The sequence below is a fragment of the Sphingomonas sp. genome, from assembly GCF_036269755.1.
In the GTDB taxonomy this organism is placed as follows: domain Bacteria; phylum Pseudomonadota; class Alphaproteobacteria; order Sphingomonadales; family Sphingomonadaceae; genus Sphingomonas.
In genome coordinates this window covers 1-55,417 of the sequence record NZ_DATBDV010000009.1, presented here as the reverse complement: position 1 = coordinate 55,417, position 55,417 = coordinate 1, and the positions used below count along the sequence as shown (strand labels likewise).

The following is a 55,417-nucleotide window of genomic DNA, read 5'->3' as shown; positions in this document are numbered from 1 at the left end:
TTCCCAGCAGCAAATGCCCGTCGGCCGGCAGATCGAGCTGGCGAAGCATCGCCGCGCGCAGCCGCTCGTCGCGCAGATCGGGGGAGAAGTGGCTGCGCTCGATCCCCAGCGTCATCGCGGCATCGACACGGACGCCGCGCCGTCTCAGCCGCTTCAGCAAAGCCGGCCCGTTGCTGACGACGGTGTCGTACAGGTCGAGGAAGCGGTTGAAGTAGCGATCGTAGATAAAGCACGCATCCTCGATGTCATCCGGGTTCGCGATCCACTCGAACCAGCGCATCGGATAGGCCGCGATATTGTCGTTATGCATGAAGAACGACTTGAGGGCGCTCCCCTGCCACTTGCCGACGATCCAGGCTGGGCGCCACCCCGACGAGGTCTCGACGACATCCGGCTGATATTCGTCGAGCAGCCGCCAGATCGGGTCGCGCCGCGTGAAGAAGCCGTAATTCTTGTCGAACGGCAACCCCGGCGATTTGACGTAGATGACCTTGCCGCCGCCGAGCCGTTCCTCGACCCGGTCTTCCTTGCCACACGCGATGCAGATCAGTTCGTGACCCATCTCCGCCATGATCGCCATCTTGCGGTCGATATAGGTGCGCACGCCGCCGCCGGTCGGCGAGTAGAATTCGTTGACGTCGACGATGCGCACTTGCGCGTCAGACCTGGCGCTTGATCAGGCTCTGCACCGCGAACCCGGCGGCGAGCACGACATGGACGAGCAGGATCAACGCGGCGGTGAACGCCATCAGGCTCTTCAGCGAATCGTTGTGTGCGCCGAGCAAGCCGATCGCGACGGTCGCAAAAACGGTGTCCTTGCTCGGCAGGAACGGCAGGCGCGAGACCATCATCCGCGTCGCCGACAGCGTAAGCCATGTGCCGATCGCCACGCTGGGCATCGCGAAGTGCCAGGCGAACGCGATCGCCACACTGCCCACCGCGAGCCGCACCATATGAACCCCGAACACCCACCACAGACTCGAGCGATCGAGCGAGAATACCCGGCGCGAGAAGAACAGGAAGGGCAGGCACATCGCCACCACCACGCCCATCCCGACCAGCATCGGGCGCTCGTATTCGGGCGGGAGCGAGGACATGGCGAGCGCGGTCATCGCCAGCGTCATCACGTTGCCGGCCATCGCAGACAGGATCATGACGTCCTTGACCGCCCCGAACGGCGCCGCAACCATCTGCGCGCGCTGCCGCGCCCAAGCGTAGAAATAGGCCTCGCCCGAATAACCGAGCACCACCTCGTTCGCGATCCGCTTCTTCATCAGCGCCCCCAGCCCTTCGAGCGGAATTCGCCACAGCTTCCTGAAGATGATGTAGTCGCCGATCGGCGGCGACAGATAAAGCAGCACGAAGAACAGGTAATAGAGCGGGTTGCCGGGCGTCGCATGGCTCAATCCGGCGAGCCCCGACTTGAGCAGCTGGTGGACCAGCCCGACGATCATCGCCGCGGTCAGCACGCCCGCGATCACCATCGGCCAGCGGCTCTGAAGCGTCTTGACCGGCTCGAGCCCGGCAAGATCCTCCGCCGCGCCAGCCAGGTTCGGACCGAGATGCGCCGCCGGGTTGACCGGAGCCTCGACAAAGCCGCTATTCATCGACGCTCCAAAATCCATCATCGGCCCGAACGATTCCGGCGCGCGGAATTGCAGGGAATAATGGCCGCTTAACGGCAAGGTTCCGGACAAGCGATGAGCGAGGCCGGGATTCGGCGCGCATCTGGGACCGTGCGGCGCGTTTGACAAGGGCATGGTGCAGCGCAACATCCCTTACGCGCAGGTTCGCCGCGTTTATGCGCGCGCGAATTTTTGCGCTGCGAAACTTCTGATACATTTGGGCGTTAGGCGGCATCGATGCTCAGTCCTTACGGTCCCGTAAGAATTCTCACCTACGCCAAGTCGCTGCACGAGGGCGGGGTCGAGCGGGCCTTGCTGCGCCTGGTGCGCGGCTGGGTCGAAGCAGGGCAGGGCGTGACGCTGGTGCTCGGCTCGGCGGGGGGGCCGCATGCCGGCGAAATCCCGCCCGGCGTCGACGTGATCGTGCTTGATCGCGCGTATCTGGGGCTGATGCGGGCCTTGCCCGGAATCGTCCGGCACGTGCAGCCGAACGTCATATTCTGCCCCGGCAATGCCTATTCGGGCGCGGCGGCTTGGCTGCACGCATGCCTCGCCCGCGATTGTCCGCCGATCGTCGCCAAGGTCTCGAACCGGTTCGATCGCGACGACCAGCATTTCCCGGTACGCCAGGGTTACCGGCTGTGGCTGCGCGCGCATGGCGCGTTCGTCGACCACATGGTGGCGATGAGCCCCGCGATGGCCGCCGAGGCGGTGACGATGACCGGGATCGGCGCCGATCGCGTCAGCGTGATCGCCAACCCACCGGCTGCGCCCGCTACCGGCGCGCCCACTGCGCCATTATCGGGCAGCGATTATCTGATCGGAATCGGACGCTTGTCGCAGCAGAAGCGCTGGGACCGCGCGATCGCGGCGCTCGCGGACGTATCGCGGCGCGATGCGCAATTGATGATCCTCGGCGAGGGCGAGGCGCGGCCCGAGCTTGAAAACCAAATCGATTCGCTCGGCCTGCGCGATCGAGTCCATTTGCCGGGCTATTCGACCAACCCGCACGTCGCGCTGAGCGAAGCGCGCGCGCTGGTGCTGACCTCCGACTTCGAAGGCGTGCCTGGTGTGCTGGAGGAGGCGCTGGCGGTCGGCACCCCGGTCGTCACCACCGAATCGAGTGTCGCGATCCGCGAGATCGTCGCCAGCCCGGCGCACGGCAGCATCGTCGCCCCCGGCGACGCACGTGGGCTTGTCGCAGCGCTCGATCATTGGCTCGCGCCTGGCCGCGCGCGCCCCGATCCGGTGCCGCCGCGGGGCAGCGATTCGGCCGAACGCTATATCCGGCTGTTCGAGAACCTGGTGTTCGACCGCCGGCTCTAGGCGGGCGCAAAGCGGTCGGGGCGCGCCGCCTGAAACGCGGGCAGCTCGTTCAACGCCGAATCGATCGCGACCAGCCGCGGATAGGCGTCGAGCGGGGTTTCGAGCCGGCGCGCATTGTACATTTGCGGGACCAGGCAGACGTCCGACAGATCAAGCGTCTCGCCGCCGAGATACCGCCCCTCGCCTGCCATCGCCTCGAGCGCGGCAAACCCGTCGGCGACCCAGTGGCGGTACCAATCGTCGCGTCCGGCCTGGTCGATCCCCATCGCGCTCAGCCGCTTGAGGATGCGTAGATTATTGACCGGGTGGATATCGGCAGCGATCGCCAGCGCGCGCTGCAGCGTATGCGCGCGCGCCATCGGGTCGCGCGGCAACAAGGGCGGGTCGGGGTAGGTCGAGTCGAGCCAATCGATGATCGCAAGACTCTGGCCGATCGTCTGCCCGTCGACCTCCAGTGTCGGGACGAACCCCTGCGCGTTGCGCGCACGGTTGGCGTCGGCGCCTTGCTCGCCCGCGAGCAAATTCACGTCGTGGCGCTCGTACGCGACATCCTTCATCGCCAACGCGATGCGCACGCGATAACTCGCCGACGAGCGCCAGTAATCGTACAGCCGGATCATAGCAGCGCCCCTTGCGGTTCTTCCTCCATCGCGCGCTCCGATGTGCGCTCCATCGCGACCTTGATCATCGCGGTCAGCGGATCGGCAAGCGCGAGGCCGAGCACCCCGAACAGCGTCGAGGCGAGGATCTGCATCGACAAGGTCAGCGCGGGCGGCAGATCGACCGTGCGCCGCGCGACATACGGGATGACGACCCAGCCGTCGAAGGCCTGGACGACGAAATAGATGAAGATCGCTGCCAACCCCTTGTCGACTCCGGCGGAGAAGCCGACCGAAATCATCAGCACGCCGCTGACGAACGCGCCGATATTGGGGATGAAGGCGAGCATGCCGGTGATGATGCCGAGCACCAGCGCCATCGGGATGCCCGCGAGGCTGAGCGCGATCCACATCAGCACGCCTTCGACCGCCATCCCCGCCAACCGCCCGGCGAGCAGCCGGCGCAGCTGCGACGCCATCCGGCCGAGCGTCAACGCGAATTCGGCGCGATATTCGGTCGGGACGATCCATTGCAGCCCACGGTCATAGATGCGGGGCTCCATCGCGACGAACACGCCGATCACCATGATAATGAACATCGTGGAGATCGCGCCGATCGCGGTGCCGATCCAGCTGGTCAGCTTGCCGACCGATCCCAGCGCCTGCTGCGTCAGCCCCTTGAGATCGTCGGTGCCGGGTGCGATGCCTTGCGCCGCCGCCCATTGCGACAGCCGGTCGAACTGGACCGTCAGCGTCGACTGGAGTTGGTGGAACTGAACGACGATCCCGCTGCCGGTCTTGTAGACGGTAAGGCCGACGAACAGCACGGTCAGCACGACGACGATCATCAGCCGCCAGCCGCGCCCGATCTTGAGCACGCGACCGAGCAGCCGCACCCCGCCGTCGAGCATCGATGCGAACACCAATCCCGCCATAATGATCAGGATCGGCTGGATCAGGATGACGACCAACGCCATTGCTGCTGCGAGCCCCAGCCACACCGACGCGCGCTTCAGTTCGCGGCGAGTTTCCGGGTCGCGCATCTCGTGCGGGCTGGGCTCGGTGACGAGCTCTCCGGGCCGATCGCCGCTCATGGCGCGCGGCTCGGGTGAAGCGAGGTGCCGGCCCGCCCGCCGCGCAACCCGCCCCACCAGGTCAGCGGGTTCCATGTCGCGCTGCCGTTCTTGGAGAAACTGATGAACTCGGCGCGGCCGCCGATATATTCCCATGGCACCGCACCGCCGAGCCCGCCGCCGTCGAGCGACACGCGGCTGTCGGCGGATTCGTCGCGATTGTCGCCCATCAGGAAGACATGGTCGGGGGGGATCGTCAGCGGCGCGTAATTGTCGGTGAAGCTCGGCCCCAATTCGACCGTCTCGTAGCTGCGCCCGTTGGGCAACGTCTCGCGCACCAGCGGCAGACGGCATATCATCCTGCCGCCGGCCTTGCGTGTCGTCCCGCCGTCGCAGGTCGGCCGCCCGTCCGACGCGGGCAGCCCGCCATAATCGGGAATATCGACGTAATGGATCGGCCCTCGCTTCACCGGCACGCCGTTGAGGATGACGACCCCGTCGCGCACTTCGAGCCGGTCGCCGGGGAGCCCGATCACCCGCTTGATATAGTCCTGGTTGTGCCCCGGCGGAGTCACGATCACGACGTCGCCGCGCTCGGGTAGCCGCCCGAATAGCCGTCCCTTCACGAACGGCAGCTGCACGCCCCAGCTTTCCTGTGGCTTGTGCTGGACAAGATCCTTCCACATCGCGACCGGGTTGGGGATGGTCGGCGAGATGAACGACCAGCCATAGGGATATTTGGTCACGATCAGCTGGTCGCCGACTAGGAGGCCGGGGAGCATCGATTCGGACGGAATGTAGAACGGCTTGGCGATGAAGCTGTGAAAGCCGAGCACCGCGAGCACCAGCCAGAAGATGCCGATCGCTTCGCGCCGCAACGTTGCCGCCCGCGAGCGCGCCTTGCCCGGCGGATCCTCGGCGGCGTGCGCATCGACAGGCAGGTCCGCGGCGACAGGGTTGTCGCTGGTCGGGGTCGCCGCAATCTCGTGTTCGTCCAACGCCAACTCTTCGCTCATTCGCTGTCCAGGGGGGATTCGTCGGGCGCCGGCCGCGCCTCGATCACGACGAACGCCTGCGCCCAGGGATGATCGTCGGTCAATGTCAGATGGATGTGCGCCACGTGGCCCGGCGGCATCATCGCGTCAAGCTTGGCGCGCGCGCCGCCGGTCAGCGCCAAAGTCGGCGCGCCGCTCGGCAAGTTGACGACGCCGATGTCCTTCATGAACACGCCAAGCTTGAACCCGGTGCCGACGGCCTTGGAGAACGCTTCCTTCGCCGCAAATCGCTTGGCCAGCGTGCCGGCCTTGGTGAAGGGGCGGCGGTTCGCCTTGGCGCGCTCGGTTTCGGTGAACACGCGTTGCTCGAATCGTTCGCCGAAACGGTCGAGCGAGTTTTCGATCCGATCGATGCTGCAGAGGTCGGAGCCAAGGCCGATGATCATAGCACGTCGCTCCGGCGGAGGCCGGGGCCGCTCCGTTTGAGATACCTGTCGCCCGACGCATCGCAGCGGCCCCGGCCTTCGCCGGGGCGACGAATATGGCTGGTCACCGCGCTTCATCCATCAGCGCGCGCATTCGCTGCACCACCGGCGCCAACCCGTCGAAGATCGCCTCGCCGATCAGGAAGTGACCGATATTGAGCTCGGCGATCTGTGGGATTGCGGCCACGGGCATGACATTGTCGAACGTCAGCCCGTGCCCGGCATGCGGCTCGATCCCGTTCTTGACGGCGAGCGCCGCGGCATCGGCGATTCGGCGAAGCTCGGCCGATTGCTCCTCGCCCGCCAGCTCGCAATAGCGTCCGGTGTGAAGCTCCACGACCGGCGCGCCGAGGCTCAGCGCCGCTTCGATCTGGCGCGGGTCGGGCTCGATGAACAGCGACACTCGGACGTTGGCGTTTGCCAGTTCGCGGACCATCGGCGCGAGGTGATTGTGCTGCCCGGCGGCGTCGAGTCCGCCCTCGGTGGTGCGCTCCTCGCGCTTTTCGGGGACGATGCACGCGGCGTGCGGGCGGTGGCGCAGCGCAATCTCGAGCATCTCGTCGGTCGCCGCCATTTCGAGGTTGAGCGGAATCGGCAGCTCGGCGGACAACCGCGCAATGTCGTCGTCGGTGATGTGCCGCCGATCCTCGCGCAGGTGCGCGGTGATGCCGTCGGCACCGGCCTGCGCGGCGAGCAACGCCGCGCGCACCGGGTCGGGATAGCCCGATCCGCGCGCGTTCCTGACCGTCGCGACATGGTCGATATTGACACCCAGCCTGATCCGGCTTCCGGCGGGGGCGCGCAGACGCGAAGGGGGCGAACCGCTCATCGATCCGGACAGATACGGACCCATCCGAAGCGGCGCAACGCCGGTGCCCAATCAATTTGTGCCGCGAGCCTTGAAGATCGCGTAGCCCGCGGCGTATAGGCCCGGCCAGACAGGCCAATTCAGCCTGCAACCGGGATTTTCGGCGAAGCGTCGCGCGCGGCGATTCGCAACCAACAGGGTGACGCGACACGATGCGCTTTATCGGGTTCAAATCTGCGATGCTGGCGGCGGGGCTGATGCTCGCCGGCGTCGGCCATGCCGCACCGCAAACGGTGCCCGTCGGCGCTCCAGCATCGACGACGCCCGCGGCGACCGTTCCCGCGTCGCAACCGGCGCCGGCTGTGGCCCCTACCCCTGTCGCGACTCCGACGCCCGCCGCCGATTCGGCGATGCTGGCAACCGACGGCGCCCCGACGATCGCGATCGACCCCAAGATCGGCCAGCCGGTCGACGGGGAAATCGGCCTCCAGCCGCAAGTCACCAAGAACGGCGTGCAGGCCGCGTGGATGCACAACGTCATCCTGGTGCCGGTGATCACCGCGATCTCGCTGCTGGTGCTGTTCCTGCTGCTGTGGGTGGTCGCGCGCTATAACCGCCGCGCCAATCCGGTCGCGTCGAAGACCGCGCACAATACCACGATAGAGGTGATCTGGACGCTCGTCCCGGTGCTGATCCTGGTGCTGATCGCAATTCCGTCGATCGGGCTGCTGCAAGCGCAGTTCAAGCCGGCGCCCAAGAACGCGATCACGCTCAAGGCGACGGGCAACCAATGGTATTGGACCTACGCCTATCCCGACAATGGCGGGTTCGAGGTCACGTCGAACATCCTGAAGGAAAAGGACGAGGTTTCGGGGAACGAGCGCGCGCGTACCGATGCCGACGGCCCGCGCCTGCTCGCGGTCGATAATCGAGTCGTGCTCCCGGTCGGGGTGCCGATCCGGCTCATCACGACCGCCGCCGACGTCATCCATAGCTGGGCGGTTCCCGCGTTCTGGATCAAGCTCGACGCGGTGCCCGGGCGATTGAACGAAACCAGCTTCACGATCGAGAAGCCCGGCCTCTATTTCGGCCAGTGCTCCGAATTGTGCGGGCCGCGCCACGGCTACATGCCGATCGCGGTCGAAGCGGTCCCGCTCGACGTCTTCAACCGCTGGGTTGTCGCCAAGGGCGGCACGGTGGCAGGTGGCAAGCCCGCCGTGGCGGTGCCCGATACCGATGCGGTGAGCAACACGACCGGCCCGGTGGTCAACGCGACCGTCGCACCGCCGACCATCAATCAGCCAGCCGCGGGAAGTTCCGCGAGCGCCAGCACTTCCGGACATTGAGATCATGAGCGACATCGCCCTCAACCCAGCGCATTTCGACGCCCAGTCGGGCGACCACGCGCATCATCACGACGCCGATCACAAGCCGGGCTTCTTCGCGCGTTGGTTCATGTCGACCAACCACAAGGATATCGGGACGCTGTACCTGATCTTCGCGATCACCGCGGGGATCATCGGCGGAACGATTTCGGGGCTGATGCGGATCGAGCTGGCCTCGCCGCACATCCAGTATCTCGGTACCTGGGCGAACACGCTCAACCACATCCGTGGCGGCGGCGACGTCAACATCGACCAGGCGCGCCATCTGTGGAACGTGCTGGTCACCGCGCACGGGCTGATCATGGTGTTCTTCATGGTCATGCCGGCGATGATCGGCGGTTTCGGCAACTGGTTCGTCCCGCTGATGATCGGCGCGCCCGACATGGCGTTCCCGCGGATGAACAACATCTCGTTCTGGCTGCTGGTGCCGAGCTTCACCTTGCTGCTGGCGAGCCCGTTCTTCGGCGGCGCAGACGGCGGCGCCGGGATCGGCTGGACCGCTTATGCCCCGCTATCGACTCAGGAAGCGGGGCCGTCGGTCGACATGGCGATCCTGTCGCTCCACCTGGCGGGCGCGAGCTCGATCCTGGGCGCGATCAACTTCATCACCACGATCTTCAACATGCGCGCGCCGGGCATGACGCTGCACAAGATGCCGCTGTTCGTATGGTCGGTGCTGGTCACCGCCTTCCTGTTGCTACTGGCGCTGCCGGTGCTCGCCGCGGCAATCACCATGCTGCTGACCGACCGCAATTTCGGCACGACCTTCTTCCAGGCCGAAGGCGGGGGCGACCCGATCCTCTACCAGCATCTGTTCTGGTTCTTCGGGCACCCCGAAGTCTACATCATGATCCTGCCGGGCTTCGGCATGATCAGCCAGGTGATCGCGACCTTCTCCAAGAAGCCGGTGTTCGGCTATCTCGGCATGGCCTATGCGATGGTCGCGATCGGCGTGGTCGGCTTCATCGTCTGGGCGCACCACATGTTCACCACCGGCCTGTCGGTGAACACCAAGATGTACTTCACCGCCGCAACGATGGTGATCGCGGTGCCCACCGGCATCAAGATCTTCAGCTGGATCGCGACGATGTGGGGCGGCAGCCTGACGTTCAAGACCCCGATGGTCTGGGCGCTCGGCTTCATCTTCATGTTCACCGTCGGCGGCGTGACCGGCGTGGTGCTCGCCAATGGCGGCATCGACGATTATATGCAGGATTCGTACTACGTCGTGGCGCACTTCCACTACGTGCTCAGCCTCGGCGCGGTGTTCTCGCTGTTTGCCGGTTTCTATTACTGGTTCCCGAAAATGTCCGGGCGGATGTACAACGAGTTCCTCGGTCAGGCGCACTTCTGGGTGTTCTTCGTCGGCGTCAACGTGCTGTTCTTCCCGATGCACTTCCTCGGCCTCCAGAACATGCCGCGGCGGTATCCCGACTATGTCGACAACCTCGCCTACTGGAACCATATCGCGTCCGATTATGGCTACACGATCATGGCGATCGGGATGGGGATCTTCTTCGTCAACCTGTTCTGGTCGCTGTTCGCGGGCAAGAAGGCGCCCGACAATCCGTGGGGCGAGGGCGCGACGACGCTCGAATGGACGCTGTCGAGCCCGCCGCCATATCACCAGTTCGAGACGCTGCCGGTGATAGACGACGGCGATTCGCACCATCATTGATCGCTCTTGAGCAACACGAAGGCGCCCCGGAGAAATCCGGGGCGTTTTTCGTTGGGGAAGGATGCTTTGCAGCACCGCCCCAGGGGCCTATAGGCGGCGCATTCCATGACGACCGAGACGATCGCCCTTCCCGCCGACTGGCGCGATTTCCTGGCGCTGACCAAGCCCCGGGTGATGACGCTCGTCGTCTTCACCGGGCTGTGCGGACTGCTGGTGGCGCCGGTCCAGGTCAATCCGGTGATCGGTTTTATCGCGATCCTGTGCATCGCGCTCGGCGCGGGTGCGGCGGGCGCGCTCAACCAATGGTACGAAGCCGATCTCGACGCCAAGATGCGGCGCACCGCCAAGCGGCCGCTCCCCGCCGGACGGATGGACCGCCAGTCGGCGCTTCATTTCGGGGTCGGGCTCGGCGCCTTTTCGGTGTTGCTGATGGGGCTCGCGACCAATTTGCTCGCGGCCGGCATTCTGGCGGCGTCGATCCTGTTCTACGTCCTCGTCTACACCGTCTGGCTCAAGCCGCGCACCCCGCAGAACATCGTCATCGGCGGCGCCGCGGGCGCGTTCCCGCCCCTGATCGGTTGGGCGGCAGCGACCGGCAGCCTGGCGCCGCTCCCGCTGCTGCTGTTCGCGCTCGTCTTTCTGTGGACGCCGCCGCATTTCTGGGCGCTCGCGCTGTTCGTCAAGACGGATTACGCCACCGCCGGAATCCCGATGCTGCCGGTGGTCGCCGGTGAGCGAGCGACGCGGATCCAGATCGGGCTCTACACGATTCCGATGGCGGTCGCGGCGATCGCGCCTTGGCCGCTCGGCCTCACCGGCGCGGTATATGGCGGGGTAGCGATCGCCGCGACCGCGTGGTTCGCGTTGCTTGCCTTGCGCGTTGCGACGCGGACGACGCGCGAGAGCGACACGATGCGTCCCGAAAAGCGGCTGTTCGCCTATTCGATCGCGTACCTCTTCATCCTGTTCGGCGCGGTCGTCGTGGACCGGTGGCTGGCATGACCCCTGAAGAACAAGAGCTCCGGCTGGCGGCGCAGCGCCGCAATGCGCGCGTGCTGGCACTGATCCTCGGCGTGCTCGTTGTGCTCATCTTCGCGCTCGCCGCGGCCAAGATCGGGCTGAGGTGGGACCGGTGAACCGGACGACGCGCACCGCCCTGTTCGCCGCGATCGGCGTGTGCTGTTCGACCGGCCTCGCCTGGGCGAGCGTCCCACTCTACCGCATCTTCTGCCAGGCGACCGGGTTGAACGGCACGACCGGGCGCGGCATTCGGGCGCCGGGCGCGGTAGACGGCAAGGTCACGATCGCGTTCGACACCAACGTCGCGCCGTCGCTCAAGTGGAAATTCGCCCCCGAGCTCGAGCAGGAAACGATCGATATCGGCGCACGCGACATGGCGTTCTTCACCGCGACCAACCTGTCGGACCACACCATCACCGGCACCGCGACGTTCAACGTCACCCCGGCGCAGGTCGGCATCTATTTCAAGAAGATCCAGTGCTTCTGCTTTACCCAGCAGACGCTCAAGCCCGGCGAGACTCAGCGCATGCCGGTGATCTTCTACGTCGATCCGGCGATCCTCAAGGACCCCGACGCGCGCGACGTCCAGACGATCACGCTCAGTTACACGTTTTACCCGGTGGATTCCGGCAAAACTCCTAGCTAGAGCGGCACGATAGCCAACAGGGAAACCCGTCACATGGCCGGCGCCAAGAACCACGATTACCATATCCTCCAGCCCGATCCGTGGCCGATCATCGGCGCGTTCTCCGCGCTGATCCTGGCGTCGGGCGGGATCATGTGGATGAAGGGCGTGGCGCACGCGCCGGTGGTGTTCGGGATCGGCGTTCTGTGCGTGCTGACGGTGATGTATTCGTGGTGGTCGAACGTCATCCGCGAAGCGCATCGCGGCGATCATACGCCGGTCGTCCAGCTCCATCTGCGTTACGGCATGGTGCTGTTCATCGCGTCCGAAGTGATGTTCTTCCTCGGCTGGTTCTGGGCGTTCTTCGACTTTTCTTTATTCCCCGCGCCCGTCGTGTTCGTCGATGGCGCAGCGCAGCGCGTCGCCGAGACCACTACGGCGGTGATCGGGCAATGGCCGCCCAAGGGGCTGGAAGTCATCAACGCCTTCCATTTCCCGCTGCTCAACACGATCATCCTGCTGCTGTCGGGCACGACCGTGACCTGGGCGCACCACGCGCTGATCCACAATCAGCGCGGCGGCGAAATGAAGGGGCTGTGGGGGCTGATCGGCGTCGGTGAGAATGACGGCGTCAAGAAGGGCCTCTGGCTGACGATCGTGCTCGGCATCCTGTTCAGCTCGATCCAGGCGTACGAATATTCGGATGCGCCGTTCCCGTTCAAGGGCATCAACTACGGCGCGTCGTTCTTCATGGCGACCGGCTTCCACGGCTTCCACGTGCTGATCGGGACGATCTTCCTGACGGTCAATCTGGTCCGCGCGTACAAGGGCGACTTCACGCCCAAGCAGCATTTCGGGTTCGAGGCGGCCGCCTGGTATTGGCACTTCGTCGACGTGGTGTGGCTGTTCCTGTTCGTGACGATCTACGTCTGGGGCGGCTGGGGCGCACCGGTCCACGCCGGATGACGGACACGCGGCCGGATACGGCGGGCCAGCCCGCCCCCGGTCGCGGCGACAAGGGGCCGGCCAAGCGGTTCCCGGTCCTTGCCACCTTGCTGGTCGCGCTTGCGGTGGCGGCGATGATCGCGCTCGGTTTCTGGCAACTCCAGCGCCGCACCGAAAAGCTGGCGCTGCTCCGCGAGCTTTCCGCCAATCCGGCCAAACCGCCGATCGCTTTCCCCAATCCGCCGATCGGCGAAGATCTGTTGTTTCGCCGCGCGAGCGCGATGTGCCTTGAGCCGGTGAAGTTTTCGATCGAAGGGGCCGGGAGCGCCGGGTTCCGCGTCGTCGCGCAGTGCAAGACCGGCGCCGAAGGGCCGGGCTTCGCGGTCCAGATCGGCACCACGCGCGACCCCGCCTTCAGGCCGCAATGGTCCGGAGGGATGGTCAGCGGCACGATCAGCCACGCGCCGAGCCACGTCTCGCTGATCGCCGGGCTGTTCGGCAAGGCAGCGCCGCGAACGCTGCTGCTGGTCGCCGCCACGCCGGCGCCCGGGCTCGCCGCCAACGCGATGCCAAGCGTCGATTCGATCCCCAACAACCACCTCGCTTACGCGGTGCAATGGTTCCTGTTCGCGGGTGTGGCGCTGGTGATCTACCTGCTCGCGCTGCGCCGCCGGCGACGGAAACACTAGGCGATGCGCTACGTCAGCACGCGCGGGCGCGCGCCTGCGTGGGGGTTTCGCGCGGTCACGCTGGCCGGGTTGGCGAGCGATGGCGGGCTGTATGTGCCCGACGCCTGGCCGACCCTCAGCAAGGCCGAGATCGCCGCGCTTGCCGGCCTGTCGTACGTCGAGACCGCGGTTCGGGTGATGATGCCGTTCGTCGGCGACGCGCTGACCGAAGACGAGCTGCGGTCGCTGTGCGCCCAGGCGTATGGCCGCTTCGCGCACGATGCGGTGACGCCGCTGGTCCAGCTCGACCACCGGCATTGGCTGCTCGAACTGTTCCACGGGCCGACGCTCGCGTTCAAGGACGTCGCGCTGCAACTGCTGGGCCTGCTGTTCGAGCGTTTCCTCGCCGGGACTGACCAGAAACTCACGGTGATCGGCGCGACCAGCGGCGATACCGGCTCCGCCGCGATCGACGCGCTGGCGGGGCGCGATGGCGTCGAGGTCTTCATGCTCCACCCCAAGGGTCGCGTGTCGGAGGTCCAGCGTCGGCAGATGACGACGGTGCTGGCCCCCAACGTCCATAACATCGCGGTCGGCGGCGCGAGCTTCGACGACACTCAGGCGCTGGTGAAGGCGATGTTCAATGCACAGGCGCGCGGTGGAGGCCCGCTGGCGCACCTGACGCTGTCCGCGGTCAATTCGATCAATTGGGCGCGGCTGATGGCGCAGATCGTCTATTATTTCTACGCCGCGGTGCGGCTCGGCGGGCCGGATCGGGAAATCGCGTTCAGCGTGCCGACCGGCAATTTCGGCGACGTGTTCGCGGGCTACGCCGCGGCCAGGATGGGGCTGCCGGTTGCCAAGCTGATCGTCGCGACCAACGTCAACGATATCCTTCACCGGGCCTTGTCCGCGGGCGACTATTCGGCACACGGCGTGGTCGCGACGCCGACCCCTTCGATGGACATCCAGGTCAGCTCCAACTTCGAGCGGCTGCTGTTCGACCTGAACGGCGGCGATGGCGGCGCCTTGGCCGGTCAAATGGCGGGGTTCGAAGCGAGCAAGGCGATGCAATTGACCAACGCCCAGCGCGAAGGCGCGAGTGCGTTGTTGGTCAGCGCGCGAGTCGATGTGGACGACATGGCGATGGCGATGCGCTGGGCGTACGATCGCGCGGGCCAGGTGATCGACCCGCACACGGCGATCGGGCTGTCCGCGGCGCGGTCGAGCGATCTCGACGTGCCTGTGGTGACGCTCGCCACCGCGCATCCTGCCAAGTTCCCCGATGCAGTCGAGCGTGCCACAGGCGTGCGTCCACCGCTGCCGTCGCGGCTGGGCGACCTGTTCGAGCGGCACGAACGCTACGAAACGCTGCCCGCGAGCTTCGATGCCGTGGCCGGGTATATCGCGGAAACGGCGGCGCGATGAATCCCAACCTCCGTTCGCTTCGAGCGCGGTCGAGAAGCCTTTTCGCAACCAATGGTGTCTCGACTTCGCTCGACACGAACGGGGTGGAGGAATGATCCTCTCCACTCTCATCGGCGAGCCTTGGGACGATTACGGGCTGATCGATTCGGGCCATGGCCGCAAGCTCGAACGCTACGGCCGCTTCCGCTTCATCCGCCCCGAGCCTCAAGCGATGTGGGCGCCCGCCAGCGCCGACTGGCAGGCCGATGGCGAATTCATCCCAGGCAGCGATGAGGAAGGCGGCGGGCGCTGGCAATATAGCGGCCAAGTGCCGCGCGACGGTTGGCCGATGAAATGGGACGACGTCGCCTTCACCGCGCAGACCACGCCATTCCGGCATCTGGGCTTCTTCCCCGACATGGCGCCGGTGTGGAATTGGATGCGCGAGCGGCTCGACGGCGTCGCCGATGCGGAGGTGCTCAACCTGTTCGGCTATACCGGCGTCGGCACGCTGGCTTTGGCGTCGAAGGGCGTGAAGATGGTCCATGTCGACGCGTCGAAGAAATCGGTCGAGGGCGCGCGAGCGAATGCGCGGCTCGCCGGGCTCGACGCCAAACCGGTGCGCTGGATGGTCGACGACGCCACCAAGTTCGCCGCGCGCGAGGTGCGCCGCGGGCGGCGCTACGACGGTATCCTGCTCGATCCTCCCAAGTTCGGGCGGGGTCCTGAGGGCGAGGTGTGGCGGCTCGAAGAAGGGTTGCCCGGCCTGATCCAGGATTGCCGTCAATTGCTCGACGACAAGTCGCGCTTCCTGTTCCTCACGGTCTATGCCGTGCGGATGTCGGCGCTCGCGATCGGCGAACTGGTCAGCCAGGCCTTCGCCGATCTGCCCGGCACGGTCGAGGCAGGCGAACTCGCCGTGCGCGAGGAAGCGCGCGGGCTTCTGCTCCCAACCGCGATCTGGGCGCGCTGGAGTCGCAGCACTTGACCATCGGCTCGTGTAGTTGGCCGCTACCAGTTTTCGATTTGTTGAGAATGAGATTCGCTCTACAGTAGAGCGAATTCTCGGGTTGACAGATATGAATATAGCCACGTCGCTAAGTCGTAATTCGCGTCCCTCAAAGGCTCACGAGCGCTTTGAGGTCAGTGAAGATCGACCAATTCCGTCGAGTGTGCTTAGTCTACTCAACAGAACTAGATTTCTTTATCGCTTCTGGTGGGTGACGCATTATCTGATCGGTCTATCCGGAGTCGTAGCGGGAGCGTTGCTAACTGCCATTACCTCAATCCCGGCAAGCAAGGAGGGATTAAGCGACATCAAATTCCTTTCGGTCGATCTCAATCATTATTCTTGGCTAATCGGGATTGTAGCAGCGGTCGCGACCAGCCTAGTTACTTTCCTAGGCCCTCTGCACAAAGCAGAGCGATATTGGTCCGCCTATCACGTTCTTGAGCAGGCTTGCCTGGAATATCGCTCCAAACAAGGAGATCCTCGATGGGAAAAGTTGATGAAACGGATGATGCAGGTGCGAAAGATCTTGCAGGTGGCTGATTTAGATAATCTTTTTGCAGGCGAGGATGTAGCACGTACAGCCGTTAATCAGCCAAGCTCGAAAATGAGCGCGAAATTACCTGTTACTTAATCAAGCGAGGCCCGAATCGCCGCCCCAGCGACAAATGGCGCACCCGCGACGAGCAACAGGCTGACCGCGCCGAGCAGCTTGAGCGTGCCCATGCCGCCGTCGAGGCTCCCCGCGCCGAAGATCAGCAGCGGGATTGCGAGCGGAAGCAGCATCAGACCGGCGATCGCGCCGGCGCCGCGCAGGCTCGCGGTGAGCGCGGCGGTCGCGATGGCGAGTGCCGCTAGACCGGGCGTGCCGATCAGCAGGCCGAGCTCGACCCGGATCAGCGCCTCGCCCGGCAGGCCAAGCAATGCCGCGGCCGGGAGCGCTGCGATCAATACCGGCGGCGCGAAGGCGAGCCAGTGCGCGACAAGCTTGGCGAATGCGATCGTCGGGGCGTATTCGCCGCGGACGAGCCATTGGTCGATCACCCCGGCATCGCGGTCGGGTGCGACGAGCCGCTCGATCGGGATCAGCGCCGCGAGCAACGCGGCCGCCCACAATACGCCACCGCCCACACGCGCGAGCAGCGCCGAATCGGGGCCGACCGCGAATGGGAACAGGATCGCGACGAGCAGGAAGAAAGCGACCGGCAACAGCGCCCCGCCGCCGATCCAGGCGCGGCGCAGGTCGCGCGCGACGAGCAGGCCGACCACCCCCACTACACGCCTCCCCGGCGAAGGCCGGGGTCCAGCATCGCGCCGCTCGCAACGGGCCCCGGGCTTTCGGCGGGGAGGCGTAGGTGGATGAGGAGCGCGTCCGGCAGCGCGACCGGGGTGTGGCTGGCGACGAGTACCGCGCCGCCTCCGGCACGATGCCCGGCGATGACGGCTTCGAGCCGTTCGACCGCCGCTGAGTCGAGTCCGTTGGCGGGCTCATCGAGCAGCCATATTGGCGCGCCGCTCGCGACCACGCGCGCGATCGCGGCGCGGCGGCGCTGGCCGGTCGAGAGCAGCCGCACCGGCACGCCCGACAAAGGATCGAGCCGGAGCGCGGCGAGAGCGTCCGGCACCGCCTGCGCGCCGGCGCAATCGAGCCGCGCCCAGAACGCCAGCGCCTTGGCCAGCGGGAGTTCGGGATCGAGCGCCGCTTGCTCGGTCAGCAGCGCGCGCGGCATGGCGCAGGCCACCTCGCCCGCCGCCACCCGCAACAGCCCCGCCGCGACCCGGATCAGGCTCGACTTGCCCGCTCCGTTGGGACCGCTGACGAGCACCGCGCCGCCCGCTGCGAGCGCGAACGACAGGTCCGCGAACAGCGCGCGCCCACCGCGTACGCACGTCACCGAAGTGAAGCTCAGCATCGGCCGAAATCCAGACTGCCACCCTCGTGAACGCGCGCCCTTGCCCGCTTATCCACGTCGGCATAGGCCGGGACACGGACGCGCGGCAAGCAAGGGAGGATGCGATGGTCGATCAGCTGAGCGAGGATGAGCGCGCCGGCGCGCTCGATGAGCTCGACGAATGGGATTATGACGAAGGGCGCGACGCGATCTCACGCTCCCTTACCTTCGCCGATTTCAGCGAGGCGTTCGCGTTCATGACTCGAGTCGCGTTGCTCGCCGAGAAGAGCGATCACCATCCCGAATGGTCGAACGTGTGGAACCGCGTCGACATCACGCTGACCACGCACGATGCCGGCGGGCTGTCGCACCGCGATGTCGCGATGGCCGAGGCGATCGACGCGCTGGTCGATTAGAAGAGCGGCACCAGCCCGCTCCCCCTCGCGACCACCCAATCAGGATATTCTATGGGCGGTCGGGAGGGGGAGCGGGCTGGCCCCGTCCTTGCCGACGCAAACTACTCGCTCACTATCCCGCGCCGCATCTGCTTCCTGAGCTGCCCCGGCAGCCAGCGCGCGGCGAATTTGAGGCGGAACGCGGTCTTGCCGACATAGGTGTGGACGGCGTCGCCATGGACGGCGCGCCACGCCGCCTCGGCGACATCCTCGGCCCTGGTGAGCTCGAGCCCCGCCGCTTGCACCGCGTCGCGGATGTTGCGGTTGCTGCCCTCGATCGGGCCTTGCAGCAACGGCGTGTCGATGAAGCCGGGGACGAGGTCGCGGACCTTAATCCCCGCGCCGAACCATTCGCCGTCGAGCCCCTCGGTCAGCGCGCGCACCCCGAACTTGGTCGCCGAATAGACCACCAGCCCCGACGACCCGTAGATTGCCGATGCCGATGCGGTGTTGAGCAGGCACGACCCCGGCGTCTTGGCCAGATACGGATAGCCGATCTTGGCGCCGTTGAGCACACCGCCCAAATTGATCGCAACCACGCGGTCCATGTCCTCGAAGCTCATCTCCGCGATCGGGCCGCCGGTGCCGATCCCGGCATTGTTGAACAGCACGTCGAGCCGCCCGCCCGACTTGGCGGTGAAATCGTCGAGATTGGCGGTCCAGGCGGCGCGATCACGGACGTCCATGACGTAGGTGTCGCTGATCCCGGCGGGGAGCAGAGCGGCGGTTTCGCGCAAGCCCGATGCGTTGACGTCGGCCAACCCGACTCGCCAGCCCTCGCGCGCGAACCGCTCAGCGACCGCCCGTCCGATGCCCGACCCGCCGCCGGTGATGAAGATCGCCTTGATCACTGAAGCCCCTCCCGGTTCTTGTGTGTTGCGCCCTTCTCCCGCATCGTGCGCGCGGATGCCAGAGCCTTTGCAGCACGCCGGTCCTTCGGTAGCCCTGTCCGGGGTGACCAAGACCTATCCCGGCGGGACGGTCGCGGTGGACGATGTATCGGTCGCGATCGCCGGAGGCAGCTTCGTCGCGCTCGTCGGCAGCTCGGGGTCGGGCAAGTCGACCCTGCTCAAGACGATCAACCGCCTGATCGATACGACCGGCGGGTCGATCGCGATCGACGGCGCCGAGGTGACCGCAGGCGATCCGTTCCGGCTGCGGCGGCGAATCGGCTATGTGTTCCAGAACGTCGGGCTGTTCCCGCACATGACGGTTGCGGAGAATGTCGCGATCGGGCTGCGGCTCGAAGGCGCGAGGGACACGCGCGATCGAGTCGCCGACTTGCTGGCTTTGGTCGATCTGCCCGCCGCGTTCGCCGGCCGAATGCCCGATGCGCTGTCGGGCGGGCAGCGCCAGCGAGTCGGCGTCGCGCGCGCGCTGGCGACCGAGCCGGGGCTACTCTTGATGGACGAGCCTTTCGGCGCGCTCGATCCGGTGACGCGCGACCAATTGGGCGGCGCGATCCGCCAGCTTCACGACCGGCTCGGGCTGACGACGATCATGGTCACGCACGACATGGCCGAGGCGCTGATCCTCGCGGACCGCGTGCTGGTGATGGAGGAAGGGCGGATCGTCGCCGACGCCGCGCCCAAGGCGCTGCTCGCGGGCGCGGGCGGACCGGCGGCGCAGGCGCTGGTCGCGGTGCCGCGCGAACAGGCGCGGCGGCTGGCAGGATTGGCGGCATCGTGAGAGTGAGCGCCCAAATCCTCCCCATTCATGGGGAGGGGGACCGCCAGCCGGAGGTCGGCGGTGGAGGGGGCTCACCGCGAGCGCATCGCTTGCGGCCTGCCCCCTCCACCAGCCTTCGGCTGGTTCCCCTCCCCGCACGCGGGGAGGATTTATGAGCGACTTCCTCGAGGCCCTCTCTCGAGTCCCCGATCTGCTCGCGCAGCATCTGCTGCTCGCGTTCGCCGCGCTCGCGCTCGGCATCGTGCTCAGCCTGCCGCTCGCGGTGTGGTCGGCGCGGCGGCCGGCGGTCGGCCGAGTCGTGTTGGGGTTCGCGAGTCTAGTCCAGACGATCCCGAGCCTCGCATTGCTGGCCTTGTTCTACCCGATCCTGCTCTCGCTCTCCTCGCTGGTCGGCGGCGGGATTCCGGCGTTGGGCTTCCTCCCCTCGCTCCTCGCGCTGACGCTCTATGCGCTGCTGCCGATTCTGCGGAACGGGGTGACCGGGCTCCTCGGCATCGACCCTGCGGTGATCGAAGCGGCCGATGGGGTCGGAATGACGCCAGCCCAAAAATTGCGGCTGGTCGAGGCGCCGCTCGTCGCGCCGGTATTGATGGCCGGGATCCGCACCGCGGCGGTGTGGACGATCGGGGCTGCGACGCTGTCGACGACGGTCGGCCAGCCGAGCCTTGGCGACATGATCTTCGCCGGGTTGCAGACGCAGAACTGGGCGCTGGTGCTCGCCGGATGCTTTGCGGCGGCCGGCCTCGCGCTCGCGGTCGATGCGCTGCTCGGCGTGGTCGAGCACGGCATCGCGCGCAGGAAGCGCGGACGCGTGTGGATCGCGCTCGGGCTGCTCGCCGCCTGTATCCTGATCGCGCTGACGCCGATGCTCCCCGCGTCGAAGCCCACCGTTACGATCGGCGCCAAGGGGTTTTCGGAGCAATATATCCTCGCGCGCCTGATCGGCCACCGGCTGGAAAGCGCGGGGTATCGCGTGCGCTACAAGGAGGGGCTCGGCTCCGGGGTGATGTTCGCCGCGCTGACCGCGAGTGATATCGATATCGCGATCGACTATACCGGCACGATCTGGACCAACCAGATGAAGCGCACCGACACGCCGCCGCGCGACGCGATGCTCGCGGCGATCACCGCGTGGGAGGGCAAGCAGGGGCTCAACCTGGTGGGGCGGCTGGGGTTCGAGAATGCCTATTGCTTCGCGATGCGCAGCGACCGGGCGGCGGCGTTGGGCGTCGCCAGCCTCGACGACCTTGCGGCGAAGGCGGCCGATCTCACGTTCGCGAGCGACCCCGAATTTCTCGAACGCCCCGAATGGAAGGCGGTGCAGGCAGCCTATCCGATCCGTTTCGGCGCGGCCAACGCCTACAGCCCGACCTTCATGTACCGCGCGCTGGCGAGCGGCCGCGCCGACGTCATTTCCGCCTACACGTCCGATGGCCGGATCGCGGCGGACAGGCTGACCGTACTGGCCGATCCCAAGGGTGCGATCCCCAATTACGACGCGATCCTGACGCTGTCGCCGCGGCTGGCGCACGACCCCCGCGTGACCGCCGCGCTCCACCCGTTGATCGGGCGGATCGACGTCGCGGCGATGCGCGAGGCCAATTACATGGTCGACCGCGACGCCGGGAAGGTCAGTCCCGATGCCGCGGCGCGGTGGCTCGAGAAGCGGATCGGCCTTTAGAAAAAGAGCTTTCTTATTCCCACGCGGACGGTCCGCCCGAGGGGATCGAGGTAGTCCGGCTGGTAACTGATCGGGGTATTTCCCATCGCGTCGCGCACGCGCTGGCGCGAATCGAAGATGTTGTCGACGCTCACGACCAGCCGCATCCCTGCCGCCCATTTGTGCTTGGCGATGAAATCGATCCGGCTCGACGGATCGAAGAACAGCCGCAGATTGGCGGTCGTGAGGCTCGAGAAATTGAGCGTGGTCGGCGCCGCCGGGGTGCCGCCAATGACTCGCGTGCCGCTCTGGAAATTGACCGACAGCCGCGCGCCGAGACCGTTATTGGTATAGCCGAATTGCCCCTCGACCTCGTGCCGCGACTGGCCGCCCGATCCGATCGCGCCGCCGTTGAGCAAGTCGATCACCGGAACGCCGGGGGCGATTTCGACTCGATCGGTAAAGTGCCAGGTGTGGTACAGCGCGAATTGCAGCCGTCCGCTGCCGCCGCCGAACCGGCCGCCGCCACCGCCGCGTCCCCCGCCACCGCCACGGAAACCGCCGCCACCGGGGCCGCCGGGACCGGCCTGCCCGCCAGCGGGCCCGCCCGCCGCGCCGCCCGGCGGCGGGGGCGCCGCGCCGTCGGCCGGCGGCGGCCCGCCGGGTGTGGCCTGGGGCGGTTGTCCATTCTGGCCGTCCTGCCCGCCACGGCCCTGTCCGCCGCGCCCGCCAAAGCCTTGCGATACGGTGCCGCCGAACACGCTCGGCTGGTTCGCCAGTCCGCGCAGCCCGGCCAGGTTGGGGAACGGATTGGGTCCCTTGCCGGCGCGGAACGCCTCGATCTGCTTCTGGAGCTTGGACTTGATCGGCTTGGAGAAATTGATCCCCCAGCGCAGCTGCGATTGCTCGGTGCGCGCGAAGTTGATCGGCCGCGCATCGATGGCGGTCAGATCGCCCGCGGGGTCGCGCGTAAAGCGGCCGGGAAAGGCCGCTTCGATCGCCGCGGTCGCCGACGGGAAATCGGCGATCGCGTTGCGCGTGTTCGACGCGACGTAGCTCGCGGTGAAGCTCAGATCGGTATTGTCGAACGGCTTGAGCGTCAGCCCGAGCTTGAACGTGTGCTTGCGATCGGCGAGCAGGAACGGATTGCCGCCGCTGGTCCGCGCCACGCTGACGGTTTCACCGGTGACGTAATCGAACACGCGTACGTTGGGGGTGACGATCACCGGGTCGCCGAGCTGGTTGGCGCTGGGGGCGTCGCCCTGTTGAGTGACCGACGCGAGCAACCGCACGCCCTTGATCGGCTGCCAATTGGCGCCATAGCCGATCGTCGTCAGCGTGCCGAAGTTCGACACCTGGTCGACCGCAAAATTGCCGTTGAGCGACAAGTCGCCAAGAAAGGCGAGCACGTCCTTCGACTTGCTCGCGATCGGAACGTCGATATTGATCTGGCCGTTGGCGACGTTGCGCGAAATGCTACTGTTCTGCGCGGACCCAAAACGGAACGAACTGGCGTCGAGCCGCGACAGCGACCCGCCGACGCGGATGCTGGTCGAGACGTTGCCCGCGGGGAGCTTGAACACGGTGCCGTTGAGCAGCGCATCGACGCCGCCGACGTTCGATGTCGAGTTGCCGCGATTGGCCGACAGGATCGCGCCGTTCGAATCGACGCCGCGATCGGTGAAGGTCTCGCTGTCGATGCGGTCGTAGTTCGCGGTCAGCGACCAGCGCCACGAACTGCTGATGTCGCCATTGGCGGTGCCGCCCAAATGATAGGTCAGCGCCGAATTGCGCTGGCCGAGCGGCGACGAGGTCAGCGCGACGCCGTTTATGTCGGTCTGCAGTCCCTGCAGCCCGTCCGATTCGGTGTAGGCGAGCGAGCCGCTCAGCGTGGTCGACACCTTGCCGATCGGCTTGGCGAGCACCGCGCCGAGGTTGAGCGTGCGCGAGAAGGGCTGGAGCGTGCGGTACGGCCGCTGGTCGATCGCGCCGCTGGCCGGCGGATCGATGTTGCGCTCGCTTTCGAGCAAAGCCGATGAGTCGGTGTATCCGGTGTGGACGCTGAACCGGTTGTCGCGGTTGATGTTGAGGATGTCGATCGTGGCATTGGGCGTGTTGCGCCCGCCCTCGGTCGCCACGCGGTCGCCGGCCTCCACCGTCACTGCGCGGAATCGGCGGCGGAGCACGAAGTTCACCACCTTCTGGTCAGCGCGATAGCCGTATTTGAGTGCGACTTCCTCGGGCAGGATGTCGACTCGAGCGATCGCTTCGGTGGGCAAGTCGCGGATTTCGGCGAAGCTCGAGATGCGGCGGCCGTTGAGCAACACCACCGGCGGGCCGTTGCCGCGCCCGCTCTGCGTCTGCGGCGCAAGCTCGGCAAGCAGGTCGGACACGCTGCTGACCCCGTAGGAGCGGATGTCGGCGGGGCCGAGCTGTTCCTCCGGCGGAATATCGCCGATTACCGACCCCGGCAGGTTGCGCGTGCCGGTGACGATGATGTCGGGCTCGTCGCTCATCGCCGAATCGTCGGGCGCGGGCGCGGGCGCGGGTGTCGGGGTGGGCGCAGGCGCGGGCGCGGGCGGCGCCGTCTGCGCGTGCAGCGCCGCGGGGGCGATCCCGCTGAGCAACAAGGCAAGGCTGAACGAACGGCGCATCTTCGAGTTTTTCCGCTATTGGAGACGGGGGATTGGTCCCCTAAACGCCATATGTCGCAGAAATGTGCCCGATCTGGCCGATCCGGAAGGAGAATTGATGCAGATCAGTTTCAACGGCACGGCCCACGAGGTCGCGGTCGACGTCCGCACCACCTTGCTCGACCTCGCCCGCGAGCATCTCGGGCTGACCGGCGCGAAGAAAGGCTGCGACCACGGCCAGTGCGGCGCGTGCACGATGCTGGTCAACGGACGACGGATCAATGCGTGCCTCAGCCTCGCGGTGATGCACGAGGGTGACGCGGTGACGACGATCGAGGGGCTGGGCACGCCCGGCCAGCTCGATCCGCTGCAGGCGGCGTTCGTCCGGCACGACGGGTTTCAGTGCGGATATTGCACGCCGGGGCAGATCTGCTCGGCCACGGGCATGCTCGACGAGGCCGCGATGGGCTGGGCGAGCCATGTCAGCGGCGACCTCGACCATGTGTCGCTCAGCGACGACGAGATTCGCGAGCGGATGAGTGGTAATATCTGCCGCTGCTCGGCCTATCCGACGATCGTCGACGCGATCCGCGAAGTCGCGGAGAGCGCGGCATGAAGCCGTTCGATTTCGCGCGCGCCGACAGCATGGACTCGGCGCTGGCGGCGGGCGCCGCAGGTGGCCGCTACATCGCCGGCGGCACCAATCTGATCGACCTGATGAAGCTCCAGGTCGAAACGCCCGAGCGGCTGGTTGATATCGGGCGGATCGGGCTCGACCAGGTCGAGGATCTGGAGGGCGGCGTGCGGATCGGGGCGCTGGTGCCGAATTCGGACCTCGCGGCGCACCCGCTGATCCGGTCGCGCTATCCGATGCTGTCGCGCGCCTTGCTCGCCGGCGCGTCGGCGCAGCTTCGCAACAAGGCGTCGACCGGCGGCAACCTGCTGCAACGCACGCGCTGCTATTATTTCTACGAGACCGCCGCGCGCTGCAACAAGCGCGAGCCGGGGAGCGGGTGCGACGCGATCGGCGGGTTCAACCGCATCCACGCGATCCTCGGCGGCTCGCCCAGTTGCATCGCGACTCATCCGTCGGACATGGCGGTGGCAATGCTCGCATTGGACGCGGTGGTGGTGACCGCCCGCGCCGGGGGTGAGGAGCGGCGCATTCGACTCGGCGACCTGTATTGCTTGCCCGGCGACACGCCGTGGATCGAGACACTGCTCGAGCCCGGCGAGCTGATCACCGCGATCGAGCTGCCCCCGCCGCCGCCCGGCCGCCAGCTCTACCGCAAGGTGCGCGATCGCGCCTCGTACGCCTTCGCGTTGGTATCAGTCGCCGCCGCGGTGTCGGTCGAGAACGGCACGATCGCATCGGCGAAGCTCGCGTTCGGCGGCCTCGCGCCGAAACCGTGGCGCGATCCAGCGGTCGAAGCGGCGCTGGTCGGGCAGCCGGCGGGGACAGCGGCATTCGAAGCGGCGGCCGATGCGTTGCTCGCCGACGCGCGCGGTTACGGCCATAACGACTTCAAGGTCGTCCTCGCCCGCCGCACGCTGATCGCGTGCCTGCGCGACCTCGCTAGCTGACTCGCTCGAACCGCAGCGCGCGCGCGACCGGATCGACCGTCGTCAGCCGCACGCGCAGCGGATCGCCCGGCGCAACGTTGTGCGTGTCGACTCGCGCCACAACGGGAAGATCACGCAGCTGAATCCGCGCGCCGCGCTCATCCAAGTCGGTGACGATCGCGTCGAACACCGTTCCCTCCTTGCCCTCGAGCAGCACCGTCTCCGCCAGGTCGATCACCGAGCGGTCGATCCGGCCGCCGAGCGAATCGGCGCGCGCCATCACCGGCGGCAGCTTGGCGAAGGCGTCGGTCACGGCCGTCGGCACCGCCTCGCCGTTGGCGATCGCCAGCGCGGCGCGAACGACGTAGCGGTCGGCCAGCCGGCGCAGCGGCGCGGTGGCGTGGGCATAGGTCGCCGCCATCGCCGAATGCCACGGCACCACGCCCTCTTTGTACGGCACATACGACGCGCCCTGCCCGGCACGGCGGATCGCCAGCATGATCGCGGCTTGCTTGCGATCGTTGGCGTCGAGCGTCTTTTCGAACTGGTCGAGCGTCGCGTCAGCAGGCCAATCGAGGCCGAATGCGGTCGCAGTATGCCTTAACCGGGCGACCGCGCGTTCGTCGGGCGCGGCCATTACCCGGAACAGTCCGGTATGATGCGCCTCCATCGCGTCGGCGACCGCGAGGTTGGTAGCGAGGCTCAATGCGGCATTGCGCTGCTCGGCGAGCGAATAGGGACGGAACGCAAGTTCGTACCCGCCGCCATCGACGGCATCGACCTCCTGCTGCGGCGGATCGACTCGCGCCGCGCCGCGCCGGTCTTCGGCGGCCTGGATTCGGTTGGCCAGCTCCGCGAATCCCGGCGGCAGTTCGGCGTCGGTCGCGGTTTCGTACGCAAGCTTGGCGGCACTGCGGATCACCGCGCGCTCGACGCCGTCGAGCTTGACGCTGCCATCGGGCGCCACCCGGACTGCGAATACCACCGCGGGGCGTGGACCATCGGGAAGCAAGCTCGCGGCGCCCTGGCTCAACACCGGCGGATAGAGCGGTGCCTTGCCGTCGGGCAGATATAAAGTCTCGCCGCGAGTCCACGCCTCGGCGTCGATCGCGCCGCCATCGTCGACGAACCAGGCCACGTCGGCGATCGCGTAATGGAGCAGCAGATCGGCGCCCGCGGTCTCGATCGCAAAGGCCTGGTCGAGGTCGGTCGAACTCGCCGGATCGAGCGTGACGAAGCGCATCGCGGTGCGATCGGCGTGCGCGGTCGGCGCGCGCCTGGCAGCTTCGTCGGCAGCCGCCAGCACCGCGGGCGGGAAGGCGTCGGGCACCTGGAACTGCGTGCGGATCGCCGCGAGGCCGCGGCCGAGCGCATTGCCGGGATCGACCATCGCCTTCATCGCTTCTGCCTATAGACGGCATGGCCTTGCTGTCGAGCGATGCTAGAGGAGCGGCGATGCGCACCTACCCGTTCCTGCTGTTCGCCACCGCCGCCTGGCCGGGGGCCGCCTGCGCGCAGACCGCGCCGCCGCCCGCTCCCGCGCCGAACCCGAGCGAGGATATCATCATCATCGGGCGCGGGCTCGACTTGCCGCCGGGCACGCCGGCTTATGGCGCGACGGTGATCGACCGCGAACGGCTGACCAACGACGCGTCGGGGCGGATCGAGGACGTGCTGCTCGATGTCGCGGGGTTCGAGCAATTCCGCCGCTCGGACAGCCGTTCGGCCAATCCGTCGGCGCAAGGCGCGACGTTGCGCGCGCTCGGCGGCAATGCCGCGAGCCGGACGCTGGTGCTGCTCGACGGCGTGCCGGTGGCCGATCCGTTCTTCGGCTATATCCCGTTCACCGCGCTCGTGCCCGATCGGCTGCAAGCGGTGCGAGTCACGCGCGGCGGCGGCGCGGGGCCGTTCGGGTCGGGCGCGGTCGCCGGCACGATCGAATTGGTGAGCGCGGGGCGGGGCGACTTGCCGCCGGTGGCGGGTGAGGCCTTCTACGGCAGCCGCGATTCGATGAGCGTCGCGGGGAGTGTGTCGCCGACGCTGGGGCGCGGCTTCGCCAGCGTTTCGGGCCGGTTCGAGCGCGGCGACGGGTTCATGACGACACCCGAGGACCAGCGAGTCGCCGCGAGCGCCCCCGCGCGTTACCGCGACTGGTCGGGCAGCGCACGCGCGGTGGTGCCGGTCGGCAAGCAGGTCGAGCTGCAAGTGCGCGGGCTGGCGTTCGGCGACAACCGCACGCTGCGCTTTCGCGGCGCCGATTCGAGCTCGCAGGGCGAGGACGCCAGCGTGCGGCTGGTCGCGCGCGGGCGCTGGCAGGTCGACGCGCTCGCCTATCTCCAGGCGCGCAACTTCACCAACAAGGTGATCTCCTCGACCAGCTTCCGCCTGACGCTCGACCAGCGCGCGACTCCCTCGACCGGGATCGGCGGGAAGATCGAATTGCGTCCCCCGGTGGCGAGCAACGACGTGCTGCGGATCGGCGGCGACGTGCGCGCGGCCGACGGCCAGTTGTTCGAGGATGCCTACGCCGCGAACGGCACCGTCACCGCGCGGCGCAACGCGGGCGGGCGGACGAATGTCGCCGGGCTGTTCGTCGAGGACGATTGGACGATCGGGCGGCTGGTGCTGACCGGCGGCGCGCGAGTCGATCGCTGGAGCATCGCCAACGGTTTCTTTCGCGAGCGCGACTCGGCGGGGAACCCGACCACCACCGACGCCTTTGCCGATCGCCACGGCACCGAATGGACCGGGCGCGGCGGCGCATTGCTCCACGCAGGCGCCTGGGCCGATCTGCGTGTGGCGGCCTATGCCGGGTTCCGGTTGCCGACGCTCAACGAGCTGTACCGGCCGTTCACGGTGTTCCCGATCGTCACGCAAGCCAACGCCGATCTGCGGCCGGAGCGGCTGCGTGGGGTCGAGGGCGGGGTCGATCTGCGTCCCGCGCCAGGGCTGACGATCGACCTGACCGCGTTCTACAACCGCCTCGGCGATGCCATCGCCAACGTCACGATCGGCCCCAATTTGCGGCGGCGCGAGAATGTCGATGCGATCGCCGCCAAGGGCATCGAGGCCAGCGTGGAATGGCGGCGCGGCGATGTCTCGCTGTCCGCCTCGTACGCGCTCAGCGACAGCCGAGTCGTTGCGCCCGGCACCGCGCTCGACGGCTTGCGTCCGGCGCAGACTCCGCGCCACGCGGCGAGCGGCACGGTCGCCTGGACGCCGCGCCGCGACGCGCTGCTCTCGCTCACCGCGCGCTATGTCGGCGCGCAGTTCGAGGATGACCTTCAGACCAACGTGCTGCCGCCCGCGACCACGGTGGATGCGGTCGCGCGCTGGCCGATCGCAAAGCGAGTCGCGCTGATCGTGCGCGGGGAAAACCTGTTCGACGCCAGGGTCGAGACTCGCAACCAGGCCGGATCGATCGACCTCGGCACGCCGCGGACGGTGTCGGTCGGGATCAGGTTCGGGCGCTGAATGACGCTGCCCGTCGAAGCGGTCCTGCCGCAATTGCTCGACAGCCTGGCGGCGCGATCGAACGCAGTGCTGGTGGCACCACCCGGCGCGGGCAAGACGACCGCGGTGGCGCCGGCCTTGCTCAAGGCGGAATGGTGCGGCGGCGAGATCCTGCTGTTGTCGCCGCGCCGGATCGCCGCGCGCGCTGCCGCTGAGCGGATGGCGGCACTGGCGGGAGAGCCGGTCGGCCGAACCTTCGGCTACGCCACGCGGATGGATTCGAGACGCTCAGGCGCCACGCGCGTGATGGTGGTGACCGAGGGCATCTTCGTCGCGCAGATCCAGGCCGATCCCGACCTGGCGGGCGTGTCGGCGGTTTTGTTCGACGAGGTGCATGAGCGCAGCCTCGACAGTGATTTCGGGCTGGCGCTCGCGCTCGATGCGCAGGCGGCTTTGCGCCCCGACCTCAGGCTCGTCGCGATGTCGGCGACGCTCGACGGCGCTCGGTTCGCGAAACTGCTCGGCGACGCGCCGGTAATCGAGAGCGAGGGGCGGAGCTATCCGCTCGACCTTCGCTACCTCGGGCGGCGCAGCGAGGCGCGGATCGAGGACGAGATGGCAGCCGCGGTCCGGCTGGCGTTGCGCGAAGAGCAAGGCGGCGTCCTCGCCTTCCTGCCCGGCGTCGCCGAGATCGAGCGAGTCGCCGAGCGGCTCGGCGACCTGCCCGGTATCGCGCTGCACAAGCTCCACGGCCAGATCCCGCCGCCCGCGCAACGCGCCGCGATCGCCCCCGAGCCCGGCGCGCTGCGCAAGCTCGTCCTCGCGACCAGCATCGCCGAGACCAGCCTGACGCTCGACGGCATTTCGGTGGTGGTCGATTCGGGGCTCGCGCGGCGCCCGCGCTACGACCGCGCGGCGGGGATGACTCGATTGGTCACCGAACGCGCGAGCCAGGCGGCAGCGACGCAACGCGCCGGCCGCGCCGCGCGCCAGCGGCCAGGCGTCGCGTATCGGCTGTGGGAGGAAGCCGCCACCGCCGGGCTGCCGCGCTTCGACCCCCCCGAGATATTGGAGGCGGACCTGTCGGCTTTGGTGCTCGATTGCGCGATTTGGGGTGTCGCCGACCCGCGCGAGCTCGCTTGGCTCGACCCGCCGCCCGATGCCGCGGTTGCCGAGGCGCGGGCTCGGCTGGCGACGCTCGAGGCGCTGGACTCCGACGGCCGTCCGACGCCGCATGGCAAGGCGATCGCAAAGCTGCCGATGCCGCCAAGGCTCGCGCATATGCTGGTGCGCAGCGGCGAGATCGGGCTGGCGCGCGAGGCGGCGGAGGTCGCGGTGCTGCTCGGCGAACGCGGGTTGGGCGGGCCGGGGGTGGACCTCGAAACGCGCGTGCGCCGGTTTCGGGGAGAGCGCGGGCCAAGGGCTGAGAGCGGGCGAAGGTTGGCCGAGCGGTGGGTCGCCTCAGTTCCCCTCCCGCTTGCGGGAGGGGCTAGGGGTGGGCCAGTCGCACGCGACGGCAGAGAAACAGGCCCACCCCCAACCCCTCCCGCGAGCGGGAGGGGAGTAGAAATAGCCATCGCGCTCGCCTTTCCCGACCGGGTCTCGCGCCGGCGCGACGCCGCCGGCGAGCGCTGGGCCTCCGTCGGCGGGCGCGGCTTTCGCCTCGATCCCGCCGATCCGCTCGCCACCGCCGAATGGCTCGCGGTCGCGGAGACTCAAGGCGTCGCCGCCGGCGCGCAGATCCTGTCGGCCGCCGCGATCGATCAGACCGCGGTCGAAGCGCTGTTCGCCGACCGGATCGAGACTCGCCGCACCTTTGCGTTCGATCCGGCGAGCGGCGCGGTCGAGGCGGTGCGCGAGCGGCGGCTCGGCGCGATCGTGCTCGCGAGCGGGCCCGATCCCGCCGCCGATCCAACCGCGATCGCCGAGGCGCTGGTCGAGGGCGTGCGCGAGCATGGCCTCGCGCTGTTGCCATGGGGCGAGGCGTCCGGCGCGTTGCGCGCGCGTGCGGCGTTCGCGGCAGCGCACGGCTGGGGCGGCGCGCTCGACGATGTCGCGCTGCTCGATCGCCTCGACGATTGGCTCCCCGGCTTGGTCGCCGGCAAGCGTCGCCTCAATCAGATCACCGACGCCGACCTCGCCGAAGCGCTGCGCAACCTCGTCGGCTGGGACTCGATGCGCGCGCTCGACCGAATCGCGCCGGCGCGGCTCGATACGCCGGCAGGGTCGAGCGCCGCGATCGATTATGCCGCCGAGGCCGGGCCGACCGCCGAGCTCCGCCCCCAGGCGCTGTTCGGCCTCGCCGCGCACCCCATGGTCGCCAACGGCGGGGTGCCGCTGGTGCTCAGCCTGACGTCGCCCGCGGGCCGCCCGATCCAGACCACGCGCGATCTGCCCGGCTTCTGGGCGGGCAGCTGGGCCGCGGTCGCCAAGGAAATGCGCGGCCGCTATCCGCGCCACCCCTGGCCCGACGATCCCGCCGCCGCCGACCCCACGCTGCGGACCAAAAAAGCCGATGCGCGGCTCGCAAAGCCGCGGTAATGCGTTGAAGCGCACGGGGCCGGCCCGCTCCCCCACCCGACCTCCCAACGGCAGTATATTATGGGAGGTCGGGTGGGGGAGCGGGCTGGTACCGCGAATAAATAGGAATCCTCATGACCACTGCCCGTATTTACCAGCGCCCCAAGAACGCGATGCAGTCGGGGCGCGCGTACACCGACCGCTGGGTGCTCGAATTCGAGTCGAGCGAAGCCAAGCGCCCCGACCCGCTGACCGGCTGGGCAGGCTCGGGCGACACGCGCGAGCAAGTGCATCTGTTCTTCCCGAGCGCTGAAGCGGCAATCGCCTATGCGGAGAAGGCGGGGATCGCGTTCACCGTCGTCCCCGCCCCCGAGCGCAAGCTCAAGCTCCAGGCCTACGCGGACAATTTTCGTTAGATGAGCGACGGCCCCAACAGCGCGAGCAGCTTGACGTCGATCGCCGTACCCGCCGCGCGGCGCTGGGCGACGAAATCGGCGACGCGGTCGAGCGGCACGCGGTGGACAACGATGTTCTCGTCCCTGGTCCCGCCGCCGTCACCAACTTTCGTCAGCCCCTCGGCGCGGACCAGAGTGAAGCATTCGGTGACCATCCCCGGCGACGCATAGAAGGTGCCGATCGCACTGAGCGTGTCCGCGCGATAGCCGGTCTCCTCCTCGAGCTCGCGCGCTGCCGAGGCTTCGGCGCTCTCCGCCTCGCCCTCGTCGCCGATCAACCCTGCGGGGAGTTCGAGGCAGGCGCGGCCGAGCGGCACGCGATACTGCTCGACCAGCAGAACATGGCCCTCGTCGATCGCGAGCACGACGGCCGCTTCGGTCCCGCCGACGCGGCCGACATATTCCCAGCGCCCGCGCGTCTTGACGTCGATGAAGCGGCCCTTCCAGACCGTTTCCTCGGCCGCGTCCGCGTCGGGAACGCTCACAGCTCGATCAGCCGGTCGGGGAGCTCGTTGACGTCGGCGGCGGTCTTGGGGAAATGCTCGGCGATGATCGCGCCGATCGCGCCGACTGCCGCCGCCATCCCGTCCGCCGGGCGGCCGGCGCGGACCTGGTCGATCAATGCGACCATCGCGTCGCCCCAGCGCTCGTCGGGGACCCTCGTGTGGATTGCCTCATCCGCGACGATTTCGGCGAGACGCTCGTCGATCGACAGATAGAGCAACACGCCGACTCGCGCGACGGTGCGGCGTTCGGCGCCGACCTTGAAATAGCGGATCGCGCGCCCGCGCACCCGCGCGTGCCGCACCCCGCGCGGGGTCAGCGCGATTCGCAGCCGCGCCAGCCGGAACAACAGGATCATCAGCCCCAGCACCACGCCTTGCGCGATCAGCAATACGATCAACCGCGCCGCCATGCCCGGCGCTTCGCCCCATCCGCCGGTCACCCACGCGATCGGCGCATCGAGCATCGCCGGATCGACCGCCACCAACGCGACCACCAGCAGCACCGCAAGCGCCGCCCAGATCATCGCCACGTCGTGATATTCGTCGGAGCGTTGCGCGATGATCGTCAGGATCTCGCCGTCGGTGCCGGCCTCGGCCGCGGTCACCGCCGCGCCGACCGAATCGCGATCGGCCGCGCTCAAGGGAAACCCCATCACCATCCCCCCGACGCCCCGCCGCCGCCGAACGAGCCGCCGCCGCCGCCCGAAAAGCCGCCGCCGCCCCAGCCGCCGCCACCACCACTGTCCGAGCCGCCGCCCGAGCTCCACGACGATCCGCCGCCCGAGCCCCAGCCGCCGCCGAACCCGGGGCCCCACAGCATTACCGGCCAGCCGCTGCCGCGATAGCGCCGCCCGCGCTTGCCGCCGCGCAAGTGCGACAGGAAGATGAAGCCGAAGATCATCAGCCAGACGATCAGCCCCACGGGAACATGACCGCTGCTCACCTCGCGCTTGTTCGCCTTGTCGAAGTCGGCGATCGCGGCGTCGGTGCGCGCCTTGGCTTCGTCGGGGCTCGCGCGAAGCTGCGCGATGATCGCGTCGGTCCCCGCTTCCATCGCGCCCGGCACGTCGCCGGCGCGCAATTTGGGCATCATGTCCTGATTGATGATGACGCTCGACAATGCGTCGGTCAGCACCGGCTCGAGCCCGGTGCCGACCTCGATCCGCGGGCCGCGATGCCCGGCCGGCTCGTTGGGCGCGATGAACAGGATCGCGCCGTTATTGACGTCGTTCAGCCCCACGCCCCACGCCCGGCCGAGGCGATAGCCGTAATCCTCGAGCGGATAGCCCTGCATGTCGGCGATCGTCGCGACGATCAGCTGGCGGTGCGTGTCCTTCTGCAACGCATCGAGCTTCTTCGTCAGGTCGGCCTCGACATCGGGCGGCAGCACGTTGGCGGCATCGACCACGAACCCGGTGAATTTGGGGAAGGTCTGCGCGCCCGCCGGTGCCGCCGCCGCGAACGTCAGCAGCGCCAGCAAGGCCCAGAAACGGCGGAGCGCCATCGCCCCCGGTCTCCTATTCGGCCCGATCAGCTCGCATTACCGAAATTGACCGATGGCGCGGTGTCGGCGCCGGGCGTGGTGGCCTGGAACGGCACCATCGGCTTGGCGCCATAGAATATCTTGGCGCCGATCGCGTCGGGGAAGGTGCGGATCCGCGTGTTATACGCCTGCACCGCGCCGTTGTAATCGTTGAGCGCGATCGAAATGCGGTTCTCGGTCCCTTCGAGCTGGCTCATCAACGTGGTGTAATTGCCCTGACTCTTGAGCTCGGGATAGGCCTCCTGCAGCCGCTGCAGCGACAGCGTGACGCCGGCCTGGGCGCGCTGGAACGCGGCCATCTTGGCGGGATCGGTCAAGTCATCACGCGATACTTGCACTTGATTGGCCGACGCGCGCGCTTGAGTCACCTGAACCAGGATGTCCTTTTCCTGCGCGCCGGCGGCCTTCACCGTCGCGACGAGATTGGGGATCAAATTGGCACGGCGCTGATACTGGATCTGGACGTCGCCCCAGCGCGCCTTGGCGGCTTCTTCCGCGGTCGGCACCGAGTTGATCCCGCACGCGGACAGCATCGCGGCAGCGGCAATGACGATCATGGCACGAAACTTCATGGGGACTACCCTCCAAATCCCTTGGTTCCGCGCAATGTAGTGCCGCCGACCGGTGTTGCAATCGAATATGGCACCGGCCTTCGCTTGCCCGCCGCGACGGGCTCGGCGTATCCTCACCATCGCTGCAAGAGCGGGAGGCAGGGATGTTCAAGGAATTCAAGGCGTTCATCATGCGCGGCAACGTGATGGACCTGGCGATCGCGGTGATCATCGGCGCGGCGTTCGGCAGGATCGTCACGAGTCTCACCGACGACATCATCATGCCGCTGATCGGCAAGGTGTTCGGCGGCCTCGATTTCTCGAGCTACTTCCTCGTCCTCAACCGCGACAAGGTGCCGGCCGCGCTCGCCAATTCGACCGATTACGCGGCGCTCAAAAAGGCCGGCGTCCCGCTGCTCGGATACGGCGAGTTCGTGACGCAAGCAGTCAATTTCGTGATCATCGCTTTCATCATCTTCCTGATGATCCGCGCGGTAAACCGGCTGGCGCCGAAGCCGGAGGAAAAGGCGCCGGGCGATCCCGCAGATGTCGTGTTGCTGCGCGAGATCCGCGACGAGTTGAAGAAGAAATAGATACCTCGTCACCCCGGCCTTGTGCCGGGGTCCGCTGCGCAACGCGCGCCGAGGCTAGAGGCTCTTGCGTATCGCTAGCGGATCGGCGGACCCCGGCACAAGGCCGGGGTGACGGCTATTGCTAAGCCGCCACCAGATCCTCGGCGATCGCGTCGGCGAGGCTCGTCCCGTCCAGAATCCGCGCGGTCTCGTCGCGGACGCGCGCCATCGCCTGGCGGATCGCGCACGCGGCCTCGTCCTTGCAATCGGCGCAGCGGCGGTACGCGGTGCGGCTGACGCACGGCACCAGCGCCAGCGGCCCCTCGATCACGCGGATGATCTCGCCGAGCGAAATCAGATGGACCGGGCGCGACAGGCAATATCCGCCCATCTTGCCGCGATGGCTGTGGAGCAGCCCGGCCTCGCGCAGATCGGCGAGGATCAGCTCGAGGAACTTGCGCGGCACCGTGGCATGGTCCGCGATTCGGTTCATCGGGATCGGCGGTCCGCCGGCGGGCGCTTGCGCCAGATAAAGCATCGCGCGGAGCGCATAACGGGAACGCTGCGTCAACATGGTCGGATACACTATCTCCGCACAATGTGGCGCAGGCGTGGCGGGGCGTTGGTTTTTGGCGATGCGGCGTGGCGATCGAGCAGCAGGGCAGGAGCCGTTCAATCCTCCCCGTTTTAAGGGGAGGAGACCAGCGAAGCTGGTGGAGGGGGCTCTCCTCACCCGATTCACGTGCGGCCCGCCCCCTCCGTCAGCGCTGCGCGCTGCCACCTCCCCGTAAACGGGGAGGACTGAGCAGCCTTTCTTTTAACGCCGAAGCGCCTATATTGGGCGGGCAAGGGTTTCGGCCCGGCTATGGCGATAAACGATGGCGTATAATAGACGCAGCGGACCCGGGGGCAGTACCCGGCGGCTCCACCACCGTCCTCCTTCCAGGGCGACGATGACGGGGCCGAACCAGGATCGACGTGTGTTGAACGGCGCTGTCTTTTGCTCGGAATGGGACCACCGTGACGGCCCATACACAAGTGCCAACGATAACGAAGCACTCGCTATTGCGGCCTAACCCCACGGCTTAACGGCCCAAGGTTAGACTAAAATGCGCGGTTGGACCGCACCGGGCAACAGAAGCGGATTCCAGCGGCCCCCGGGGGGGCCGGGCAACAGAACCCCCCGGACTTTCAGTCCAAGACTCGGAGGCACCGGGCAACAGAAGTCCCCCACTGCGCTTCGCGCAGGGGATTAGCGGAGCTAATCCGCGCCCGGCGCGAAGCCCGGCCGGCCTCGCGCCAGCGAGGACCGACGGCGCGGCTTTGCCGCGACGCCACGCAACCTTTTTCCCTTCGCGCACGCGGAGGAACGGCTTGGTTCGCCACCGCTCCCTTTCCTCTACATCGCCGATTCTTCCGCACGCCTCCCCGGCGAAGGCCGGGGCCCAGTTGCGATCGGCCCGATGCTGGGCCCCGGCCTGCGCCGGGGAAGCGTGAGTTTATCGAGTCCTCGCCACTTTCCTTCCTCTTCGAAAATGCGGTATCCTGGCCGAAATCAGACCCGGGAGAGAGTGACATGGCGACGCTGGCACAGGTCGAGGAAACGATGGCACCCGGCGAGTGGGAAGCGCGAGTCGATCTCGCCGCGGCGTACCGGCTGGTCGCGCTCTACGGGTGGGACGACCTCATCTTCACGCACCTGTCGGCGCGCGTGCCCGGTCCCGAGCACCATTTCCTGATCAACCCCTACGACATGATGTTCGAGGAGATCACCGCCTCCAACCTCGTCAAGATCGATACCGAAGGCAATCCGGTCGGCAAGTCGGAGCACCCGGTCAACCCTGCGGGCTTCACGATCCATTCGGCGATCCACATGGCGCGCGACGATGCCGCCGCGGTGATGCACCTCCACACCCCGCACGGCCAGGCGGTGTCGGCGATGGAGTTCGGGCTGTTGCCGCACACCCAGACCGCGATGATCGCCAAGCACAATGTCGCGTATCACGACTATGAAGGCGTCGCGACCGACCTCGACGAGCGCGAGCGGCTGGTCGCGGATCTCGGCGACAAGCACGCGATGATCCTGCGCAATCACGGCACGCTCGCCGTCGGCAAGACCGTCGGCGATTGTTTCCTGCGGCTCTATTTCCTCGAGCGCGCGTGCCAGGCGCAAGTGATGATGCTGTCGGCGGGGCTGGAGAACCTCAACAACCCGCCGCAGGGCACCGAGGAGAAGGTCGCCGGGCAGACGCCCCCGGGCGGGATGGCGATGGCGGCGGAACGGCTGGCCTGGCCGGCGCTGCTCCGCAAGCTCGACCGGATCGACCCGAGCTTCCGCAACTAGTCCGACGCCGGCCTCGCCTTCCGCGCTATTCGAGCGCCCGCGCCACCGCCAGGCCGAGCGTCGCCGCGCTGAACGGCTTGTCGACGACCGCCGCCTCGGGCAGCCGGAGGCGGACCTCGTCGCCGCTTCCCGTCACGAACAGCACCGCGGGTGCGATCAGCGAAGTGATCGCTTGGACCGCGTCGATCCCGCACCCTTCCGCCAGTTGGACGTCGGCGGTGATCAGCCGCGGCGGCCGCATCGCCGCCGCGGCGATCGCGGCGGTATAGGTGTCGGCAATATCGACGGTCAGCACGCCGCGGTCCCGCAGCACGTGCTCGATCATCTCTGCGAGCAGCGATTCGTCCTCAATGATCAATGCGTGCATCGCACGACTCCCGTATGGGCGGGAGCGCGGTGTCTCTCAGCAGCCGGAACCCAAGGGCAGTCTGCCGGCGGTCTATATCAACGAACCTAACCTCGTTTAGTTGCCCCCGCCAAAATAGATTAGGATGACGCAGTAAAGGAGAGTAAGCCGGGAAAATCCCCGGCGGTTATAACGGCTAATCGGGGACTGAGAGACACAGGCAGCGCTCCCGCCCGAAGGAGTGCCGGCACTTGCCCGAGAATCAATCCGCTACGTTAGCGCCTCTCTTGAACAAATTGCGACTATGGGTCGCGCTCGACGAGGCACAATCCGAGGCGGTGCTCCGCTTGCCGTATTCGATTCGCCGCCTCGAGGCCGGCCAGATGATGGTGTGGGAAGGCGAGAAGCCGACCCACAGCATCGTGTTGCTGTCGGGCTATGCCTATCGCCAGAAGGTTGCGGGCAATGGCGGGCGCCAGATCCTGTCGATCCACATGGCGGGCGACGCGGTCGACCTGCACAACACGTTGCTCGGGGTCGCCGACCACAACGTCCAGGCGCTGACGCAGGTCGAGGCGGCGTTCATTCCGGTCGAAGCAATCCGCACCCTGGCCTTCGCGATGCCGGCGGTCGGAATGGCGATGTGGTACGACACGCTGGTCGACGGGTCGATCTTTCGCGAATGGACGCTCAACATCGGGCGCCGCGACGCGCGCACGCGAGTCGCGCACTTGTTGTGCGAATTCGGGGTGCGGCTGATGTCGGTCGGGATCGGCAAGCAATCCGACTACGAGCTGCCGATGACTCAGGAGCAACTCGCCGATGCGACCGGATTGACATCGGTCCATGTCAACCGGACGTTGAAGGGCCTCGAGCGCGACGGGCTGATCCGGCGCTCGCAACGCGCGATCACCATCGACAATTGGCCCAATTTGGCGCGCGCGGGCGATTTCGAGCCGAGCTATCTGCATCTCGAGCACCGGCATCGGACGCCGCAATAATTGCGCCTACGGAGCGCGAGATTCTGGTAAGTCTTTCATTAATCTTGTTTAGTGCGCGCTTTGCCGATCCTGTCAAAATGCCTTGCGACTCGACGGGGATGCGACATGAACTGCGATAACGACATCGAATATTACCGGCGGCGCGAAGCCGCCGCGCGGGGCTTGGCGGCGCAGGCGGGCAACCCCGCGATTTCGCGCGTTCATCTTGAGATGGCCGAGGAATATGCGCGTCGGGTCGGCCAGGCCGAGTGCTCGACGCCGCGGGCCGCCGCGGCGCGCTAACCAGGTTCGCTGGCCTTACGCGAATTTGGCGTGGCGGATGAACAACATCTCGGCCCGACCGTTGATGAAGCTGAATCCATCGGGATGTATCCGTGGCCGCTTCAGATCCCCCGCAAGACCAGCTCGGCATCGGCGAACTGCTCCAGCAGACGTTCGAGGCGCAGCGCCCGGGGGCGCTCGACCCGTCGATGATCCTGCTCATGCTCGAACTGTCGCGCGCGCGGGAGGAAGCGCTTTCCGCGCCCAAGCCGGCGCCCGCGCCGGTACCGCGCCGCCGACCTTCGTTCGTCTCGCTGATCCCGCGGGCCTTGGTCGCGGGCTACGGAGTCGTCCTGCTCCGCGGCATCCGCCGCCGCTAAGTCGCGGCGCGACGAGGCAAAAATTGACAGTTAACGCGTTGGCAGGAATGATTTTTCGGGAACCATGCCCCGCCTTCCGGCTTTGTCGTGCGAGCAAGCGGGAGCCAGTAGTTTGAACGCCACCGACATCGCCAGACGCGCCGCGCGCGCCCCACGCCTCAAGGTCTTCCAGCCGGTCGAGGTCGATAGCGGGTCCGGACCGACCAGGGCGCATCTGCTCAACGTCTCGCACACCGGCGCGCTCGTCCATTGCGCCAGCGCGCCGGACGAGGGCGCGTCGATCTATATCGGCCTGCCCGGCACGAGCCGCCATGCGCGCGTGGTGTGGCGCGACGGCAAGAGGTTCGGTGCCGAGTTCGTCGGCCAGCTCACCGCCGCGCAGATCGAGGAAGTGCTGGCCGCGCAGACCAGCCTCGCCGCGCGAGCACCGCGCCACGCCGGACCGGTCGCGCGCGCCGCCTGACGGCGCGACCGGTCCGCGCGACTCCTTACGGGTGCCGCTTACGGGTGCTTGTCGCGAAGCCTGCCGCCGATCGCGCCCGCGACGCTGCCGACGAATGCCCCGATCACCAGCGAAACGCCGGTGAACGCCGCGAACGACGCCGCGACCTTGCGCGCTTCGTCGACCGCATCGCGGGTCGCGGCGACATCGACCGGCCCGGCCGCGAGGCTCGACAGCGCCGAGGCGGCCACCGCGATGATCGCGACGATCACCGTCGCCGTCGCCCACACCAGGAATCCGTGCGCGGTGTCGCGAAAGAACACCTCGTCGGTGTGCAGCCCGTGCCAGCGCACGCGCAGCCGCCCGGCGATATACCCGCCCAGCGCCGCCGACAGCCATTGCGTGATGACCAGCCAGATGCCCGCGCCGATCGTGAAGGTCGACGGCTTCGCGCCCACCCCCGGCCAAGGCGACGCCTCCGCCAGACCGAACGCCGAGCCCAGCATCAACAGCGTCAGCGTCACCGCGATCGCCGCCACGGTGCCCGCGCTCACCGCCGACCAGGCGATCGCCGACGGGCTCGCGCCCGGCTCGGCGGCGGCGGGATAGAGGTCGCGATCGACCTCGCTATAGGGTCCCGTCGCCACGATCAGTGCCAGAACAACAGGAGCAGAATGATGATGGGCAACGGAATGCCCAGCAGCCACAGCAAGATGCCTTTTCCCACAGCCTCTTCCTTTCGTTTCGGCGCCGGATCGACGCACGTTCTCAACGTGCGATGAGCCGCGCAGGTTCCGCCCCCGAAACGACGCCGCAGCGGGCCGGCTCAGCCGCCCCCGCCGCTCCCGCGCTGCCCGCCGCGCCGCTTCGCCCATTCGCGCCGGTCGCGCGCCAGCGTCGCGGGGCCGATCCGTTCGTGCGCGATCCGCTCCGCCTCGATCAGCTCGAGCTTGCGCAGGATGCCGGGCCGCATCTCGTCGAGCGACTTTGGCCAGCCGCGCTTCCCCGGCCGCCCGCCGATCGCATGGACCTGGTGCTTGTGCATGTGGAGCAGGTGGATCGCCTGCGCGACGCTCATCGGCGGCATCGCCAGCTCGGGCTCGAACGGATCGGTGTCGCCCATCGCGTTGGCGGCGTTCGCGATCAGCGCGGCTTCGATGCGCAAATATCCGGTCTCGATCGCTGCGCGCCAGCGCTCGGCGAACCCCGGCCAGCGCTTCGCGTGGCCATAAGCCGAAGCCGCGGTCAGCCCGACCTCCGCGCACGCCGCCTTGACGTTGCACGTCGCCGCCAGCGTCGCGAGGAAGCGCGCCTCGACCCGCGGCGTCCATTGCCGCAACCGCGCCCGCGCAATCTGGGTGCGCCGCCCGTTGGTGCCGCGCACGACCAGCTCCTCGCCGTCGAGCGAGCCCCAGCCGGCCGGCGGCCGGACAGACCCGCCGTCGCTCCGGACGTGATCCGGGGCCGAGGCCGCATTCGCCGCGATGCCCGTCGCTTGCGCGCGCAGCCGCGCCCTCGCCGCCTCCACCGCCGCCGTCATCCGCGCAGCGAATGCGGGGTCGGTCGATTGGTGGAGCGACACCCACGAGCGCGAGACCTTCGCGCGCTCGGCGGCGATCGTCCGGTTGCCGGTCTCGGCCAGCGCGCGAAAGAACGCCGCGACTCGGGCGGGGGATGTTTTCGCCGTCATGCGATGCCTCCTGCTGGTGAGCGAGGCGGTCGAACTATGCCGGAGCGGGGGTTGTAGGAAAGTCGTTTTTGCGTGCGCCGGCAACGACGGACGTCGGTCGCACCGCCTGGCCAACCCGTTCCGGCGCGACCCGTCCGCTGCCGGACGATCGGGCTTCAGACGATCGCGGTATCGGCCCTCATTTCTTGACCACGGGCGTGATTTCAAGCGACCCCGGCTCGACGATATTCACGCCGGAAAAGACGAACATCCCGCCACGGAACTCGATCAGGCTGTAATCCTTGTACCGGCCCAGATCGAATCCCCCCCACTTCAACGGCTTGCCGAGGAAGGGGAGCAAGCCGTTGGTCTTGACCTTGGCCTGGTCATTCCGCGGGAAGGGCTGCGCCCGATCGAGCAGCATCACGTTGACGGCGGTGTCCAGCTCGGCCGTCAGGAGCTCCTTCAGGCGGGCGCCGTTGTTGTCGGTCAGGCTCGCGAGCGGCTCCGGCTGACCCTCGCAGCAGAAATACTTGATCGTCTTCCCTTTATCGCCGGTCGTACCGTCCGTGACCTTCGTCTTCAGCACGACATAGGGACGGACATCATCGGTCTTTTTGACGAACGTGAGCACGACATACGGCGTCACCTCCATCGTGCTGCCGCCCGGCTGGGGCGTGAGCGTGAAGGCGTTGCGGAACCTGTCGCCCGCCATCATCGTGTTGGTCATCTCGATCGCCCTTGCCCGGACGTCGAAGCGCAGGTCATCCTCGACATTGCGGACCTTGGCCGTGCCGGCCTGTGTGTTGATCGAGCTCTGCACCAGCATGCCGACCACGCCGAACAGCATCCCGATCCCGCCGCCCCCCTGTTGCCCGGAGATGACGACGTTGCTGTCGGGAATGCGATGGACGCCCATGGGCAGATCGCTCATCCCGTTCGCGCCTTTTTCCGAAAAGACGATGGTCGTCGCCGCGGCTGGCGCCGGTGCCGGTGCCGGTTCGGCCTTGTCCTGTGCGGCGGTCGCCTGTGGCATCAACGCTGACACGCTCGCGATCATCGCGAGAACGACGGTACGCTTCATCTTATATTCCCCCTCAAACCCGGCTCGAGACGCCGCCCCCCGGCTTCTGCTTGGCAGCCATATCGATTGTTAATCCACAGGGTTCGCCAATAACAACCATATAAACGCGGGCGCGGCGCCAAGATTTAGCGAAAGCTAAATCGCGACCAGCGCCGCGCCGGCCGGCGGCGCCGGAAGCGCCGTCCGACGACGCGGGATTTACTCCCGCGGCGGGCGCACACTTCCCTTGACGATACCCATATAGATCACCGTATTGTCGTGTTGCCGATCAGTGAAAAGCGATTAGATAATAGCCGTACGTAGGGGAGGTGGGATGCTGCTGGCAATTGATCGCTCTACGCGTGCTCTTCAGGCGTGCGGGCAAATAATCGATACGGTAACTCGAAACTGCGCGACGACCCCTCCGCCAGTTCCCACAGCAACGGCATCGCCAAACTGGGATGCAATGGCAAATTCCTTTGCGTCGCTTTCCACAGCGATTGCTTGGGGATCGGTGATCTTCGCCCTGATCGGGATCGTAGCGGGTATTGCATGGGGCAAAATCGTCACTATACAAGCAGAGAACGAAGCGAGAACGGAGGCGAAGCGGGCCGCCAATGAGCTAATTAAGGAATGGTTGTCAAACCAAGCGCCAGCGATCATTCGTGCTCACGTAGAGCTTATGGGCCGAACTGTTCTACGGGGCGACGAGGATGATGATGCCGCCGCAGACGAAATTGGAAAGAATGCTGGGTGATGAACGATCCCATTACTGTTATTGAAAAATACGCGGACGCAATCCCGGTGCCCGTATATGATATTATCTCGCAACTTGGGCTGGGCCCATGTTTCGAACGACTGGACGACAACATTTCAGGTTGGATAGAACGCGAAGATGATGGCAGCTATCGTATTGTAATAAATGATGCGCACCCGCTTACGCGCCAGCGTTTCACTGCGGCCCATGAACTCGGCCACTTTATCTATCACCGGGACCTTTTAGGCCCGGGCACTGGCGATACGCGCGCTTATCGCGCAGAACAAACGCCACTTCCGAATGCAGCGATCCGTCCGATCCACGAACGTCAGGCAAACAATTTCGCTGCCAATCTTTTGATGCCGGCCAACTCGATTGAGCGTTTGAGAGCCGCAGGTATTAACGACGTCGCAGTGATGGCAGATCGACTAGGTGTATCAGTTGACGCCATGAAAATCAGGTTGGGTTCTTAAATCTTTCGTGTAACGGTGGTAGCTAGGTCGATCCGCGTCTAGGCGGAAGAATTCGCGAAGCGCTAGGGACCTGGCGCTCATCGGAGCGCTGGCTCGCATGAACGAAACATGGTGGGTCAATTCGGGCCAGCTCGATGCGGACCAAAAGAACGTTCTAAAAGCCGACATCGACGAGAGCCTTTTAATTAAAGGGCCTCCTGGATCGGGTAAGACGAATATCCTCCTCCTACGGGCAAACTACGTTCGATCAAAAGCGCCGAGGATACTGTTCATAACGTTCACCAGAACCCTTGCTGAATTTATCAAGTCTGGGCCTTCAATCGGGCGGGCGGATCAAATTCAGGCGACAGAAATAAAGACATTCATGGGCTGGGGAAAAGGTTTTCTGCGCGATTCTGGCGAAGTTTTTGCTGATCCAAAAACAACTTTTGTCGCAAGTAGAGCCGCTTTAATTACCGCATTATCGGAATATATCTCGAACAACAATCCGGGCAAAATCTACGATTCGGTGTTTGTTGACGAGGTGCAGGACTTTAAGGAGGCGGAGCTAGATATTCTTGCTCGCCTATCGGAAACGGTAAATTCTGCTGGCGACTCTAGACAGGCTATTTGGGAGCACAACGAGGGCCTTCCAGCAATGGAAGCCTTGGCGACTTCCATCGTTGACTTGAAAAAACACTACCGGATCGGCCTCAAGATATGTCAGTTCGCTGATCGAATCCTGCCCCCACCGTTAGGCGCACCGCCTATGGCTAAGGATTGCGCCTACGATGAGAGTGCTCGCCCCTCTTCCGTCACGTCAATCGAATGCACCGGCGATCACGATCAATGGCTTCGATGTTTGGAGGAGGTGAAACGTCAAATACGCTACATTTCCGACGAGCCGATCCTGGTGCTTTCGCAAACTGGAGCGGCGCGCGACGCATTTTGGGCGGAGCTAGTTGCCGATGGCGAGTTGCTCCCGAAGGCGCTACTCCAAGCGAGCGATAATTACGAAGCGTTCGGACCTGACTCGCTGGTGCGTGTGATGACGATCGCCTCAGCTAAGGGTTCCGAGGCGCGGGCGGTTCATATACTAAGGGCTGACGGGCTTACCACAGGGCTGAGAGAGCTAGCGTTCACCGCAGTTACGAGGGCGAAAACCGAGGTGACACTTTACTATAACAGCATACTTCCGGGGCACCTCCAATCGCCCGAAGATGTGTTGCCCGAAATCGACTCGCTGTTTTGAAGGGGCCATTATGTCGGCGCGGTTGATGTTTTGTCACTTGGCACGCGAGAGTCTGCCAGAGCTACTCGGTAGGCCCATCGAGGCCTCATTCCGGCCCGGAACGATGGAGGACATCGCTCGCCTCAAATGGGCGTTGCGGGAGTGGGTTGTTGGATATTGGGATTTTGTATCCTCGCCGATGCCGGACTTCATCGTCGTACCCAATGAAGAATATGACGATGCCTTGGCTTGGCTTGCGGCTTATTTGCCTGGATTGTCGCCGGTCTCGCAGTGGTGTCGACTTTGGAAGGCCGATGACTTTCTAGAGCTTTTAACTGTCCCTCCGCGCCCAATGCTGGATAGCCGGCTAGCGGCCTGGACCGGTGCGATAATTTCCGAGCTTGCTGCCGATAATCCGACAGCCAATTTGAAGGAAGCTAGCGGCGCAATTGCGCTGACCACCTCCACCTATAGCATGGCTAGGGCCGCATCGGTTTGGCACCAATATCGAAGCTTTGAAGAGCTGGATCGTCGCCATAACGTTATTTTCGGCCGTGCTCGTGCGAAGAGCGACGTGGACGGCGGCCTACTGCCACTTTGGTATGTGCTATCTGGTGAGACGTGGTGTTCGCGGCCACCAGCAGAAGCGCGAGCGCTTGAGATTATCCGAGGCCTTGTAGACCAACTTGCTTCCGTCGATTTCCTCTCACAGGAGGAGATTGTCGATGCTGCTACGATATTGGCTGGGCACTATGACTTACCCGAGCTCAAGAGCTGTGCAGCAGGACCACAATCGCTGCGAGTGGAGGCACTCGATAAGCTAGCAGGAAAGCTCTTCGCTGGTCCCAAGACTGCCGCAACTAGCGCGATCATGGGGTTCGGAGCGAGCTTGATCGATCCAGGCGCAGTGATCTTACCTGAACTGCTAAGACGCTACGAGAATGTTGTTCCGGCCTCTGTAGTTTGGGCGGGGGCATTTGCTGGACTATGGGCACCCGTAAGGGTCATGTCGGAGCACGCGGGGCTAGGTCGAATTATCAGCAAGGAATTGCTTTCTCAAAGCGACTTATTCTCCAAACCTTCAACTGATATCTCTTTCGAAGAGCTATCTCGATGGACCGGCGGGAGCTTTAACGTGCGCCCGGCCGTACGCGGGTTGATGGCTCGCTTCCTGTTTGTCGAGCTAATGCCGGGCGTCGCTATTCCGTTTTCAACGGCCCGAAACGAAGCGCGAACAGAGGCTCAATCAATGGGCGCGGCAAAGCAGGCTTCATTAGACCTTGAAGCGAATAACAAACAGGGCAGCGGGGATATATTGAGCCGCCTCGAACAGGTCGAACGCATACTGGCTGAGCTAACCCGCAAGGCGGCAAGGCAGGTTAAGCCAAGCAGCCGATCAAGCCGCTAAAAGTAATGTTGGTTGAGGATGTTGGGCAGTCGACGCGAGATAGCGATTTATCTAACGATAACGATGCCATAGCATAAACGCTTGGCGGAGACCGAGTCCGCCATGGTCAGCGCCGGCCATAAGGACCTTCAAAAAAGGCCCCGGCGTCACCGCCGAGGCCTCTTTCTTCAATCCAGCCTATAGGCTCAATCGTCGTTGCGGTCGCCCGTCAGGAACGCCGGCGCGAATTCGGGCGCGGGGCCGTCGTCGCGGGTTTCCGAGCGCTCGCGGCGCGGGCCACGGTCCGACCGCTCGCCGCCACCGCCGCCTTCGCGACGCGGGCCACGATCTCCGCCGCCGTCACGACGCGGGCCACGGTCGCGGTCGCCGCCACGGCCACCGCCGCCATCACGGCCCCCATCTCGACGGGGCCCGCGATCGCCGCGCGGACCGCGGTCGCCGCCTTCACGCGGCTCGCGCGGCGGGCGAGTGTCTTCGAGCTCGGCGCCGGTTTCCTGATCGACGACTCGCATCGACAGGCGGACCTTGCCGCGCGGATCGATCTCGAGCACCTTGACCTTGACGTCCTGGCCTTCGCTGAGGACGTCGGAGACCTTTTCGACGCGCTCGTTCTTGATCTCGCTGACGTGGACGAGGCCGTCCTTGCCGCCCATGAAGTTCACGAACGCGCCGAAATCGACCAAATTGACGACCTTGCCGTCATAGACCTTGCCGACCTCCGGCTCCTCGACGATGCCGCGGATCCACTTCATCGCCGCCTCGATCTGGGCGATGTCGGACGACGACACCTTGATCGTGCCTTCGTCGTCGATGTCGACCTTGGCGCCGGTGGTGGCGACGATCTCGCGGATCACCTTGCCGCCGGTGCCGATGACGTCGCGGATCTTCGACTTGTCGATCGACATCGTCTCGATCCGCGGGGCGTGCGCCGACAGTTCCTCACGCGTGTGGTCGAGCGCCTTGGCCATTTCGCCGAGGATTTGTGCGCGGCCTTCATTGGCCTGGGCCAATGCGACCTTCATGATCTCCTCGGTGATGCCGGCGATCTTGATGTCCATCTGCAACGAGGTGATGCCCTCACTGGTGCCCGCGACCTTGAAGTCCATGTCGCCGAGGTGATCCTCGTCGCCCAGAATGTCGGACAGGACGGCGAAATCCTTGCCCTCGAGGATCAGGCCCATCGCGATGCCGCTGACCGGGCGCTTGATCGGCACGCCGGCGTCCATCAGGCTGAGCGACCCGCCGCACACCGTCGCCATCGACGACGATCCGTTCGATTCGGTGATGTCCGAGGTGACTCGGATCGTGTACGGGAACTCCTCCTTCGACGGCAGCACCGCGTGCAAAGCGCGCCAGGCGAGCTTGCCGTGGCCGATGTCGCGGCGGCTGGGCGCCCCGAAGCGGCCGACTTCGCCGACCGAATAAGGCGGGAAGTTATAGTGCAGCATGAAGTGCTGGTACGAAAGACCGCCGAGGCCATCGATCATCTGCTCGGCGTCCTTGGTGCCGAGCGTGGTGGTGGCGATCGTCTGAGTCTCGCCGCGAGTGAACAGCGCCGAGCCGTGCGCGCGCGGCAGGAAGTGGACTTCCGCCTCGATCGAGCGGACCTGCGTGGTCGAGCGGCCGTCGATGCGCTTGCCGGTCTTGAGGATCGCGCCGCGGACGATTTCCGCCTCGAGCTTCTTGACCAGCTTGGACGCCGCGAGCTGCTCCTGCGCGGGCTTGTCGGCCATCGCCGCCTTGGCCTTGGCGCGAGCCTCGGCCAGCGCGGTCTGGCGCTGCGACTTGTCGACCATCTTGTAGGCGGCGTCGATGTCCTTGCCGATCAGCGACTTGAGCTCGGCCTTGACCGCCGAGGTGTCGGTCGCCTGCTTGAGCTCCCACGGCTCCTTGGCGGCTTGCTCGGCGAGCTTGATGATCGCCTTGATCACGTCCTGCGACGCGCGATGCGCGAACATCACCGCGCCGAGCATGACGTCCTCGGACAGCTCCTTGGCTTCCGATTCGACCATCATCACCGCGTTGTGGGTGGCGGCGACCATCAGGTCGAGCTCGCCCTCGGCGACTTGCGAATCGCTCGGGTTGAGGATGTACTCGCCTTGGCTGTAGCCGACGCGCGCGGCGCCGATCGGGCCCATGAACGGCACCCCCGACAGCGTCATCGCGGCCGAAGCGGCGATCATCGCCAGCAAGTCGGGCTCGTTCTCGCCGTCGTAGCTCATCACCTGCGCGATGCAGTTGATCTCGTTGTAGAACCCCTCGGGAAACAGCGGCCGCAGCGGCCGATCGATCAGCCGGCTGACGAGCGTCTCGCGCTCGGTCGCGCCGCGCTCGCGCTTGAAGAAGCCGCCGGGGATACGACCCGAGGACGAGAACTTCTCCTGATAATGGACGGTGAGCGGGAAGAAATCCTGCCCTTCCTTGACCGACTTGGCGGCGGTGACCGCGCACAGCACGACGGTCTCGCCGAGCGTCGCGATCACCGCGCCGTCGGCCTGGCGGGCAACCTTGCCCGTTTCGAGCGTGAGGGTCTTGCCGCCCCACTCGATGCTTACCTTCTTCGAATCGAACATTTTATTTCCTTCGTCCGGCGGCCCTATGCCTGCCGGTGCCTGATGGGACCCATGAAAGTAGTACTTTCATGGGAGCCCGAATAAGGACCTGCCTTCAGGTCCTGGTGGCGGAGAGTTCCGCCGCCGGCCCGCACCGAATTGTACGCGGCCGAATAAGCGAAACGGCGCCCGAAGGCGCCGTTCCTGAATTCATTTGCGTAGGCCCAGCTTCGCGATCAGCGCGAGATAGCGGTCGCCTTCGGTCTTGCGCAGATAGTCGAGCAGCGAGCGGCGCTTGTTGACCATCATCAAGAGGCCGCGGCGCGAATGGTTGTCCTTCGCGTGGGTCTTGAAATGCTCGGTCAGCGTCTTGATGCGGTCAGTCAGGATTGCGACCTGGACCTCAGGGCTGCCGGTGTCGCCTTCGGCGCGGGCATGTTCCTTGATCAGCGCTTCCTTGCGCTCGGGGGTAATCGACATTCTGTTTCCTTCGACATCGCGGACTAAAGGTTGAAACCGCGGACGACACGGGCTTCCCCGCTGCTGACCTCGACCAATGCGACAGGGGTTTCGCCCAGAATCGCGAAGTAGAGGCCATCGTCTTTGGCAATCCCGGCCAGAACGCGCCCCTGTCGGAGCGCTCCTGCCTGGTCGGGGTCGAGCGCAAGAGCCGGGATGTCGTCCAGCCCCGCCCTCAATGGCAGGAGGCGTTGTTCAAGGCTGCGCGCCTTAGCGAGTTCGTCCAGTTTGTCCAGCGATATCGCTTGGCGGAGGTCGAACGGTCCGGCCTTGGTGCGCCGGAGCATCGTCACATGGCCGACGGTGCCGAGGGCGTGTGCGATGTCGCGAGCGAGGCTGCGGATGTAGGTGCCTTTGGAGACGTGGATGGTGAGGGTGATTTCTTCCAGCGTCGCCCCGGCGGAGGCCGGGGCCGGAGAATTGATTGCGCCGCCATCGCCCGGCAACGCTGCGGCCCCGGCCTCCGCCGGGGCGACGTCGAGATTGTACACCGTCACTGCCCGGGTCGCGAGCACCACCTCCTCGCCGGCCCGCGCGAGATCGTACGCCCGTTTGCCTTCAACCTTGAGCGACGAATAGGCCGGCGGCACCTGATCGATCGCACCGGTGAAACGCGGCAGCACCGCTTCCACCTCCGAGAGCGTGGGTCGCACATCGCCCTCCGCCACGATCTTGCCCTCGAGATCGAGCGTGTCGGTCTCGACCCCGAACCGACAAGTAAACTCATACACCTTGTCGCTGTCGAGCATCCGTCCGGCGAGCTTGGTCGCCTCGCCGATCGCGACGGGCAGGACGCCCGTGGCGAGCGGATCGAGCGTGCCGCCATGACCGACCTTGGCCTTGCCGTATCCACCCTGGCGCAGCGCGCGCTTGACCGCGCTCACCGCCTGGGTCGAGCCGAGCCCGAGCGGCTTGTCGAGAATGATCCAGCCATGCATCCGCGCGGCCTAGCGCGCGGCGGGGTGCGGGTCAGCCCTTCTTTGGCCTCTTCACCTTCTTCGGCGGGCCGGCGCTGGTGACGAGGCTGTCGATGTAGCAGCGCTGACCGTCCACCAGCAGCACGCCGGTGCGGTCGAGCGAGGTGCCGCCGAAGCGTGTATCGACCGCGATCCGGTTGGCGAAGGGCAGCCCAGTGCAGACCCCGGAAATGGTCGCATAATACCAATGACGGCGCTGATCCTGCAGCCACACGCCGCGGTGGCCGTCGGCCTCGAAATCATAGAGACCTATCGTCCCGATGAAGGGGATGCTGGTCTCCTTGCCGAGTTCGACCGGCACCGGCGGCCGTTTGTGCGCCAGGGCGGGGCTGGCGAGCGTGGCCGCGGAAATCGCGATCAGCGAAAGGGGGATGAACGGGTGGCGCATGTGATGATCCTTTACCGGGGGACTATAGTCCTAAGCGCCTGAACCCGCCCTGAAGATCAGCCCAGCCCGCCGAATGTCCGGGCCAATACGCCGATGACGGCCTCGGTGATCGGATACACGATGCGCGCCACCACGTTCGCGCCCGGGGCGATGCTCGGCAACACGACGAGCAGGATGAGCATCACCGGAAACGCGAACGGCCGCAGCCGGGCATATTGCGCGGCTAGCGGCCGCGGTAGCACCGCTTCGACGACGTGCCCGCCATCGAATGGCGGCACCGGCAATAGGTTGAAGATCGCCAGGAAGACGTTGATCAGCAGGAAATTGACTAGGTTCTCGTTGATGAATCCCGCCAACCCTTCGCCCGGCAACGCGCCGCCGTGCCGCGACGCGACCATGCCGATGACTGCGGCGGTGATCGCCGCCAGCACGAGGTTGGTGCCCGGCCCCGCAAGCGCGACCAACGCCATGTCGCGGCGCGGGTGGCGCATGCGCGACGCAACCACCGGTACTGGCTTGGCCCAGCCGAAGATCGGCACGTGCGCGAGCGCCAGCACCATCGGCACGAGCACTGTCCCGATCGGATCGACATGGCGGATCGGGTTGAGCGTCAGCCGCCCCTCCCGTTCGGCAGTACGGTCGCCAAGCAGCCGCGCGAGATAGCCGTGCGCGACTTCGTGGAACACGATCGCGATCACCAGCGGGATCAGCCAGACTGCGATCTGCCAAACGGTATTGTTCACTTGGCCGCTTCCAGCCGCGCGGCGACAAAATGCTTGCGGCACATCGCGACATAGCGGTCATTGCCGCCGATCTCCGTCTGCGCGCCTTCAACCACCGCGCGGCCATCGGCGTCGACGCGCATGTTCATCGTCGCCTTGCGCCCGCATTCACACACCGACTTTATTTCGACCAGAGCGTCGGCGAGCGCGAGCAATCGCGCCGCTCCGGGAAACAGGTCGGCCTGGAAGTCGGTGCGCAGGCCATAAGCGAGCACGGGAATACCGATCACGTCGGCGAGGTGCGCGAGCTGATCAACTTGCGCGGCGGTCAGGAACTGAGCCTCGTCGACCAGCACACAGGCCACCGGTTCGTGCGCATGCCGCTCCGCGACGATCGCGGCAATGTCGGTGCCGCCCTCGAACGGGATCGCCGTCTGATCGAGCCCGATCCGCGAGGTGATCGTCCCTTCTGCGAAACGATCGTCGATCGCTGCGGTAAAGAGCATCGTCTTCATGCCCCTCTCGCGATAGTTGAAGTCCGCCTGGAGGAGCGTGGTCGATTTTCCCGCGTTCATCGACGCGTAGTAGAAATAGAGCTTGGCCATCAGATCAGGGTCTCGACAGGAATTGGCGAGTCTTGTCCGGCGTCTCCGGCGATACTGCCGTCAAACGTCGCAAAGATTGTCGCATGAGTGGTGCTGGCGATATGGACGACGTCCGCGAAATCGGCTCCTGCCTCATAACGATTGAGCGCCCAGATCGCATTGGGCGGCAAGTCATGAAGCGCTGGCAGGTCGATCAGCAGGCGCAGGCCGTGCACGATCATCGGGCGGGTCCACCTGTACCAAGACCGCAAGACCCATTCGGTTTCGAGGAAAACACTGGTCGGCAGGATAAAGGCTTCCGCCATGATGGCGCGAGCCACCGACGACTGCACCTGATCGTCCCCCGTCAAGAACCGGAGCACGACATTTGTGTCGATCGCCCGAGTCAGATGTCGTCCTTCGACTTGGCCGCGAACATGGAATCGACGGCAGCATCCATCTGTTCGATGGTGGCCGGCGGACCGCTATGGGTATAGATCTTTCGCAGCTCCGCAAAAATCTCGTCCGTCGATCGACCACTTTTGCGGTGGGCAACGCTCAGCAGAACGCCGCTCGCCGTTTGCTTGACATCGAGCACCTGACCCGGTTGCAGACCTAGTGCATCGCGCACGTCCTTCGGGATCACCACCTGGCCTTTGGCCGACATTTTCGTCGTCGCGTTCATTAAGGTAAGATGCGTCTTACCTTACTCGATGTCAAGGTCGCGCGCCACATGCGGATCGCGCAGCAGCGTATCGATATGGCTGCCCTCGTCGAAGCTTTCGTCGGCGAGGAACTTGAGCTTCGCCGCGTATTTGGTCTTCACCCGCGCGGCGACCTCGCGCTGGAGATAGGCGGTGTTGGTGCGCAGCGCCTTGAGCACCGCGTCCTCGTCCTTGCCGAGCAACGGCTTCACGAACACCGTCGCGTGGCGCAGATCGGGCGACATCCGCACTTCGGTGATCGACAGCATGTGGCTGCCGAGCGTGTCGTCATGGACGTCGCCGCGCTGAAGGATTTCCGACAGCACATGCCGCACCTGCTCGCCGACGCGTAAGGTACGTACCGATTTTTCCCGAGGTTCGTTTTTCATCTCGATCTCCAATCCCTCTCCCCCTGTGGGAGAGGGAGGGAGCCGACGAAGTCGGCGGAAGGGGAACGGGAAAGGGGATCGAGTCCCCTCATCCTTCCCATCGCTAACGCTATGGGTCCCTTCCCTCTCCCACAAGGGGCGAGGGAGATTTACAGCGTCCGTTCGCGCAGCTCGACCTCAAAGGTTTCGAGGAAGTCGCCCGGCTTGATGTCGATGAAGTTCTGGCTGAACGTCACGCCGCATTCGAGTCCCGCGCGAACTTCGGGAACGTCGTCCTTGAAGCGCCGCAGCGACGCGATCTCGCCCGAATAGATGATGACATCGTCGCGGGTGATGCGCGCCTTGAGCGCCTTCCTGATGACGCCTTCGGTAACCAAGAGCCCCGCCGCCTTGCCGTGCTTGCCGGCCGAGAACACTTCGCGGATTTCGGCGCGGCCGACCACGGTCTCGAACGCTTCGGGGCCGAGTTCGCCCGCCATGCCGGCGCGGATTTCGTCGGTCAGTTCGTAGATCACGTCGTAATATTTGAGCGCGACCTTCTGCCGATCGGCGATCTCGCGCGCCTTGGCGTTGGCGCGGACGTTGAAGCCGATGATCGGCGCCCCCGACGCACCCGCGAGCGTCACGTCGCTTTCGGTGATGCCGCCGACGCCCGAATGGAGCACGCGCGCCTTGATCAGGTCGGTCGAGATCTTGTTGATCGCGCCCACAATGGCTTCGACCGTCCCTTGGGTATCGGCCTTGACCACCAGCGGATATTCGATCGCCTGCTTTTCCTTCAGCGCCGAGAACATCGAATCGAGGCTGGCCGGCGCGTTGGTCGTGCGCTTCTGCTGAATGACGCCGGCGCGATATGCGGCGACCTCGCGGGCGCGCGCTTCGTTCTCGACCACCTGCAGCGGATCGGCGGCCTGCGGCACGCCGGTCATGCCGAGGATCTCGACCGGCATCGACGGCCCGGCTTCCTTGATCTGTCGGCCCTTGTCGTCGACCAGCGCGCGGACCTTGCCGCTTTCGGCGCCGACCACGAACACGTCGCCGACCTTGAGCGTGCCGCGCGTGACGAGCACCGTCGCGACCGGTCCGCGGCCCTTGTCGAGCTTGGCCTCGATCACGGTGCCTTCGGCGTCGCGATCGGGGTTGGCCTTCAGTTCGAGCAATTCGGCCTGGAGCTGGATCTTCTCGATCAGCTGGTCGAGCCCGGTCTTCTTGGTCGCGGAGACCTCGACGTCCTGAGTCTCGCCGCCCATTTCCTCGACCTGGACGTCGTGCTCGAGCAACCGCTCGCGCACCCGCTGGGCATTGGCTTCGGGCTTGTCGATCTTGTTGATCGCGACGATCATCGGAACGCCCGCCGCCTTGGTGTGATTGATCGCCTCGATCGTCTGCGGGCGGAGGCCGTCGTCTGCCGCCACCACCAGGATGACGATATCGGTGACGTTGGCCCCGCGCGCGCGCATCTCCGAGAATGCCTCGTGGCCCGGAGTGTCGAGGAAGGTGATCTTCGACTTGTCCGGAAGGCTGACCTGATAAGCGCCGATATGCTGGGTAATGCCGCCAGCTTCGTGGGCGACGACATCGGCGCCGCGGATCGCGTCGAGCAGTGAGGTCTTGCCGTGATCGACGTGGCCCATGATGGTGACCACGGGCGGACGCGGCTGGAGGCTTTCGGGCGCATCGACGTCAATCGAGCTGTCGATATCGATATCGCTCTCGCTGACGCGCTTGATGCGGTGCCCGAACTCGGTGACCAGCAACTCGGCCGTGTCCTGGTCGATGGTCTGGGTGAGCGTCACCGGGCTGCCCATCTTGAAGAGGGCCTTCACGAGATCGGCGCCGCGCTCGGCCATGCGGTTAGCGAGCTCCTGGACGGTGATCGACTCGGGGACGACGACATCGCGGACCTGCTTGGCCGACGGGCCAACCTCCATATGGTGGCGCTTTTCCTTTTCGCGCGCGCGGCGAAGAGCAGCGAGCGAACGCGCGCGGCTGTCGTCCTCGTCAGACAAAGCGCGGGAAACGGTGAGCTTGCCCGAGTGGCGGCGGTCTTCGCGGCTGCGGGTCGGGCGCGCGGGCTCCGGCCGCTTG

At 66.2% G+C, this 55,417-nt stretch carries 60 protein-coding genes and 1 other RNA gene (1 of these 61 cut by a window edge); 30 read left to right on the top strand and 31 right to left on the bottom strand.

Annotated elements, in window-relative coordinates:
- Together VH326_RS06915 and VH326_RS06910 are read right to left on the bottom strand one after the other, a co-directional pair.
- On the bottom strand, window positions 1-652 hold the 5' portion of the coding sequence (locus tag VH326_RS06915; protein WP_329631073.1) for a glycosyltransferase. The gene continues 539 nt to the left of window position 1, outside the view; the window shows 652 of its 1,191 coding nt (coding positions 1-652); it begins with the start codon at window positions 650-652; its stop codon lies beyond the left edge, outside the window.
- Window positions 653-659: 7 nt separating this feature from the next.
- Window positions 660-1,607 (bottom strand): hypothetical protein, encoded by a 948-nt coding sequence (locus VH326_RS06910; RefSeq protein WP_329631072.1) that lies wholly within the window; start codon window positions 1,605-1,607, stop codon window positions 660-662.
- Window positions 1,608-1,862: 255 nt separating this feature from the next.
- Between VH326_RS06910 and VH326_RS06905 the strand changes: the two genes are divergently transcribed.
- The gene (locus tag VH326_RS06905; RefSeq protein ID WP_329631071.1) at window positions 1,863-2,951 is read left to right on the top strand and encodes a glycosyltransferase; all 1,089 of its coding nucleotides are present in this window, start codon (window positions 1,863-1,865) and stop codon (window positions 2,949-2,951) included.
- Here the strand turns inward: VH326_RS06905 and maiA are convergent.
- The 5 genes from maiA to VH326_RS06880 form a co-directional block, all read right to left on the bottom strand.
- Complete coding sequence (gene maiA, locus VH326_RS06900) at window positions 2,948-3,571, bottom strand: maleylacetoacetate isomerase (RefSeq protein WP_329631070.1); 624 nt, start codon at window positions 3,569-3,571, stop codon at window positions 2,948-2,950. The genes VH326_RS06905 and maiA overlap by 4 nt on opposite strands.
- Window positions 3,568-4,644 (bottom strand): AI-2E family transporter, encoded by a 1,077-nt coding sequence (locus tag VH326_RS06895; RefSeq protein WP_329631069.1) that lies wholly within the window; start codon window positions 4,642-4,644, stop codon window positions 3,568-3,570. Before VH326_RS06895 ends, maiA begins: the two co-directional genes overlap by 4 nt.
- The gene (lepB, locus tag VH326_RS06890; RefSeq protein ID WP_329631068.1) at window positions 4,641-5,639 is read right to left on the bottom strand and encodes a signal peptidase I; all 999 of its coding nucleotides are present in this window, start codon (window positions 5,637-5,639) and stop codon (window positions 4,641-4,643) included. Before lepB ends, VH326_RS06895 begins: the two co-directional genes overlap by 4 nt.
- Window positions 5,636-6,064, bottom strand: coding sequence for a holo-ACP synthase (gene acpS / locus VH326_RS06885; RefSeq protein ID WP_329631067.1), 429 nt, complete (start codon window positions 6,062-6,064; stop codon window positions 5,636-5,638). Before acpS ends, lepB begins: the two co-directional genes overlap by 4 nt.
- 103 nt (window positions 6,065-6,167) lie before the next feature.
- Window positions 6,168-6,932, bottom strand: a complete 765-nt coding sequence (locus tag VH326_RS06880) for a pyridoxine 5'-phosphate synthase (RefSeq protein WP_329631066.1) — start codon at window positions 6,930-6,932, stop codon at window positions 6,168-6,170.
- Between the two features lie 191 nt (window positions 6,933-7,123).
- On the opposite strand from VH326_RS06880, the gene coxB reads away from it, so the two are divergent.
- From coxB to VH326_RS06830, 10 genes are all read left to right on the top strand, one after another.
- Window positions 7,124-8,257, top strand: a complete 1,134-nt coding sequence (coxB, locus tag VH326_RS06875) for a cytochrome c oxidase subunit II (RefSeq protein WP_329631065.1) — start codon at window positions 7,124-7,126, stop codon at window positions 8,255-8,257.
- 4 nt (window positions 8,258-8,261) lie between these two features.
- Complete coding sequence (gene ctaD / locus VH326_RS06870) at window positions 8,262-9,974, top strand: cytochrome c oxidase subunit I (RefSeq protein ID WP_329631064.1); 1,713 nt, start codon at window positions 8,262-8,264, stop codon at window positions 9,972-9,974.
- 105 nt (window positions 9,975-10,079) lie between these two features.
- Window positions 10,080-10,976: a heme o synthase gene (locus VH326_RS06865; RefSeq protein WP_329631063.1), complete on the top strand. Its 897-nt coding sequence runs from the start codon at window positions 10,080-10,082 to the stop codon at window positions 10,974-10,976.
- Window positions 10,973-11,110: a hypothetical protein gene (locus tag VH326_RS06860; RefSeq protein ID WP_329631062.1), complete on the top strand. Its 138-nt coding sequence runs from the start codon at window positions 10,973-10,975 to the stop codon at window positions 11,108-11,110. The genes VH326_RS06865 and VH326_RS06860 overlap by 4 nt, the downstream gene beginning before the upstream one ends.
- The gene (locus VH326_RS06855) at window positions 11,107-11,640 is read left to right on the top strand and encodes a cytochrome c oxidase assembly protein (RefSeq protein WP_329631061.1); all 534 of its coding nucleotides are present in this window, start codon (window positions 11,107-11,109) and stop codon (window positions 11,638-11,640) included. The genes VH326_RS06860 and VH326_RS06855 overlap by 4 nt, the downstream gene beginning before the upstream one ends.
- A 33-nt stretch (window positions 11,641-11,673) precedes the next feature.
- The gene (locus VH326_RS06850) at window positions 11,674-12,585 is read left to right on the top strand and encodes a cytochrome c oxidase subunit 3 (RefSeq protein WP_329631060.1); all 912 of its coding nucleotides are present in this window, start codon (window positions 11,674-11,676) and stop codon (window positions 12,583-12,585) included.
- Window positions 12,582-13,253, top strand: coding sequence for an SURF1 family protein (locus tag VH326_RS06845; protein WP_329631059.1), 672 nt, complete (start codon window positions 12,582-12,584; stop codon window positions 13,251-13,253). The genes VH326_RS06850 and VH326_RS06845 overlap by 4 nt, the downstream gene beginning before the upstream one ends.
- A gap of 3 nt (window positions 13,254-13,256) precedes the next feature.
- The gene (thrC, locus tag VH326_RS06840) at window positions 13,257-14,660 is read left to right on the top strand and encodes a threonine synthase (protein WP_329631058.1); all 1,404 of its coding nucleotides are present in this window, start codon (window positions 13,257-13,259) and stop codon (window positions 14,658-14,660) included.
- Between the two features lie 91 nt (window positions 14,661-14,751).
- Window positions 14,752-15,627, top strand: coding sequence for a class I SAM-dependent methyltransferase (locus tag VH326_RS06835; protein WP_329631057.1), 876 nt, complete (start codon window positions 14,752-14,754; stop codon window positions 15,625-15,627).
- 232 nt (window positions 15,628-15,859) lie between these two features.
- Window positions 15,860-16,282 carry a hypothetical protein gene (locus tag VH326_RS06830; RefSeq protein WP_329631056.1) on the top strand — a complete coding sequence of 141 codons (423 nt, stop codon included), beginning with the start codon at window positions 15,860-15,862 and terminating at the stop codon, window positions 16,280-16,282.
- On the opposite strand, the gene VH326_RS06825 is transcribed toward VH326_RS06830, so the two are convergent.
- A complete protein-coding gene (locus tag VH326_RS06825; RefSeq protein ID WP_329631055.1) occupies window positions 16,279-16,923 on the bottom strand; it encodes a heme exporter protein CcmB in 645 nt (214 codons plus the stop codon). The two genes, VH326_RS06830 and VH326_RS06825, sit on opposite strands and share 4 nt — an antisense overlap.
- Window positions 16,923-17,561 (bottom strand): heme ABC exporter ATP-binding protein CcmA, encoded by a 639-nt coding sequence (ccmA, locus tag VH326_RS06820; protein ID WP_329631054.1) that lies wholly within the window; start codon window positions 17,559-17,561, stop codon window positions 16,923-16,925. Before ccmA ends, VH326_RS06825 begins: the two co-directional genes overlap by 1 nt.
- Before the next feature lie 62 nt (window positions 17,562-17,623).
- Here ccmA and VH326_RS06815 point away from each other — a divergent pair, with 62 nt between their 5' ends.
- Window positions 17,624-17,956: a 4a-hydroxytetrahydrobiopterin dehydratase gene (locus VH326_RS06815; protein ID WP_329631357.1), complete on the top strand. Its 333-nt coding sequence runs from the start codon at window positions 17,624-17,626 to the stop codon at window positions 17,954-17,956.
- A 101-nt stretch (window positions 17,957-18,057) separates the two neighbouring features.
- On the opposite strand, the gene VH326_RS06810 is transcribed toward VH326_RS06815, so the two are convergent.
- Window positions 18,058-18,846, bottom strand: coding sequence for an SDR family oxidoreductase (locus VH326_RS06810; RefSeq protein WP_329631053.1), 789 nt, complete (start codon window positions 18,844-18,846; stop codon window positions 18,058-18,060).
- A gap of 55 nt (window positions 18,847-18,901) precedes the next feature.
- Here VH326_RS06810 and VH326_RS06805 point away from each other — a divergent pair, with 55 nt between their 5' ends.
- The gene (locus VH326_RS06805; RefSeq protein WP_329631052.1) at window positions 18,902-19,684 is read left to right on the top strand and encodes an ATP-binding cassette domain-containing protein; all 783 of its coding nucleotides are present in this window, start codon (window positions 18,902-18,904) and stop codon (window positions 19,682-19,684) included.
- A 151-nt stretch (window positions 19,685-19,835) separates the two neighbouring features.
- Window positions 19,836-21,365: an ABC transporter permease/substrate-binding protein gene (locus VH326_RS06800; protein WP_329631051.1), complete on the top strand. Its 1,530-nt coding sequence runs from the start codon at window positions 19,836-19,838 to the stop codon at window positions 21,363-21,365.
- On the opposite strand, the gene VH326_RS06795 is transcribed toward VH326_RS06800, so the two are convergent.
- On the bottom strand, window positions 21,362-23,998 hold the full coding sequence (locus VH326_RS06795) for a TonB-dependent receptor (RefSeq protein ID WP_329631050.1): 2,637 nt from the start codon (window positions 23,996-23,998) through the stop codon (window positions 21,362-21,364). The genes VH326_RS06800 and VH326_RS06795 overlap by 4 nt on opposite strands.
- Before the next feature lie 97 nt (window positions 23,999-24,095).
- On the opposite strand from VH326_RS06795, the gene VH326_RS06790 reads away from it, so the two are divergent.
- Together VH326_RS06790 and VH326_RS06785 are read left to right on the top strand one after the other, a co-directional pair.
- Window positions 24,096-24,593: a 2Fe-2S iron-sulfur cluster-binding protein gene (locus tag VH326_RS06790; protein WP_329631049.1), complete on the top strand. Its 498-nt coding sequence runs from the start codon at window positions 24,096-24,098 to the stop codon at window positions 24,591-24,593.
- Window positions 24,590-25,561, top strand: a complete 972-nt coding sequence (locus tag VH326_RS06785) for a xanthine dehydrogenase family protein subunit M (RefSeq protein ID WP_329631048.1) — start codon at window positions 24,590-24,592, stop codon at window positions 25,559-25,561. The genes VH326_RS06790 and VH326_RS06785 overlap by 4 nt, the downstream gene beginning before the upstream one ends.
- Here VH326_RS06785 and VH326_RS06780 read toward each other — a convergent pair.
- Complete coding sequence (locus VH326_RS06780; protein ID WP_329631047.1) at window positions 25,554-26,939, bottom strand: RNB domain-containing ribonuclease; 1,386 nt, start codon at window positions 26,937-26,939, stop codon at window positions 25,554-25,556. The genes VH326_RS06785 and VH326_RS06780 overlap by 8 nt on opposite strands.
- A gap of 56 nt (window positions 26,940-26,995) precedes the next feature.
- Here VH326_RS06780 and VH326_RS06775 point away from each other — a divergent pair, with 56 nt between their 5' ends.
- The 3 genes from VH326_RS06775 to VH326_RS06765 all read left to right on the top strand — a co-directional run bounded on the left by VH326_RS06775 (window position 26,996) and on the right by VH326_RS06765 (window position 31,929).
- A complete protein-coding gene (locus VH326_RS06775; protein ID WP_329631356.1) occupies window positions 26,996-29,014 on the top strand; it encodes a TonB-dependent receptor plug domain-containing protein in 2,019 nt (672 codons plus the stop codon).
- Window positions 29,015-31,534: an ATP-dependent helicase HrpB gene (gene hrpB / locus VH326_RS06770; protein WP_329631046.1), complete on the top strand. Its 2,520-nt coding sequence runs from the start codon at window positions 29,015-29,017 to the stop codon at window positions 31,532-31,534. It begins immediately after the preceding gene.
- Between the two features lie 113 nt (window positions 31,535-31,647).
- On the top strand, window positions 31,648-31,929 hold the full coding sequence (locus VH326_RS06765; RefSeq protein WP_329631045.1) for an ETC complex I subunit: 282 nt from the start codon (window positions 31,648-31,650) through the stop codon (window positions 31,927-31,929).
- Here the strand turns inward: VH326_RS06765 and VH326_RS06760 are convergent.
- From VH326_RS06760 to VH326_RS06745, 4 genes are read right to left on the bottom strand one after another with little or no spacing between them, the layout of a single operon-like run.
- A complete protein-coding gene (locus tag VH326_RS06760; RefSeq protein ID WP_329631044.1) occupies window positions 31,926-32,453 on the bottom strand; it encodes an NUDIX hydrolase in 528 nt (175 codons plus the stop codon). The two genes, VH326_RS06765 and VH326_RS06760, sit on opposite strands and share 4 nt — an antisense overlap.
- Window positions 32,450-33,127, bottom strand: coding sequence for a TPM domain-containing protein (locus VH326_RS06755; RefSeq protein WP_329631043.1), 678 nt, complete (start codon window positions 33,125-33,127; stop codon window positions 32,450-32,452). Before VH326_RS06755 ends, VH326_RS06760 begins: the two co-directional genes overlap by 4 nt.
- Window positions 33,127-33,978: a TPM domain-containing protein gene (locus VH326_RS06750; protein ID WP_329631042.1), complete on the bottom strand. Its 852-nt coding sequence runs from the start codon at window positions 33,976-33,978 to the stop codon at window positions 33,127-33,129. The genes VH326_RS06755 and VH326_RS06750 overlap by 1 nt, the downstream gene beginning before the upstream one ends.
- A 26-nt stretch (window positions 33,979-34,004) precedes the next feature.
- Window positions 34,005-34,589, bottom strand: a complete 585-nt coding sequence (locus VH326_RS06745) for a LemA family protein (protein WP_329631041.1) — start codon at window positions 34,587-34,589, stop codon at window positions 34,005-34,007.
- Between the two features lie 143 nt (window positions 34,590-34,732).
- On the opposite strand from VH326_RS06745, the gene mscL reads away from it, so the two are divergent.
- Window positions 34,733-35,161: a large conductance mechanosensitive channel protein MscL gene (gene mscL / locus VH326_RS06740; protein WP_329631040.1), complete on the top strand. Its 429-nt coding sequence runs from the start codon at window positions 34,733-34,735 to the stop codon at window positions 35,159-35,161.
- Window positions 35,162-35,282: 121 nt separating this feature from the next.
- Here mscL and VH326_RS06735 read toward each other — a convergent pair whose 3' ends face one another.
- Window positions 35,283-35,714 (bottom strand): Rrf2 family transcriptional regulator, encoded by a 432-nt coding sequence (locus VH326_RS06735; protein WP_329631039.1) that lies wholly within the window; start codon window positions 35,712-35,714, stop codon window positions 35,283-35,285.
- 233 nt (window positions 35,715-35,947) lie between these two features.
- Between VH326_RS06735 and ssrA the strand changes: the two genes are divergently transcribed.
- Window positions 35,948-36,289: a transfer-messenger RNA gene (gene ssrA / locus VH326_RS06730) on the top strand.
- Between the two features lie 427 nt (window positions 36,290-36,716).
- Window positions 36,717-37,484, top strand: a complete 768-nt coding sequence (locus tag VH326_RS06725) for a class II aldolase/adducin family protein (protein ID WP_329631038.1) — start codon at window positions 36,717-36,719, stop codon at window positions 37,482-37,484.
- Window positions 37,485-37,509: 25 nt separating this feature from the next.
- Here the strand turns inward: VH326_RS06725 and VH326_RS06720 are convergent, their stop codons facing one another.
- Window positions 37,510-37,851, bottom strand: coding sequence for a response regulator (locus VH326_RS06720; RefSeq protein WP_329631037.1), 342 nt, complete (start codon window positions 37,849-37,851; stop codon window positions 37,510-37,512).
- A gap of 266 nt (window positions 37,852-38,117) precedes the next feature.
- On the opposite strand from VH326_RS06720, the gene VH326_RS06715 reads away from it, so the two are divergent.
- From VH326_RS06715 to VH326_RS06700, 4 genes are all read left to right on the top strand, one after another.
- Window positions 38,118-38,831, top strand: coding sequence for a Crp/Fnr family transcriptional regulator (locus VH326_RS06715; protein WP_329631036.1), 714 nt, complete (start codon window positions 38,118-38,120; stop codon window positions 38,829-38,831).
- A gap of 105 nt (window positions 38,832-38,936) precedes the next feature.
- Window positions 38,937-39,113: a hypothetical protein gene (locus tag VH326_RS06710; protein ID WP_329631035.1), complete on the top strand. Its 177-nt coding sequence runs from the start codon at window positions 38,937-38,939 to the stop codon at window positions 39,111-39,113.
- A 92-nt stretch (window positions 39,114-39,205) separates the two neighbouring features.
- Window positions 39,206-39,472 (top strand): hypothetical protein, encoded by a 267-nt coding sequence (locus tag VH326_RS06705; protein ID WP_329631034.1) that lies wholly within the window; start codon window positions 39,206-39,208, stop codon window positions 39,470-39,472.
- Between the two features lie 112 nt (window positions 39,473-39,584).
- Window positions 39,585-39,935 carry a PilZ domain-containing protein gene (locus VH326_RS06700; RefSeq protein WP_329631033.1) on the top strand — a complete coding sequence of 117 codons (351 nt, stop codon included), beginning with the start codon at window positions 39,585-39,587 and terminating at the stop codon, window positions 39,933-39,935.
- A gap of 38 nt (window positions 39,936-39,973) precedes the next feature.
- Here VH326_RS06700 and VH326_RS06695 read toward each other — a convergent pair whose 3' ends face one another.
- The 3 genes from VH326_RS06695 to VH326_RS06685 all read right to left on the bottom strand — a co-directional run bounded on the left by VH326_RS06695 (window position 39,974) and on the right by VH326_RS06685 (window position 42,667).
- A complete protein-coding gene (locus VH326_RS06695; protein ID WP_329631032.1) occupies window positions 39,974-40,561 on the bottom strand; it encodes a hypothetical protein in 588 nt (195 codons plus the stop codon).
- 179 nt (window positions 40,562-40,740) lie between these two features.
- Complete coding sequence (locus VH326_RS06690) at window positions 40,741-41,604, bottom strand: hypothetical protein (RefSeq protein WP_329631031.1); 864 nt, start codon at window positions 41,602-41,604, stop codon at window positions 40,741-40,743.
- Window positions 41,605-41,782: 178 nt separating this feature from the next.
- On the bottom strand, window positions 41,783-42,667 hold the full coding sequence (locus tag VH326_RS06685; protein WP_329631030.1) for a hypothetical protein: 885 nt from the start codon (window positions 42,665-42,667) through the stop codon (window positions 41,783-41,785).
- 445 nt (window positions 42,668-43,112) lie between these two features.
- Between VH326_RS06685 and VH326_RS06680 the strand changes: the two genes are divergently transcribed.
- The 4 genes from VH326_RS06680 to VH326_RS06665 all read left to right on the top strand — a co-directional run bounded on the left by VH326_RS06680 (window position 43,113) and on the right by VH326_RS06665 (window position 46,494).
- Window positions 43,113-43,403: a hypothetical protein gene (locus VH326_RS06680; protein ID WP_329631029.1), complete on the top strand. Its 291-nt coding sequence runs from the start codon at window positions 43,113-43,115 to the stop codon at window positions 43,401-43,403.
- Window positions 43,403-43,876, top strand: coding sequence for an ImmA/IrrE family metallo-endopeptidase (locus VH326_RS06675; RefSeq protein ID WP_329631028.1), 474 nt, complete (start codon window positions 43,403-43,405; stop codon window positions 43,874-43,876). Before VH326_RS06680 ends, VH326_RS06675 begins: the two co-directional genes overlap by 1 nt.
- A gap of 97 nt (window positions 43,877-43,973) precedes the next feature.
- On the top strand, window positions 43,974-45,107 hold the full coding sequence (locus VH326_RS06670) for a UvrD-helicase domain-containing protein (RefSeq protein ID WP_329631027.1): 1,134 nt from the start codon (window positions 43,974-43,976) through the stop codon (window positions 45,105-45,107).
- Window positions 45,108-45,210: 103 nt separating this feature from the next.
- Window positions 45,211-46,494, top strand: coding sequence for a hypothetical protein (locus tag VH326_RS06665; RefSeq protein WP_329631026.1), 1,284 nt, complete (start codon window positions 45,211-45,213; stop codon window positions 46,492-46,494).
- Window positions 46,495-46,679: 185 nt separating this feature from the next.
- On the opposite strand, the gene pnp is transcribed toward VH326_RS06665, so the two are convergent.
- From pnp to infB, 10 genes are all read right to left on the bottom strand, one after another.
- On the bottom strand, window positions 46,680-49,067 hold the full coding sequence (gene pnp, locus VH326_RS06660; protein WP_329631025.1) for a polyribonucleotide nucleotidyltransferase: 2,388 nt from the start codon (window positions 49,065-49,067) through the stop codon (window positions 46,680-46,682).
- Between the two features lie 189 nt (window positions 49,068-49,256).
- A complete protein-coding gene (gene rpsO / locus VH326_RS06655) occupies window positions 49,257-49,526 on the bottom strand; it encodes a 30S ribosomal protein S15 (protein ID WP_146569285.1) in 270 nt (89 codons plus the stop codon).
- Window positions 49,527-49,549: 23 nt separating this feature from the next.
- Window positions 49,550-50,503 (bottom strand): tRNA pseudouridine(55) synthase TruB, encoded by a 954-nt coding sequence (gene truB / locus VH326_RS06650; RefSeq protein ID WP_329631024.1) that lies wholly within the window; start codon window positions 50,501-50,503, stop codon window positions 49,550-49,552.
- Between the two features lie 31 nt (window positions 50,504-50,534).
- Window positions 50,535-50,930: a DUF6491 family protein gene (locus VH326_RS06645; protein ID WP_329631023.1), complete on the bottom strand. Its 396-nt coding sequence runs from the start codon at window positions 50,928-50,930 to the stop codon at window positions 50,535-50,537.
- 56 nt (window positions 50,931-50,986) lie between these two features.
- On the bottom strand, window positions 50,987-51,673 hold the full coding sequence (locus VH326_RS06640) for a site-2 protease family protein (protein ID WP_329631022.1): 687 nt from the start codon (window positions 51,671-51,673) through the stop codon (window positions 50,987-50,989).
- A complete protein-coding gene (locus VH326_RS06635; RefSeq protein WP_329631021.1) occupies window positions 51,670-52,257 on the bottom strand; it encodes a thymidine kinase in 588 nt (195 codons plus the stop codon). The genes VH326_RS06640 and VH326_RS06635 overlap by 4 nt, the downstream gene beginning before the upstream one ends.
- Window positions 52,257-52,634, bottom strand: a complete 378-nt coding sequence (locus VH326_RS06630) for a type II toxin-antitoxin system VapC family toxin (protein WP_329631355.1) — start codon at window positions 52,632-52,634, stop codon at window positions 52,257-52,259. Before VH326_RS06630 ends, VH326_RS06635 begins: the two co-directional genes overlap by 1 nt.
- 8 nt (window positions 52,635-52,642) lie before the next feature.
- Window positions 52,643-52,921, bottom strand: coding sequence for an AbrB/MazE/SpoVT family DNA-binding domain-containing protein (locus VH326_RS06625; RefSeq protein ID WP_329631020.1), 279 nt, complete (start codon window positions 52,919-52,921; stop codon window positions 52,643-52,645).
- A gap of 21 nt (window positions 52,922-52,942) precedes the next feature.
- Window positions 52,943-53,329, bottom strand: a complete 387-nt coding sequence (rbfA, locus tag VH326_RS06620; protein ID WP_329631019.1) for a 30S ribosome-binding factor RbfA — start codon at window positions 53,327-53,329, stop codon at window positions 52,943-52,945.
- Between the two features lie 149 nt (window positions 53,330-53,478).
- A partial coding sequence (gene infB / locus VH326_RS06615) for a translation initiation factor IF-2 (protein ID WP_329631018.1) occupies window positions 53,479-55,417 on the bottom strand: 1,939 nt, incomplete at its 5' end.

Coding starts and splice junctions, on each gene's coding strand:
- VH326_RS06910 (WP_329631072.1), bottom strand. CDS start 1,607: ATGAATAGCGGCTTTGTCGAGGCTCCGGTCAACCCGGCGGCGCATCTC.
- VH326_RS06905 (WP_329631071.1), top strand. CDS start 1,863: ATGCTCAGTCCTTACGGTCCCGTAAGAATTCTCACCTACGCCAAGTCG.
- maiA (WP_329631070.1), bottom strand. CDS start 3,571: ATGATCCGGCTGTACGATTACTGGCGCTCGTCGGCGAGTTATCGCGTG.
- VH326_RS06895 (WP_329631069.1), bottom strand. CDS start 4,644: ATGAGCGGCGATCGGCCCGGAGAGCTCGTCACCGAGCCCAGCCCGCAC.
- lepB (WP_329631068.1), bottom strand. CDS start 5,639: ATGAGCGAAGAGTTGGCGTTGGACGAACACGAGATTGCGGCGACCCCG.
- acpS (WP_329631067.1), bottom strand. CDS start 6,064: ATGATCATCGGCCTTGGCTCCGACCTCTGCAGCATCGATCGGATCGAA.
- VH326_RS06880 (WP_329631066.1), bottom strand. CDS start 6,932: ATGAGCGGTTCGCCCCCTTCGCGTCTGCGCGCCCCCGCCGGAAGCCGG.
- coxB (WP_329631065.1), top strand. CDS start 7,124: ATGCGCTTTATCGGGTTCAAATCTGCGATGCTGGCGGCGGGGCTGATG.
- ctaD (WP_329631064.1), top strand. CDS start 8,262: ATGAGCGACATCGCCCTCAACCCAGCGCATTTCGACGCCCAGTCGGGC.
- VH326_RS06865 (WP_329631063.1), top strand. CDS start 10,080: ATGACGACCGAGACGATCGCCCTTCCCGCCGACTGGCGCGATTTCCTG.
- VH326_RS06860 (WP_329631062.1), top strand. CDS start 10,973: ATGACCCCTGAAGAACAAGAGCTCCGGCTGGCGGCGCAGCGCCGCAAT.
- VH326_RS06850 (WP_329631060.1), top strand. CDS start 11,674: ATGGCCGGCGCCAAGAACCACGATTACCATATCCTCCAGCCCGATCCG.
- VH326_RS06845 (WP_329631059.1), top strand. CDS start 12,582: ATGACGGACACGCGGCCGGATACGGCGGGCCAGCCCGCCCCCGGTCGC.
- thrC (WP_329631058.1), top strand. CDS start 13,257: ATGCGCTACGTCAGCACGCGCGGGCGCGCGCCTGCGTGGGGGTTTCGC.
- VH326_RS06835 (WP_329631057.1), top strand. CDS start 14,752: ATGATCCTCTCCACTCTCATCGGCGAGCCTTGGGACGATTACGGGCTG.
- ccmA (WP_329631054.1), bottom strand. CDS start 17,561: ATGCTGAGCTTCACTTCGGTGACGTGCGTACGCGGTGGGCGCGCGCTG.
- VH326_RS06805 (WP_329631052.1), top strand. CDS start 18,902: ATGCCAGAGCCTTTGCAGCACGCCGGTCCTTCGGTAGCCCTGTCCGGG.
- VH326_RS06800 (WP_329631051.1), top strand. CDS start 19,836: ATGAGCGACTTCCTCGAGGCCCTCTCTCGAGTCCCCGATCTGCTCGCG.
- VH326_RS06795 (WP_329631050.1), bottom strand. CDS start 23,998: ATGCGCCGTTCGTTCAGCCTTGCCTTGTTGCTCAGCGGGATCGCCCCC.
- VH326_RS06790 (WP_329631049.1), top strand. CDS start 24,096: ATGCAGATCAGTTTCAACGGCACGGCCCACGAGGTCGCGGTCGACGTC.
- VH326_RS06785 (WP_329631048.1), top strand. CDS start 24,590: ATGAAGCCGTTCGATTTCGCGCGCGCCGACAGCATGGACTCGGCGCTG.
- VH326_RS06780 (WP_329631047.1), bottom strand. CDS start 26,939: ATGAAGGCGATGGTCGATCCCGGCAATGCGCTCGGCCGCGGCCTCGCG.
- VH326_RS06775 (WP_329631356.1), top strand. CDS start 26,996: ATGCGCACCTACCCGTTCCTGCTGTTCGCCACCGCCGCCTGGCCGGGG.
- hrpB (WP_329631046.1), top strand. CDS start 29,015: ATGACGCTGCCCGTCGAAGCGGTCCTGCCGCAATTGCTCGACAGCCTG.
- VH326_RS06765 (WP_329631045.1), top strand. CDS start 31,648: ATGACCACTGCCCGTATTTACCAGCGCCCCAAGAACGCGATGCAGTCG.
- VH326_RS06755 (WP_329631043.1), bottom strand. CDS start 33,127: ATGGGGTTTCCCTTGAGCGCGGCCGATCGCGATTCGGTCGGCGCGGCG.
- VH326_RS06750 (WP_329631042.1), bottom strand. CDS start 33,978: ATGGCGCTCCGCCGTTTCTGGGCCTTGCTGGCGCTGCTGACGTTCGCG.
- VH326_RS06745 (WP_329631041.1), bottom strand. CDS start 34,589: ATGAAGTTTCGTGCCATGATCGTCATTGCCGCTGCCGCGATGCTGTCC.
- mscL (WP_329631040.1), top strand. CDS start 34,733: ATGTTCAAGGAATTCAAGGCGTTCATCATGCGCGGCAACGTGATGGAC.
- VH326_RS06735 (WP_329631039.1), bottom strand. CDS start 35,714: ATGTTGACGCAGCGTTCCCGTTATGCGCTCCGCGCGATGCTTTATCTG.
- VH326_RS06725 (WP_329631038.1), top strand. CDS start 36,717: ATGGCGACGCTGGCACAGGTCGAGGAAACGATGGCACCCGGCGAGTGG.
- VH326_RS06720 (WP_329631037.1), bottom strand. CDS start 37,851: ATGCACGCATTGATCATTGAGGACGAATCGCTGCTCGCAGAGATGATC.
- VH326_RS06710 (WP_329631035.1), top strand. CDS start 38,937: ATGAACTGCGATAACGACATCGAATATTACCGGCGGCGCGAAGCCGCC.
- VH326_RS06690 (WP_329631031.1), bottom strand. CDS start 41,604: ATGACGGCGAAAACATCCCCCGCCCGAGTCGCGGCGTTCTTTCGCGCG.
- VH326_RS06685 (WP_329631030.1), bottom strand. CDS start 42,667: ATGAAGCGTACCGTCGTTCTCGCGATGATCGCGAGCGTGTCAGCGTTG.
- VH326_RS06680 (WP_329631029.1), top strand. CDS start 43,113: ATGGCAAATTCCTTTGCGTCGCTTTCCACAGCGATTGCTTGGGGATCG.
- VH326_RS06675 (WP_329631028.1), top strand. CDS start 43,403: ATGAACGATCCCATTACTGTTATTGAAAAATACGCGGACGCAATCCCG.
- VH326_RS06670 (WP_329631027.1), top strand. CDS start 43,974: ATGAACGAAACATGGTGGGTCAATTCGGGCCAGCTCGATGCGGACCAA.
- VH326_RS06665 (WP_329631026.1), top strand. CDS start 45,211: ATGGAGGACATCGCTCGCCTCAAATGGGCGTTGCGGGAGTGGGTTGTT.
- pnp (WP_329631025.1), bottom strand. CDS start 49,067: ATGTTCGATTCGAAGAAGGTAAGCATCGAGTGGGGCGGCAAGACCCTC.
- rpsO (WP_146569285.1), bottom strand. CDS start 49,526: ATGTCGATTACCCCCGAGCGCAAGGAAGCGCTGATCAAGGAACATGCC.
- truB (WP_329631024.1), bottom strand. CDS start 50,503: ATGCATGGCTGGATCATTCTCGACAAGCCGCTCGGGCTCGGCTCGACC.
- VH326_RS06645 (WP_329631023.1), bottom strand. CDS start 50,930: ATGCGCCACCCGTTCATCCCCCTTTCGCTGATCGCGATTTCCGCGGCC.
- VH326_RS06635 (WP_329631021.1), bottom strand. CDS start 52,257: ATGGCCAAGCTCTATTTCTACTACGCGTCGATGAACGCGGGAAAATCG.
- VH326_RS06625 (WP_329631020.1), bottom strand. CDS start 52,921: ATGAACGCGACGACGAAAATGTCGGCCAAAGGCCAGGTGGTGATCCCG.
- rbfA (WP_329631019.1), bottom strand. CDS start 53,329: ATGAAAAACGAACCTCGGGAAAAATCGGTACGTACCTTACGCGTCGGC.